This window comes from Sinorhizobium chiapasense (genome assembly GCF_036488675.1).
In the GTDB taxonomy this organism is placed as follows: Bacteria; Pseudomonadota; Alphaproteobacteria; order Rhizobiales; family Rhizobiaceae; genus Sinorhizobium; species Sinorhizobium chiapasense.
The window spans coordinates 229,949-285,050 of sequence record NZ_CP133152.1 but is presented as its reverse complement, the minus strand read 5'-3'; the positions used below and the strand labels follow the sequence as shown (position 1 = coordinate 285,050).

Annotated in this window: 56 protein-coding genes (1 of these 56 only partly in view); 26 read left to right on the top strand and 30 right to left on the bottom strand. The window is 62.4% G+C overall.

Translation table 11 applies throughout. The annotated features are described in order from the left end of the window. Window positions 1-190, bottom strand: the 5' portion of a protein-coding gene (locus tag RB548_RS26045; protein WP_331376653.1) for a DUF1236 domain-containing protein. Its footprint begins 95 nt before the window's first position; the window shows 190 of its 285 coding nt (coding positions 1-190); the start codon lies at window positions 188-190; the stop codon falls past the left edge of the window. Window positions 191-588: 398 nt separating this feature from the next. Then, window positions 589-915, bottom strand: coding sequence for a hypothetical protein (locus RB548_RS26040; RefSeq protein WP_331376652.1), 327 nt, complete (start codon window positions 913-915; stop codon window positions 589-591). A 391-nt stretch (window positions 916-1,306) separates the two neighbouring features. Between RB548_RS26040 and RB548_RS26035 the strand changes: the two genes are divergently transcribed. Further along, window positions 1,307-1,828 (top strand): sigma-70 family RNA polymerase sigma factor, encoded by a 522-nt coding sequence (locus RB548_RS26035; RefSeq protein ID WP_331376651.1) that lies wholly within the window; start codon window positions 1,307-1,309, stop codon window positions 1,826-1,828. Between the two features lie 125 nt (window positions 1,829-1,953). Here RB548_RS26035 and RB548_RS26030 read toward each other — a convergent pair whose 3' ends face one another. From RB548_RS26030 to RB548_RS26005, 6 genes are all read right to left on the bottom strand, one after another. Then, window positions 1,954-2,112 carry a hypothetical protein gene (locus RB548_RS26030; RefSeq protein WP_331376650.1) on the bottom strand — a complete coding sequence of 53 codons (159 nt, stop codon included), beginning with the start codon at window positions 2,110-2,112 and terminating at the stop codon, window positions 1,954-1,956. A gap of 192 nt (window positions 2,113-2,304) precedes the next feature. Then, complete coding sequence (locus tag RB548_RS26025; RefSeq protein ID WP_180943531.1) at window positions 2,305-2,493, bottom strand: DUF3008 family protein; 189 nt, start codon at window positions 2,491-2,493, stop codon at window positions 2,305-2,307. A 263-nt stretch (window positions 2,494-2,756) separates the two neighbouring features. Then, entirely contained in the window at window positions 2,757-3,254 is a 498-nt protein-coding gene (locus RB548_RS26020; protein ID WP_331376649.1) for a hypothetical protein, read from the bottom strand. A gap of 112 nt (window positions 3,255-3,366) precedes the next feature. Then, complete coding sequence (locus RB548_RS26015; RefSeq protein ID WP_331376648.1) at window positions 3,367-3,807, bottom strand: CBS domain-containing protein; 441 nt, start codon at window positions 3,805-3,807, stop codon at window positions 3,367-3,369. Between the two features lie 68 nt (window positions 3,808-3,875). Beyond that, window positions 3,876-4,124 (bottom strand): DUF2934 domain-containing protein, encoded by a 249-nt coding sequence (locus RB548_RS26010; RefSeq protein WP_331376647.1) that lies wholly within the window; start codon window positions 4,122-4,124, stop codon window positions 3,876-3,878. 58 nt (window positions 4,125-4,182) lie between these two features. Then, a complete protein-coding gene (locus RB548_RS26005; RefSeq protein WP_331376646.1) occupies window positions 4,183-4,368 on the bottom strand; it encodes a hypothetical protein in 186 nt (61 codons plus the stop codon). Window positions 4,369-4,663: 295 nt separating this feature from the next. Here RB548_RS26005 and RB548_RS26000 point away from each other — a divergent pair, with 295 nt between their 5' ends. Then, a complete protein-coding gene (locus RB548_RS26000; protein ID WP_331376645.1) occupies window positions 4,664-5,353 on the top strand; it encodes a BON domain-containing protein in 690 nt (229 codons plus the stop codon). Window positions 5,354-5,383: 30 nt separating this feature from the next. On the opposite strand, the gene RB548_RS25995 is transcribed toward RB548_RS26000, so the two are convergent. Together RB548_RS25995 and glgX are read right to left on the bottom strand one after the other, a co-directional pair. Further along, on the bottom strand, window positions 5,384-6,433 hold the full coding sequence (locus RB548_RS25995) for a DNA topoisomerase IB (protein WP_331376644.1): 1,050 nt from the start codon (window positions 6,431-6,433) through the stop codon (window positions 5,384-5,386). Further along, a complete protein-coding gene (gene glgX, locus RB548_RS25990; RefSeq protein WP_331376643.1) occupies window positions 6,417-8,546 on the bottom strand; it encodes a glycogen debranching protein GlgX in 2,130 nt (709 codons plus the stop codon). The genes RB548_RS25995 and glgX overlap by 17 nt, the downstream gene beginning before the upstream one ends. Before the next feature lie 158 nt (window positions 8,547-8,704). Here glgX and treZ point away from each other — a divergent pair, with 158 nt between their 5' ends. Next, the gene (gene treZ, locus RB548_RS25985) at window positions 8,705-10,513 is read left to right on the top strand and encodes a malto-oligosyltrehalose trehalohydrolase (RefSeq protein WP_331376642.1); all 1,809 of its coding nucleotides are present in this window, start codon (window positions 8,705-8,707) and stop codon (window positions 10,511-10,513) included. Between the two features lie 111 nt (window positions 10,514-10,624). Beyond that, complete coding sequence (locus RB548_RS25980; RefSeq protein ID WP_331376641.1) at window positions 10,625-11,296, top strand: UdgX family uracil-DNA binding protein; 672 nt, start codon at window positions 10,625-10,627, stop codon at window positions 11,294-11,296. On the opposite strand, the gene RB548_RS25975 is transcribed toward RB548_RS25980, so the two are convergent. Together RB548_RS25975 and RB548_RS25970 are read right to left on the bottom strand one after the other, a co-directional pair. After that, window positions 11,291-12,025, bottom strand: coding sequence for a glutathione S-transferase (locus RB548_RS25975; RefSeq protein WP_331376640.1), 735 nt, complete (start codon window positions 12,023-12,025; stop codon window positions 11,291-11,293). The two genes, RB548_RS25980 and RB548_RS25975, sit on opposite strands and share 6 nt — an antisense overlap. An 11-nt stretch (window positions 12,026-12,036) precedes the next feature. Then, window positions 12,037-12,330, bottom strand: coding sequence for a DUF3175 domain-containing protein (locus RB548_RS25970; RefSeq protein ID WP_331376639.1), 294 nt, complete (start codon window positions 12,328-12,330; stop codon window positions 12,037-12,039). A gap of 65 nt (window positions 12,331-12,395) precedes the next feature. Between RB548_RS25970 and RB548_RS25965 the strand changes: the two genes are divergently transcribed. Beyond that, the gene (locus RB548_RS25965; RefSeq protein ID WP_331376638.1) at window positions 12,396-12,902 is read left to right on the top strand and encodes a cupin domain-containing protein; all 507 of its coding nucleotides are present in this window, start codon (window positions 12,396-12,398) and stop codon (window positions 12,900-12,902) included. Window positions 12,903-13,185: 283 nt separating this feature from the next. Here RB548_RS25965 and RB548_RS25960 read toward each other — a convergent pair whose 3' ends face one another. Beyond that, window positions 13,186-13,401: a hypothetical protein gene (locus RB548_RS25960; RefSeq protein ID WP_331376637.1), complete on the bottom strand. Its 216-nt coding sequence runs from the start codon at window positions 13,399-13,401 to the stop codon at window positions 13,186-13,188. Between the two features lie 144 nt (window positions 13,402-13,545). Here RB548_RS25960 and RB548_RS25955 point away from each other — a divergent pair, with 144 nt between their 5' ends. Beyond that, the gene (locus tag RB548_RS25955) at window positions 13,546-13,878 is read left to right on the top strand and encodes a hypothetical protein (RefSeq protein WP_331376636.1); all 333 of its coding nucleotides are present in this window, start codon (window positions 13,546-13,548) and stop codon (window positions 13,876-13,878) included. A gap of 98 nt (window positions 13,879-13,976) precedes the next feature. Here the strand turns inward: RB548_RS25955 and RB548_RS25950 are convergent, their stop codons facing one another. The 3 genes from RB548_RS25950 to RB548_RS25940 all read right to left on the bottom strand — a co-directional run bounded on the left by RB548_RS25950 (window position 13,977) and on the right by RB548_RS25940 (window position 15,099). Next, window positions 13,977-14,159, bottom strand: coding sequence for a hypothetical protein (locus RB548_RS25950; protein WP_331376635.1), 183 nt, complete (start codon window positions 14,157-14,159; stop codon window positions 13,977-13,979). Window positions 14,160-14,267: 108 nt separating this feature from the next. Further along, on the bottom strand, window positions 14,268-14,531 hold the full coding sequence (locus tag RB548_RS25945; protein WP_331376634.1) for a hypothetical protein: 264 nt from the start codon (window positions 14,529-14,531) through the stop codon (window positions 14,268-14,270). 106 nt (window positions 14,532-14,637) lie between these two features. Further along, window positions 14,638-15,099, bottom strand: coding sequence for a YbhB/YbcL family Raf kinase inhibitor-like protein (locus RB548_RS25940; RefSeq protein WP_331376633.1), 462 nt, complete (start codon window positions 15,097-15,099; stop codon window positions 14,638-14,640). A 496-nt stretch (window positions 15,100-15,595) separates the two neighbouring features. On the opposite strand from RB548_RS25940, the gene glgA reads away from it, so the two are divergent. Next, window positions 15,596-17,050: a glycogen synthase GlgA gene (gene glgA, locus RB548_RS25935; RefSeq protein WP_331376632.1), complete on the top strand. Its 1,455-nt coding sequence runs from the start codon at window positions 15,596-15,598 to the stop codon at window positions 17,048-17,050. Window positions 17,051-17,359: 309 nt separating this feature from the next. Continuing rightward, complete coding sequence (locus RB548_RS25930; RefSeq protein WP_331376631.1) at window positions 17,360-18,274, top strand: DMT family transporter; 915 nt, start codon at window positions 17,360-17,362, stop codon at window positions 18,272-18,274. Between the two features lie 153 nt (window positions 18,275-18,427). On the opposite strand, the gene RB548_RS25925 is transcribed toward RB548_RS25930, so the two are convergent. After that, window positions 18,428-19,267 carry a fumarylacetoacetate hydrolase family protein gene (locus tag RB548_RS25925; protein WP_331376630.1) on the bottom strand — a complete coding sequence of 280 codons (840 nt, stop codon included), beginning with the start codon at window positions 19,265-19,267 and terminating at the stop codon, window positions 18,428-18,430. A gap of 268 nt (window positions 19,268-19,535) precedes the next feature. On the opposite strand from RB548_RS25925, the gene RB548_RS25920 reads away from it, so the two are divergent. Then, window positions 19,536-20,315, top strand: a complete 780-nt coding sequence (locus tag RB548_RS25920) for an ABC transporter substrate-binding protein (protein WP_331376629.1) — start codon at window positions 19,536-19,538, stop codon at window positions 20,313-20,315. Between the two features lie 264 nt (window positions 20,316-20,579). Beyond that, window positions 20,580-21,329 (top strand): SDR family oxidoreductase, encoded by a 750-nt coding sequence (locus RB548_RS25915; RefSeq protein ID WP_331376628.1) that lies wholly within the window; start codon window positions 20,580-20,582, stop codon window positions 21,327-21,329. A gap of 109 nt (window positions 21,330-21,438) precedes the next feature. Here the strand turns inward: RB548_RS25915 and mmsB are convergent, their stop codons facing one another. From mmsB to RB548_RS25895, 4 genes are all read right to left on the bottom strand, one after another. Next, entirely contained in the window at window positions 21,439-22,335 is an 897-nt protein-coding gene (gene mmsB / locus RB548_RS25910) for a 3-hydroxyisobutyrate dehydrogenase (RefSeq protein ID WP_331376627.1), read from the bottom strand. A 42-nt stretch (window positions 22,336-22,377) separates the two neighbouring features. Next, window positions 22,378-23,439, bottom strand: coding sequence for an enoyl-CoA hydratase/isomerase family protein (locus RB548_RS25905; protein ID WP_331376626.1), 1,062 nt, complete (start codon window positions 23,437-23,439; stop codon window positions 22,378-22,380). Window positions 23,440-23,451: 12 nt separating this feature from the next. Next, window positions 23,452-24,594: an isobutyryl-CoA dehydrogenase gene (locus RB548_RS25900; protein WP_331376625.1), complete on the bottom strand. Its 1,143-nt coding sequence runs from the start codon at window positions 24,592-24,594 to the stop codon at window positions 23,452-23,454. A 120-nt stretch (window positions 24,595-24,714) separates the two neighbouring features. Then, the gene (locus tag RB548_RS25895) at window positions 24,715-26,133 is read right to left on the bottom strand and encodes a helix-turn-helix domain-containing protein (RefSeq protein ID WP_331376624.1); all 1,419 of its coding nucleotides are present in this window, start codon (window positions 26,131-26,133) and stop codon (window positions 24,715-24,717) included. A 159-nt stretch (window positions 26,134-26,292) separates the two neighbouring features. Between RB548_RS25895 and RB548_RS25890 the strand changes: the two genes are divergently transcribed. From RB548_RS25890 to scpA, 4 genes are all read left to right on the top strand, one after another. Further along, window positions 26,293-27,825 carry an acyl-CoA carboxylase subunit beta gene (locus tag RB548_RS25890; RefSeq protein ID WP_331376623.1) on the top strand — a complete coding sequence of 511 codons (1,533 nt, stop codon included), beginning with the start codon at window positions 26,293-26,295 and terminating at the stop codon, window positions 27,823-27,825. Window positions 27,826-27,836: 11 nt separating this feature from the next. After that, entirely contained in the window at window positions 27,837-28,127 is a 291-nt protein-coding gene (locus tag RB548_RS25885) for a hypothetical protein (protein WP_331376622.1), read from the top strand. Between the two features lie 29 nt (window positions 28,128-28,156). After that, window positions 28,157-30,160 (top strand): acetyl/propionyl/methylcrotonyl-CoA carboxylase subunit alpha, encoded by a 2,004-nt coding sequence (locus tag RB548_RS25880; protein WP_331376621.1) that lies wholly within the window; start codon window positions 28,157-28,159, stop codon window positions 30,158-30,160. Between the two features lie 65 nt (window positions 30,161-30,225). Further along, on the top strand, window positions 30,226-32,388 hold the full coding sequence (scpA, locus tag RB548_RS25875; protein ID WP_331376620.1) for a methylmalonyl-CoA mutase: 2,163 nt from the start codon (window positions 30,226-30,228) through the stop codon (window positions 32,386-32,388). A gap of 28 nt (window positions 32,389-32,416) precedes the next feature. Here scpA and RB548_RS25870 read toward each other — a convergent pair whose 3' ends face one another. Then, window positions 32,417-33,043, bottom strand: coding sequence for a hypothetical protein (locus RB548_RS25870; RefSeq protein ID WP_331376619.1), 627 nt, complete (start codon window positions 33,041-33,043; stop codon window positions 32,417-32,419). 29 nt (window positions 33,044-33,072) lie between these two features. Next, window positions 33,073-34,467: a selenium-binding family protein gene (locus tag RB548_RS25865; RefSeq protein WP_331376618.1), complete on the bottom strand. Its 1,395-nt coding sequence runs from the start codon at window positions 34,465-34,467 to the stop codon at window positions 33,073-33,075. Window positions 34,468-34,852: 385 nt separating this feature from the next. Between RB548_RS25865 and RB548_RS25860 the strand changes: the two genes are divergently transcribed. Next, window positions 34,853-35,821: an MBL fold metallo-hydrolase gene (locus RB548_RS25860; RefSeq protein WP_331376617.1), complete on the top strand. Its 969-nt coding sequence runs from the start codon at window positions 34,853-34,855 to the stop codon at window positions 35,819-35,821. Between the two features lie 293 nt (window positions 35,822-36,114). Here RB548_RS25860 and phnF read toward each other — a convergent pair whose 3' ends face one another. Beyond that, window positions 36,115-36,852 (bottom strand): phosphonate metabolism transcriptional regulator PhnF, encoded by a 738-nt coding sequence (phnF, locus tag RB548_RS25855; RefSeq protein WP_331376616.1) that lies wholly within the window; start codon window positions 36,850-36,852, stop codon window positions 36,115-36,117. A gap of 110 nt (window positions 36,853-36,962) precedes the next feature. On the opposite strand from phnF, the gene phnG reads away from it, so the two are divergent. From phnG to RB548_RS25810, 9 genes are all read left to right on the top strand, one after another. Next, window positions 36,963-37,436 (top strand): phosphonate C-P lyase system protein PhnG, encoded by a 474-nt coding sequence (gene phnG, locus RB548_RS25850; protein WP_331376615.1) that lies wholly within the window; start codon window positions 36,963-36,965, stop codon window positions 37,434-37,436. Beyond that, complete coding sequence (phnH, locus tag RB548_RS25845) at window positions 37,436-38,044, top strand: phosphonate C-P lyase system protein PhnH (RefSeq protein ID WP_331376614.1); 609 nt, start codon at window positions 37,436-37,438, stop codon at window positions 38,042-38,044. Before phnG ends, phnH begins: the two co-directional genes overlap by 1 nt. A 3-nt stretch (window positions 38,045-38,047) precedes the next feature. Next, window positions 38,048-39,154, top strand: a complete 1,107-nt coding sequence (locus RB548_RS25840; RefSeq protein ID WP_331376613.1) for a carbon-phosphorus lyase complex subunit PhnI — start codon at window positions 38,048-38,050, stop codon at window positions 39,152-39,154. Beyond that, complete coding sequence (locus RB548_RS25835; protein WP_331376612.1) at window positions 39,151-40,044, top strand: alpha-D-ribose 1-methylphosphonate 5-phosphate C-P-lyase PhnJ; 894 nt, start codon at window positions 39,151-39,153, stop codon at window positions 40,042-40,044. Before RB548_RS25840 ends, RB548_RS25835 begins: the two co-directional genes overlap by 4 nt. After that, the gene (gene phnK / locus RB548_RS25830) at window positions 40,041-40,817 is read left to right on the top strand and encodes a phosphonate C-P lyase system protein PhnK (RefSeq protein ID WP_331376611.1); all 777 of its coding nucleotides are present in this window, start codon (window positions 40,041-40,043) and stop codon (window positions 40,815-40,817) included. The genes RB548_RS25835 and phnK overlap by 4 nt, the downstream gene beginning before the upstream one ends. 65 nt (window positions 40,818-40,882) lie before the next feature. Continuing rightward, on the top strand, window positions 40,883-41,590 hold the full coding sequence (gene phnL / locus RB548_RS25825; protein WP_331376610.1) for a phosphonate C-P lyase system protein PhnL: 708 nt from the start codon (window positions 40,883-40,885) through the stop codon (window positions 41,588-41,590). Further along, window positions 41,587-42,201, top strand: a complete 615-nt coding sequence (locus RB548_RS25820) for a DapH/DapD/GlmU-related protein (RefSeq protein ID WP_331376609.1) — start codon at window positions 41,587-41,589, stop codon at window positions 42,199-42,201. Before phnL ends, RB548_RS25820 begins: the two co-directional genes overlap by 4 nt. A gap of 448 nt (window positions 42,202-42,649) precedes the next feature. After that, window positions 42,650-43,513 (top strand): hypothetical protein, encoded by an 864-nt coding sequence (locus tag RB548_RS25815; RefSeq protein ID WP_331376608.1) that lies wholly within the window; start codon window positions 42,650-42,652, stop codon window positions 43,511-43,513. Window positions 43,514-43,560: 47 nt separating this feature from the next. Further along, window positions 43,561-44,475, top strand: coding sequence for a M10 family metallopeptidase C-terminal domain-containing protein (locus RB548_RS25810; protein WP_331376607.1), 915 nt, complete (start codon window positions 43,561-43,563; stop codon window positions 44,473-44,475). A 204-nt stretch (window positions 44,476-44,679) separates the two neighbouring features. On the opposite strand, the gene RB548_RS25805 is transcribed toward RB548_RS25810, so the two are convergent. From RB548_RS25805 to RB548_RS25785, 5 genes are all read right to left on the bottom strand, one after another. Further along, entirely contained in the window at window positions 44,680-45,237 is a 558-nt protein-coding gene (locus RB548_RS25805) for a DUF922 domain-containing Zn-dependent protease (protein ID WP_408642478.1), read from the bottom strand. Window positions 45,238-45,297: 60 nt separating this feature from the next. Beyond that, window positions 45,298-45,837 carry a DUF992 domain-containing protein gene (locus tag RB548_RS25800; RefSeq protein WP_331376605.1) on the bottom strand — a complete coding sequence of 180 codons (540 nt, stop codon included), beginning with the start codon at window positions 45,835-45,837 and terminating at the stop codon, window positions 45,298-45,300. A 230-nt stretch (window positions 45,838-46,067) separates the two neighbouring features. Continuing rightward, window positions 46,068-46,253 carry a hypothetical protein gene (locus RB548_RS25795; protein WP_331376604.1) on the bottom strand — a complete coding sequence of 62 codons (186 nt, stop codon included), beginning with the start codon at window positions 46,251-46,253 and terminating at the stop codon, window positions 46,068-46,070. Window positions 46,254-46,313: 60 nt separating this feature from the next. Continuing rightward, a complete protein-coding gene (locus RB548_RS25790; protein WP_331376603.1) occupies window positions 46,314-46,721 on the bottom strand; it encodes a hypothetical protein in 408 nt (135 codons plus the stop codon). Between the two features lie 105 nt (window positions 46,722-46,826). Beyond that, window positions 46,827-47,372, bottom strand: coding sequence for a Pycsar system effector family protein (locus RB548_RS25785; protein ID WP_331376602.1), 546 nt, complete (start codon window positions 47,370-47,372; stop codon window positions 46,827-46,829). Between the two features lie 133 nt (window positions 47,373-47,505). Here RB548_RS25785 and RB548_RS25780 point away from each other — a divergent pair, with 133 nt between their 5' ends. Together RB548_RS25780 and RB548_RS25775 are read left to right on the top strand one after the other, a co-directional pair. After that, window positions 47,506-51,150, top strand: coding sequence for a FecR domain-containing protein (locus RB548_RS25780; RefSeq protein WP_331376601.1), 3,645 nt, complete (start codon window positions 47,506-47,508; stop codon window positions 51,148-51,150). Continuing rightward, window positions 51,150-53,138, top strand: a complete 1,989-nt coding sequence (locus RB548_RS25775) for a CHASE2 domain-containing protein (protein ID WP_331376600.1) — start codon at window positions 51,150-51,152, stop codon at window positions 53,136-53,138. The genes RB548_RS25780 and RB548_RS25775 overlap by 1 nt, the downstream gene beginning before the upstream one ends. Before the next feature lie 45 nt (window positions 53,139-53,183). Here RB548_RS25775 and RB548_RS25770 read toward each other — a convergent pair whose 3' ends face one another. Beyond that, window positions 53,184-54,563 carry an FAD/NAD(P)-binding protein gene (locus RB548_RS25770; RefSeq protein WP_331376599.1) on the bottom strand — a complete coding sequence of 460 codons (1,380 nt, stop codon included), beginning with the start codon at window positions 54,561-54,563 and terminating at the stop codon, window positions 53,184-53,186. Between the last annotated feature and the right edge of the window lie 539 nt (window positions 54,564-55,102).

Sequence of the window (55,102 nt, the reverse complement as noted above, 5' to 3'; positions counted from 1 at the left end):
TCGGGTAGACTTCGACCACGTCAGGTACCGGCTGGCCGACGATGATCTCGCCCTCATATTGAATTGATGGCGTATTCTGTTCCAGCACGTAGGTCCTGACTTCACCGGGCAACACGATAGTATCCTGGGCCATCGCCGACGGGCCTACAGACATCAGCAGCGCCGTAGTCATCATGGCAAATTTATGCATCGTATACTCCTTCCTTGAGAGACCTTCCAAACCAGCGGCAGCGTAATTGGTTCCCGGGCGCTCGCGGACTTGGCTGTGATCTTCCGTCGGATCGAGGCGTCAGCCACAGGGCGCGGTACACGCGTTTCGATGCGATAAGCGGGCGGAACGCTTTGAAAAGGCTGAGGACGAAAGCTGAGCTAAGAGGGTGTTTCCAAACGGAATTTTGAACGCTGACGCAGAAAAGAGGTCCTTCGGCGAGAAGAACCTCTTTAGACCCCTACAGCGCCGCGCGTCTTATCAGACGCGCAAAGGACGCGTTAGCACTTTGAATTGCTGCATGTTTTTATCCTTAAATCGGATCCGATTTAAGGAAACATGCAGTAGTTGGCAGTTACATCAGGTCAGATTTGCCGTCCTCACTCGCCGCCACCCCCCGACGCGCCGCCACCGGTGCCGGCGCCATCCGAGCTGCTGCTGGCGGAGCTTTCCGTGCCACCGGAGCCGGTGTCCTGTGTACCTCCACTGCCGGTATCGCCTCCGCCACCATTGCCGGTCCCATCAGTACTACCTCCGCCGGTTCCGCCGCCATCATCACTTCCGGTTCCCGGTATGAGAACGACACCGTTGTCTGCGTAGGCATTGCTTGACGAACCGCTATCGCCACTCACCGGGATGAGCGGCATTGCAGTCGCGGACGCGAGTCCAAGTAGCGACACGGCGATTATTCTGGGAAGTTTTACCATTACGTACCTCCTTTGGCGGGCAAACGCCTGCCTCAGGCCAACCTTCACGAAAAGAAAGTAGGCGTATGGCCCCAACCATCCCCAAGGATTGCATCAGACCGAGGCATTTTAGAGATCTGCCGTGCCATTTGCCGGATCTGCGGCTGCGACGGTACTGCGCGCGAGGCGCATCGGTGCGCATCGCATTCCCCGACGTCGGACCAAGGGCAGCTACGTCGCCAAGCGGACGAGCCGAACTGAAAAGGGCCGGCTTGTACTTCAAGGAGCCCCTCGACCGGGCAACCGGAGGCCCCATCGCCCCCTAAATATTCATGCAACGAGGAACCAAAAGGCCAGCCAGGCATTGTTCGACATTACCTATCTCCTGTTCGTGCAAAGGGCGGTATTCGATATGCCTGCCACCGGCGTCCATGCGCTCCACAAATCGCATCACATAGAAGAGCAGGTCGTCGACCTGATGCCTGCTCTGCGGGCGTTTGCCCGGACATTTACATCAATCCCCTTCGAGGCGGACGACCTGCTGCAGGAAACCCTGTTTCGGGCGCTGAGAAGCATCGATCAATTTGAACCGGGTACCAGCCTTAAGTCCTGGCTGTTCACCATCATGCGAAACACCTTCCGGACGCAATACAAGATCCGGACACGCGAGAGCCCTGGAAACACGAATTGCGCCGAGCTGCCGATTCCGATGGCACCTCCACAGGAATGGTCGGTTCTGAATGGCGAACTGCGCGATGCTTTGGCGTTACTGACCCCCGAGCACCGGGAAGTCCTTGTCCTCGTTGCCGGTTTTGGGATGAGCTATAAGGAGGCGGCCGATATATGCGATTGCGCGATCGGCACGATCAAGAGCAGGCTCAGCCGTGCCCGCGAAGAATTGATAGTCCAGATGCACGGAAATCCACTGAACTAGAGCATCCCGCTTTCAAGTGGAATCACTGAAAGCGGATAAGATGCTCTAGAATCAAAGTGCTAGAGCGTCCTTTGTGCGTTCACTTGAACGCACGGCGCTCTAGCCCCAGCGGGATGAACATCCCCTCAGCGGTTGCGTGCGTTCAACGCTGCTTGCAGCTGCCGCGCCAGTTCCAGCAGCCGCTCCGGCACGGCTTCCTTCTGTATCTTGCCCATGAGGGACGCGATCCGCTCGTCGATGACCTTGTCCGCGTCCGCACCCCCACGTGCTTTGGTTTCGTTCATCCGCTTATCCTTCGTCATGGCGGGGATCTCACCATAACGTATTGTGCCGGGTTGTTCATGTAATCGCCAGAACGGGAGGAGGAAAAGTGTAAGGCGCACGCGGACGCCCCTCATGTCGAGGGAGACCACCAAACGCCCGGGGATCAGAACCGCAACAGTCGCCTGGGCCAGCCGGACCACGCCGCGGGACATCTACGACTTGGAAGCGTGCTCCTTCTTGCCCTTGCGTTTTGTGGAAGCCATTTCCTCAAGTTCCTTTTCGGTCATGGATTCTTCCATGCTTTTCGAAGCGCCCTTGAGTTCGCTCTTCTTCTTTTCTCCTCGCTTGGCGGCAAGTGCCGCACCTGCGGCCATTTGCTGTGCCTTCGATTTGGCGGGCATCTCTCTTCTCCCTTCCTTTGGGCGACCCCACAGCGCCGTGCAAACTCAATAGTGCCGGAACCAGCAATGGTCGATTATGTTCCACGAGGAGAGGCGGCGAACGACGGCTGTGAAGATCCACTCCGCTTCGGCTGATCGGCCCGTTGCCGCTTTGCGAGCACCCTGACGCTCGGCCGTGATGATCCGGGCTCGCATGCCGTACACCTGTTCGCGTGCTGCTTCCCGAACCGAGGCCGCCTCGAGAGTCCTTCGGTGGCGCGCCGTCAGCCGGCAATGAGCCAGAACACGGACGCGAATATCAGGATGAAGAGCGCAACCGCCCCGAAGAAGCGGATCATCCCGGCATTGGTATTGTTGCCGAGAGCGCGGTTCCACGTTTCTCCGCCAGTGCCGTCGTCAACCTGTTCCGCGTCATTCTGCGCCATCGTCTGGCCACCACCGGTTTCGGATGCGGCTACATATTTCACCGCCGTGCGAATGGTCTCGCCATAGTCGCGAGGTCGCGGCTGCGGCGGATCTGCCCGCGCTGTCTCCTCACCAGTTGTACCGCGTACCCACCCGGCCGCATCTCCGGCATCGGCGACATGCGCGCGCGGCGGTGCCTTGTCTTCCGCCTCTGGCAGGTGAAGTTCCGCCTCCTTCCAGGCCTCTTGCGGTTTTCCTGTTGTCGACGATTGGCCCGCTTGACTTGCCTCAGGCGAGCCCGGTTGCGCGCGACGCGGATCTGCGCCGCTACCGCTGCTGTATTGCTTCGCTGGCATCTCCGGACTCCTTCGTTGCGAGAAAAGCGCAAGACATGCCTTTTGTTCCGCCTTGCGCACCGGCTGCGGCCCGAAGCTCCGAGGATAACCGGGCGGCGGGATCGCTTGTGTGCTAGCCGCTTCGCCCGGCCTGGTTGTGGGTTCCGCCTGGAGCCGTCACGCCTTTAAGGCCGGTGCCTGCGATCGCGGGCTGCTCGCGGGCTGCGTCGGCAAGCGATACAATGCCGACCAATCGCTTGTCGCGGTTGACCACGGGCAGCCGCCGGACCTGGACGTCGCCCATGTTGCGCGCCACATCGTCCACCTCTTCGTCTTCGAAGCAGTATTTGACATCGGTCGTCATGATGTCTCCTACCTTTGACTGAAGGTCGAGGCCGTCCGCGACACCCCGGACAACGATATCCCTGTCGGTTATCATGCCGACCAGGCGATCATGATCTCCCACAGGCAGGAAGCCGATGTCGTTTTCCGCCATATGCCTTGCAACCTCGGTGATGGTCTCGTTCGGACTGACGAGATGAACGTCTCTGGTCATGATTTCCGATACGTGCATGGTCTTGCTCCTTGTTCTGACTTCGATTGCCGCCAACGGGCATTTCCGCCGGCGGGTTCCGCTAGCGACTATTGCTCCGTCGAGCCGGCCCCTTGAGATTTGCGCTCGGAGGGCGGCGACGCCGGCGTTGAAGTTGCGTGCGTCGTCCCCTCCGTTTCGAGATCCTGCTTTTCGCCGCTGCTCGACCGGTTTTCCTCTTTCTGCATCTCCCGCGATGCCTGCTCCCAGTGCCGGAGATCCTGGCCTTCGGGGCGACCTTCCCGCTCCCAGATCGCATAGGCTCTGCGCCGGATAAGCTCTTCCCTGTCGTTGTCCATGTCCCTTCTTCCTCACCGATGAACTCTGTCGATGGCAGAAATCAAACGGCGTGACTGCTCAATTGTTCCACTGGTCGCGGCGCCGTTGGAAGTGTCTGGGGGGCTCCGGATTTTCGTCCGGATTGGGGACCGGCACTTCGTCAGGAAGGCGGTCGGGATCCGGCTCCTCGATCGGTGGCTCGGGGTCCCAGGGCGGCGGCTGCGGTGATGGTGGCGTTGGGTCTGGTTTGCGCGGATTCGGCATTTTTCCCTCCGTTCCTGCTGTGGCTCATGGCTCGACCCGGAGACGAGAGCGTATGGCCCCGGCCTCGGTTTCATTGGACAATTCCAGTCGGCCGTGAATGTTCCACATATGCCCCGCGCCGTGGGCCGCAGTACGCCTCCGTCGCCTGCAGAAGTCGAAAGGCCCGCAATTAGGCTGGCGCGCAGCCGCTGCGGATAAGCACCGTGAAAACCGGAACCGATCCCCCGTTTAGCGGTTGGGGTCGCATTGGCACTGCTGCTGCGGCGCTGCAGGAACGGAAGTCTAGGAGGAGCCGATGGCGAGAAAGAAGGATCATGGCCGGTCCCACGAAAGGGAGCGGGATCGGTATGGAGAACCGTATGAATACGAGCGGGAAAGGCAACGTGCCCGCGAACGCTTTGGCGAAGCTCCGCACGGCGCGGACTATGAAAATTCGATGTATTTTCCGGATGCCGAACCCCGCCGCTCGCAACGCCATCGCGGCATGGAAGACGAGTACGACCGGTGGAATCGGGAGCGGGCCCTGGGCGACTATTATGGCTCCGGCTACGGCTATAGTGGGCAGCGCCCTTATCGTAGCCGTGGAGGACCTTGGAGCGAGAGGCGTGAGCGCGGCTTCGCCGATCGCGCCAGAGCCGAAGTCGCCTCCTGGTCCGGCGACGAGGAGACGGAGTGGCGGCGCGACATGGATCGGTGTCGCGGCAAGGGACCCAAGGGCTACACCCGTCCCGACAGTCGTATCCATGAAGACGTGAGCGACCGGCTGACCGACGATGGCGCTCTCGACGCCTCGAACATCGAGGTCTCGGTCTTGAACGGCGAAGTGCAGCTCAGCGGTTTCGTCGATTCCAAGTGGGCGAAGCGCAGGGCCGAAGATTGTGCCGACGACGTCTCGGGCGTCACCCATGTGCAGAACAACCTTCGGGTCCAGCCGCCGACCGGTCCGGCAGCTCAGGCGCGCGGTGGCACCGATCGTGACTCTTAGAATCCTGAGGAAGTCGGCCGGGCTTGTGGTTCAGTCTCTGTAGACTTTCCGACACGTCGATCGTTCCGCACGAGTCAGAAAATTCAGCATGCGCGCCTCCTCGGCGCGCAATTCGTTGTTCGCACGGCTGCGCGCCTTGAGCTTTTCGGCTGAAACCTGGCTGTCGCCGGCAAGCGCGATGATCTCAGGATGGATGTAGCTCTCGCGTGCGATCGCGGGCGTGTTGTGCAGGACGGATGCGGCGGCCTCGCTCATCTGCTTGACCGTTGGCCGTTCCCCTCTCTCGAGAGCGGCGCGCGCGACTGTAAATGCCGCGACGCTTCCCGCCCAGGTTCGAAAGGTTTTCGCGGAAATCGATGCGCCCGAAATCTCTGCGAGATAGCGATTGAGACGCCCCGAATCGATCTGCCGCAACGTGTTGGTCTCATCCTTCCAGACAAAAAGCTGCCGGCCAGGCAGGTCTGCAATCTCTTCGAGCAGCCGCTGCAATCTCGGATGGCGGAGCCTGCGCCGCACTCGCTTGCCGCCCTTGCCGGTGAAGCTCAGCCGGACGCAGCCATCCGAAAGCTTGAGATGGCGCTTGAGCAAGGTTGTCGCGCCATAGGTCGCATTGGCCTCTACATAGGCCGGGCTGCCGACGCGCAGGTGAGCTTCATCGAGGAGCGCCACCAGCGCCGCCAGAACGGTGCGGACGTCGTCTGGAGCACCCTGCATGTGGCGCCGCATCGTGCGGCGGATCCTCGGCAGCACCTTTCCGAAGGTCGGGAGCTGTCCGAATTTGTCGCCACTTCGCAGCGCCTGCCATTTCTCGTGATAGCGATATTGCTTTCGGCCGCGCGCGTCGTAGCCCGTCGCCTGGAGGTGACCGCTCTCATCCAGGCAGATCCAGACGTTCTCGTAGGCGGGCGGCAGGCCCAAGGACGATATGCGCGCCTTCGCCGCGGGGTCGGAAAGCACCGAACCGTCCGGCATACGATAGACGAAGCCTCGACCTTTGCGCTGGCGCCTGATTCCCGGTTCGGTGTCGCTCACGTAAACGAGCCCGTTTTCCTCGAGCGCGGGTTCACCGTTCCTGGCCATGGTCCGCGGGAATGAAGACGGTGACGCTTTGCCCTGCGACAAGCTCATGGTCTTGCGCTGCGCGAACAGGGCCGGGGTCGCCGCTTGCCGCATCAAAACCGGCCCCATCAAAACTGGCGGTATCGAGCACGCGCTGCCACCGCTCCGTTCCATTCACGTGCGGAAGCGTGATCTCGCGATCGGCGCCGGCGTTCAAAGCGACAAACATGCCATTCGCTGGCGCCGACTCCGCGACGCCGTTGCGGCTGACATAGACGCCGACGATACGCAGCGCGCCATCATGCCACGCTCCCTCGTCCATCGGACGGCCGTCGGCTGCGTACCAGGCAATTTCGAGGTGGCCGCCCTCGCCCGGTTCGCCGTTGAGGAAGCGCTCCTGGCGCAGGGACGGATTCTCCTTGCGGAACTCCACCATCTTTCGGCAGAAGGCTAGGAAGGTTTCGTCCCTGGAAGCCCAGTCGAGCCAGCCGATTTCGTTGTCCTCGCAATAGGCGTTGTTGTTGCCGCTCTGGCTGTTTCCGAATTCGTCGCCGCCAAGGATCATCGGCACCCCCTGACTGACCATCAGGGTGGCAAACATTGCGCGGCGACGGCGCGCGCGGGCATTCTTGACTCCCTCGTCGTCGGTGACACCTTCGACACCCATGTTGTCCGAATGGTTTTCGGGATGTCCGTCGCGATTGTCCTCGCCGTTCGCCTCGTTGTGCCTGTCGTTGTAGGAAACCGTGTCCATCAGCGTGAAGCCGTCATGCGCGCTGACAAGATTGATCGACGCGGTCGCACCCCGGTCGGAATGGTTGAACTGTACCGGCGAGCCCGCGATGCGCTCGGCGAGCACCGGCATAATACCTTCATCTCCCTTCCAGAACCGCCGGACGTCGTCCCGGAAGCGGTCGTTCCATTCGCGGAAGGGATGCGGGAAGCCGCCGAGCTGGTACCCGCCCGCGCCGATATCCCAAGGCTCCGCGACGAGCTTGACGCCGGCGAGGATCGGGTCCTGCCTGATCGCGTCGAAGAAGCCGCCGTCCCGGTCGAATTCCATGTCCTCGCGGCCGAGTGCGCTCGCGAGATCGAAGCGGAAGCCGTCGATATGCATCACCTGCACCCAATAGCGCAGGCTGTCGAGCACCATGCGCAGCACCACCGGATGGGCGACGTTGAGCGTGTTGCCGGTGCCGGTCATGTCGAAGGTATGGCGCGGATTTTCCGGAGATGGCCGGTAGTAGCTGAGGTTGTCGAGACCGCGAAAACTCAAGGTTGGCCCGTGCTCGGAGCCCTCGGCCGTGTGGTTGAAGACGACATCCATCAGGACTTCGATGCCGGCGGCATGAAACCGCTTCACCATCGTCTTGAACTCGGTGATCCGGTCGCCCTTCATGTAGCGCGCCTGGGGGGCGAAGAAGCCGAGCGTCTGATATCCCCAGTAGTTCCTGAGGCCGCGCTCAAGCAGATGCCGGTCGTCGAGGAAATATTGCACCGGCAGGAGTTCGATGGCCGTTACGCCGAGTTTGGTCAGATGTTCGATGATCGGATCGCTTGCCATGCCGAGGAATGTGCCGCGCAGGGCTTCCGGCACCGCCGGGTGCGTCATGGTCATGCCGCGAACATGGGTCTCGTAGATGATCGTGTCCGTCCAGGGGCGGCGGATCGCCTCCTCGCCTGCCCAGTCGAAAGCCGGATCCTGGATGACGCCCTTGACCATGAAGGGCGCGCTGTCGCGCTCATCGAAGGAAAGGTCGTTGCCGGTGCCGTCGATCGTGTATCCGAAAAGCGCATCGTCCCATACGAATGCGCCGGCGACCTGCTTGGCATAGGGGTCGAGCAGCAGTTTGTTCGGATTGAACCGGTGCCCGTTGTTCGGGTCGTAGGGGCCATGGGCGCGGTAGCCGTAGAGCGTCCCCGGCCCGATGCCTCCGATATAGCCCGACCAGACATCCCCCTCGCGCTTCGGAAGCGGCAGGCGCGCCGTTTCCCTGCTGCCATCTTCCGAGAACAGGCAAAGTTCGATCTTCTCCGCATGAGCCGAAAAAACCGCGAAGTGCGTACCCTCGCCGGTATATTCGGCGCCGAGTTCGGGTTTCAGAAAACTAAGTTCGGAGAAAGAAACGTTCATCGCCGTTACCATTCCCTCCCAGCCCGTTCGAAAGCGATGGTGCAACGCGGAAGAAAAGAAATTGTTCCTGGCGGACGCTTTTGCGGCGCTCGGAGGAATCCGGGGAACTTTCGCCGAAGCCGACCAGTTTCCTTTCAATCATCCGAGGACCAGAGCCGATGCAGCGACAGCAATCGCCCGGACTTTTCAGGAAAACGTGGGGAGCAAGTTTGATTTCGGCGGATGCCGCCTACTTCAGATTGTGGGCGCCCGACGAACGAGCCGTCCGCCTCGTCCACAACGCCGCCGCCCATGACATGCAGGCGCTCGACGACGGATGGTTCGAGCATTCGCTGAAAGCGCGTGCCGGTGACAGATACTGTTTTCAGCTGTCCGACGGATCACTTGTAGCCGACCCCGCATCCTCGGCCCAGCAGGATGGCCCCTCCGGTCCTTCGCTCCTCGTCGACCAGTCGGCATATCGTTGGGAGAACACGTCATGGCGCGGGCGGCCGTGGGAAGAGGCAATCATCTGCGAGCTGCATATCGGCACCTTCACGCCGGAGGGCACGTTCCGCGCGGCAAGCGAGCGCCTTGCCCATCTTGCCGATGCCGGCATCACCGCGATCGAGATCATGCCCATCGCCCAGGCTCCGGGCAGGCGCGGCTGGGGCTACGATGGCGTGCTCCACTTTGCGCCTCACTATGCCTATGGGACACCGGACGATCTCAAGGCCCTCGTCGATCGGGCTCATTCACTCGGGCTCATGGTTCTGCTCGATGTGGTCTACAATCACTTCGGCCCGGAAGAAAATGCCTTGCCCCGCTACGCGGCCGACTTCTTCAACAGGGATCGCGCGACTCCGTGGGGAGCCTCGATTGCCTTCGAGCAGGACCCCGTCCGGCGTTATTTCATCGAGAATGCGCTCTATTGGCTCGGCGATTTCCGCTTCGACGGGCTGCGCATCGACGCGACCGAGCAGATCAGAGATAGCCGCAAGCCGCACATCCTCGTCGAGATGGCGCGCGAGATACACGAGACATTTCCCGAGCGCCACGTCCATCTCGTCGTCGAAGACGCACACCGGCGCAGAAGCCTTGTCGGGCGAGGACCGGGAGGGGCTGCAGAGCTTTTCACCGCCGCATGGAATGATGATCTCCACAACGCGCTGCACGTCGTCGCGACGGGAGAGACAAAAGGCCACTATCAGCCCTTTGCCACGGATCCCTGGCGGAAAATTCGCGAGGCCATGGCCGAAGGCTTTGCTTTACCTGCCAAGGGAACGGAGATTTCGTCGCACTGGACAGGCGACCGGGTGCCGCCGCAGGCCCGTGTCAATTTTCTGCAGAACCATGATCAGATCGGAAACCGTGCCTTCGGCGAGCGCCTCGTCTCTCTCGTCGGAGCGGACATGATGCGGGTCCTGACCGCGACGCTGATGCTCGTTCCACAAGTTCCGCTGCTTTTCATGGGCGAGGAATATGGCGAGACCCAGCCGTTCTGCTTTTTCGCGGACTACGAGGGCGAGATCGCTGCGGCCATTCGCTCCGGACGGCGGGGGGAGGCCGAGAATTTCGGCGGCATGCCGCGCGGCAAGACCACGGCGGATTTGCCGGATCCGCTCGACCTGCGGACGTTCGCCGCATCGAAATTGCAATGGGATCGAGCGGAAAGTCCTGCGGGCAGGCGGCACCTCGCTCTCATCCGCGAGCTTGCCGATATCCGTCAGCGGCATATCGCGCCCCTGCTCAAGCAACCCGGCGTCCCTGGCAACCGTATACTTCCAACCGACGACGGGATCGTTGCGGTCGACTGGTTGTTCGGGAGCGCCGTTTTGGCCCTGCGGATCAATCTCACCGACGAAGCAAGGCCCGTTCCCCGTTTCAGCGGCGAGCCGATCTTCACGACCATGGCGCCCGGTGACTGCTCTCTCACAGCGGGTGAACTGCCGGGACCGGGCATCGTCGCCGCTGTCACACGGCGCTAGGGCTGGCTGTCCCCCCAGGTGACGGAACATGATTTTGATGTTGGGGTTAGAACGATGGCCTATCCAGGGCCACAGGCGTGCATGGAAGCGAGGAGCAAGGCTCGACAAGAAATGTCACAAGTAGCAGGAAAAACCGGTCCGGCCCTTGCCGGCGAGCATGCACAAGCGCGCTCTATCGCGGCCTTGCGGAAGCAAGCGGAAGGCTGCGAACGCTGCGACCTCTATAAAAACGCGACACAACTCGTCTTCGGCGAGGGCCCGGTCGACGCCCGCATCGTTCTCGTCGGCGAACAGCCCGGTGATCGAGAAGATCTGGCGGGACATCCGTTCGTCGGCCCGGCCGGCCGGGTCCTCGACGAATGCCTGCACGAGGCCGGTGTCGATCGCTCGAGCTGCTATCTCACCAATGCGGTCAAGCACTTCAAGTTCGAGCAGCGCGGCAAGCGGCGTTTGCATTCACGGCCCAATGCGGGCGAGATCCAGCGTTGCTCCTGGTGGTTGGGAGCCGAGCTCGAACAGCTTCGACCGGACCTCGTCGTTGCGCTCGGCGCTACCGCGGTGATGGCGCTACTCGGTCGGAGCGTTGGGGTTACGAAGAACCGCGGCCATTTGATCGACACTCCGGCAGGCTATCCCGTCCTTGTTACGATCCATCCGTCCTATCTCCTCAGAATCCGGGATGGAGGAGACGCGGCTACCCAGCGAGCGCGCTTCGTCGAGGATCTGGCGAAGGTCGCCGCCTATGAAGCTGATCAGGGTGCACGGAGGAAGCGCCGTCTATGAAGACCGATCAAGCTCCGGGTAGTGCCGAAAAATGCCGGCCTCGTTGAAGGAGAGCCGTCGATCGGATGCAAGATAGCTGCGAATATTCGGCCGCTTGGCGACCGCGTCGCGTAGCGCGATCAAACCGGGGATATTCGCTTCGTAGCTCCGCATCGCGTTTGGAAAGGCGTAGCGAAGCCCTTCGACGAGCTGGAAGAGCGAGAGATCGACATAGCTCAACCGGTCGCCGACGATCTGTCCCGCTCCCTTCGGATTCTGGCGAAGGACGCGCTCGAAATGGCCGAGGAACTTCGGCAGGCGCTCCGAGAGGAAATCGGACGACCTCCGCAACGCTTCCGGCTTCTGGTCCTCATAGTAGAGCGATACGCCGATCGGGTGGTGCGTGTCGTGGATCTCGGCGACGAAATCGGTGATCGTCAGTTGCAGGCCGTTGGCAACGAAGCGGAGGCCTTCCTCCTCGGGCGCCAGGCCGAGCTTCGGGCCGAGATAGAACAGGATATTGGCGACGTGGGAAATGACAAGGTCGCCGTCTTTCAGAAACGGCGGCGCAAAGGGAATCGTTGCTCCCTCGCCGTCTCTCAGCAGCTTCAGCATCGCCGCTGTACCCCGCTCTTGCCCGTCGGGCTCACGGGCGACGTCCACATAATCCGCTCCGGCCTCCTCGAGCGCGAGGCGAACGAATTCGCCGCGCCCGGGAATCCCGTCCCAGTAGTAAAGCTTGTACGGCATTGAACGATCCTTCACTTGGGCTGGCGCCCGAAATCTTTCCGCAACTCGACCTTCGCCTCTTCGAGGACGTGCCTCTGCTTCCGGCTCAAGCCCGCACCCGCCCTGTTAATATAGAACGTTAGCATCGACATGGCAGAGCGAAACGGGCTCGACTTTCGCCGATCGCTCGCCTCGGCCGACCGCTTCAGCGAATGCGCAATCTTCGCCGGGTCCTCAGACTTGAAGATGCCCTCCTCGAGATCGAGCGCGTCGCTGTTCTCGGTCACATCCTGCGACCATTTCGTCTTCTTGCTCCCTTTGCTCATAGCCGTTTCTCCTTGGTGACCTATCTCCAACGGGAGCGGGCGGAAATCGTTCCGGGAGAGAGCCGATGCACGTCGATGACCTGATGTTTGCCGAAAGCGAGGGCATACCGAACAATCCGCACCTGCCCGCCCTCATCTATCACGCCGCAGTTGACGTCAGCGGCGACGGTGCGACGCGCATCGAAGACAGGCTCCACGCCAATGGCTGGCGGGGCGTGTGGCGAGACGGCGTTTTCGACTTCCAGCACTATCATACCCGCGCCCACGAGGTCCTTGCCGTTGCGAGGGGCAAGGCACGCCTGCTGATCGGCGGACCGGCGGGCAAGGAGCTGGAGGTCATGGCGGGAGATGTCCTCGTGCTCCCCGCCGGCACTGGTCACTGTCGGATGGCCGCAAGTGCCGACTTCCTGGTCATCGGCGGCTATCCTCCCGGACAACACGCCGATATCCAGCGCGGGCCGGCGAGCAATGCCGATCGCCAGGCGATCGCCTCGGTGCCGCTGCCCCAACTCGATCCGGTCTTCGGCAACGATGGTCCGGTGGTGACACTCTGGCAGCGTGCGACACGTTGAATGGGATCAGATGTCGATCAGGCCAATTCCGAGATCGGGATGGTGCTTCCGCCGGATGCGCGGGCGTTTCGGACAGGGTCACTTCGAGGGCCGGTTTGACGATCCCTTCAAGAAAATGCCCGCCGCGCGTCGTCGCGAAGCCGCGGTGATCTTCTGTGCTGCGGCGAACTCCGAAATGGCGGTGAAGGCTTCCTCCCCGGGGTCGAGGACGAGGAGGAATATCTCCTCAGATGCCTCTGTTGAAAGAAGTCTCCACCTCATCGGCTGATCCACATCTGAGCGTTCAGCGCAGCCAGACCGGCAGATCCGAAGCCTGGGCGCATTCGCGGGCACGGTCTTTCAAGCCGAGCGTTTCCCATGCGAATTTCTGCGCGGCGATTTGGGCCATTTCCTTGGTCGGATAGCAGTCCGGCAGCAAATAGTCCCGGCCGCCGCACGAAAGCAACGCCCGGTGGCTCAAGAGATCGAAATGAAGCTGCAGGTTTTCTTCCGATTGCATCGAACCCTCCCTCGTTCGGCTTCAGCAAAAACGGTCGTTGCGGGCAGAAGTTCCAGCCACTCGGAGAAAAGTCCGCGGTCTCGAAAGTCCCTGCGGAACATACGCCGCGATCAGGAGTTTTGTGCCCTACGGGAGATCAAGCCAATGACCAAACGAGGAAATCCAGGATCGCGCGCGATCCATGCCCGCCCGCTCGACCATCCCGGCGTCGACGAACCGATCGATGCCTTGGGCGCGGGTTCTCGTAACAATCCCGGTCCAAGCGTCCGGCGCCAGCTCGATGAGTTGCGCGGGCGCATTGCCGAGCTCGAAACGGAGATCGATGCGATCGCGACAGAGGCCCATACGGCAGTCGGAACCGTTCCGGGCGCCGACAGGCTGGAGACGGCGAAGGACGTGGTTGCGGAGAAACGGGACGAAATCCAGCGTCTGAAAACGCGCCTGCAGGAAATCGAGCGATTGCTCGCCGTCGGGTAGCGCAAACGGCTGCATGCGGCCCCGATGCACGGATCGCGGACGCGATCCGGGGGGCTTGTTGCGCGTGCTAGAGTGCGTTCATTTGAAAGCACCGTGCCCTAGAACACAGTCATCCAAACCCCGCGCCAAAAGAGCGAGTCGCGATCTCGCAGGTTTTCCTCGTCGGTGCGCGCGCATTGCTTCCTGCGCGTTTCTTCGTGCTTGTCCTCTTGGTCTGTCACTTGCTTTTGACGCCGCTCGGTCCTGAACTTGTCAGCATCGGTCGCCTTGCTGATAGGCATCGGCAATTCCTTCCTTGCGATCAGGGAGAAACTGCCTGACGGCGCGACGGTTCCATGGTGGTGCGTGAGCAGGCCCGGCATCAGTCGGGAGCGGCTGACGCTGCGGCTTCAATGGCGATGGATGAACTTGCAGAAGCGACTGGTCTGGCCGTCTTCTGTCAGATCCTGGTGGAGAAAGGCCAGGTTGTTCTTTTCGAAAATCTCGAAGAACTCCTCCCACGAGATTTTCTCCAGCGTGTCCTCCGGCGTGCCGAAGTCGATGCGCAGCACACCGCCGTCTGTTGCGCCTTTGACGCGTGCCGGCTGGCCGTCACGGGCCTCGGCCCAGTTGCGGATGGTGTCGTGGTCGATCGTGGTGCTTGAGGCGCTCATTGGAAGCTCTCCCGCTGTGGCTTGTTTGCACCTCTAATCCATCGCGCCGGCGATTGTTCCGTACAGCTGCCGGACCGTTGCGGACGCTGGGCTTCCTGGGAACGAGCTACCGCCCGAAGGTGCCGACGATTGCGGCTTCCTCGATCAGGTGCTTGCGCACCCTCTTCCAGGCTTCCTCTGCCCCGACGTCTTCCGGAATCGAAAGATTGGCGGTATCAAGCGCGGCAAGGCGGAACCAATAGTGATGGACGCCGGTGCCGGCCGGCGGCTGCGGCCCGTCGTAGCGGGCGTTGCCGAAATCGTTCCTGATGAACTTGATACTGTGTTCCGGTCCCGTATCGACGGCTTGCGGCAAATCCGTCCAACTGCCGGGAATGTTGATGATCGCGCAGTGACGAAACATGCCTCGCGGCGCGTCCGGGTCCTCGACGATGAGGGCGAAGCTCTGCGTTCCCTCGGGCGTGCCTGTCCACTTCAGCGGCGGGAAGAGGTTATCGCCCAGTCGAGTATATTTTTGCGGGATGGGTTGCCCGTCGGCGAATGAGGGGCTGATCAAGCTGAAGGTCATCCACGTGTTCCTTTCTTGCTTCGCACCGAAAGGCTATGGCGCCACTCCACCTCGGACACTGTCGAAAAAAGGAGCCTCGTCGACACGAGGCTCATAAGACGAACCAGCATAGGAGAGACCGCCGAGGAGCCTTCAAGTCTGGGTCAAAGAACGCGCTCCGTGCGATCCACACATCAAACATTATTCGCGAAGGAATGTTCCACGGCCGCGAATAAATTTCGCTCCACCCGCCGCCGTACCTGAGACGGCACCCGCCTTCGCCTTGCCGCCGCCCGATTACGTCGGCAACGGCCAAGGACACCCCCTGCCGACGCCTCCCGACGATGCGCGGGGCCCCCGTACTCCGCCCATCGGCTTGCCTTGTTTTGGCCTGTGCATCTGCATTGCGAAATTCTCAACACGTGGCGGAACTTTGATGGCTTGATTGTGTTGAAGGAGGGCAGACTGCGGCTGCGCTTCACCCCCCGGCAATGACATGATCCCCGGAAAAAACGCGATGAACATTCTGTCCGTCACGGCTGAGATTTTCCCACTGGTAAAGACCGGCGGCCTCGCCGATGTCGCCGGCTCGCTGCCAAAGGCGCTGGCGGCCCACGGCATCCATACGCGCTCTCTGGTTCCCGGATACCCGAGCGTCATGCGGGCGCTCACGGGGGCGTCTCCGATCAAACAATATGATCGCCTGTTCGGCGAACCCGCCACTCTTGTCGCAGGACAGACCGACGGTCTGGATCTCCTGGTGCTCGACGCGCCCGGCTTCTTTGAGCGAGAGGGCGGTCCCTACACCGACAATCACGGCAAAGACTACCCGGACAACTGGAAGCGTTTCGCGGCCTTTTCTTTCGTCGCCGCGCAAGTCGCCGAGCACGGCGTGGGGGACTGGCGGCCAGATATCATCCATGCCCACGACTGGCATCCGGCACTCAGTCTGGTCTACCTCAAGTTCTCGCCCAATGCCGGGATTCCCCGTGTCTTGACCGTCCACAACCTCGCCTTCCAGGGCCAGTTTCCCGCCGTTCGCTTCACCGAACTGGGACTGCCGGACGGAGCCTATTCGATCGAGGGCCTCGAATATTACGGCGACCTTGGCTATCTGAAGGGTGGACTGCAGGCGGCCGACGCTATCACCGTGGTCAGTCCCACCTACGCGCGCGAGATCATGTCGCCGACCTTCGGCATGGGCCTCGAGGGCGTGATGAATGCGCGCCATGATGACGTTACCGGCATCGTCAATGGCATCGACACTGAGGTATGGAATCCTTCCTCGGACCCGAATATCGAACATCACTTCTCGACCCGCGCGCCGTTGCGCCGCATGCCGAACAGGCAGAAGCTGCTCGATCGTTTCGGCCTGTCGAACACATCCGGACCGGTTTTCGCGGCGGTCAACAGGCTGACCTGGCAGAAAGGCATGGATCTCCTGGCAGGTGTGGTCGACGAGATCGTCAAGGGGGGTGGCAAGCTGATCGTGCTCGGACAGGGCGAGGCCGCGATCGAGGATGCCTTCACCGAGGCCGCGCGGCGCTTCCCGCACAGCGTCAGCGTCGAGATCGGCTACGATGAGCCACTCGCCCATCAGATTCACGCCGGGGCGGACGCGATGCTCGTTCCCTCGCGCTTCGAACCGTGCGGTCTGACACAGCTCTACGCCCTGCGCTATGGCTGCGTGCCCATCGTCGCCCGCACCGGCGGATTGTCGGAGACGATCATCGACGCCAACGACGCCGCGCTACATGCGCAAGTGGCGACCGGCATACAATTTTCTCCCGTCGACGCGAACGAACTGAGGCTCGCCATACGCCGAGCCTTCAGGCTTTTCAGGCGCCGACGCGTCTGGGAAAGCCTGCGCAGACAGGGGATGAGGACGGATTGCTCCTGGCACCGCAGCGCCGCCCAATATGCGGAGCTCTACGGCAAGGTGCTGACCCCCGACATACGCTTGGCGGGATAAAGCAATTCCGAGGAAAGCTGTTCCCTCCGGAAAGGCATCCTTTCAAAGAGTTAGGCCCTCTTACTGTTTCAATGAGACAATGAAATGATTCAATCGACCGCCGTTATCCGCGGCTCCCATTCGCAACGCTGATGAGTTGATCAGAAAGGCAGCATGGATCGCGCTGGAGGAATGTGCCAATGGCAGGGTCCCTACTGCATGTTTCCTTAAATCATAGTCGATTTAAGGAAACATGCAGCAACTCAAAGTGCCACAGCGTCCTTGGCGCGTCTGATAAGACGCGCGGCGCGGTAGACAAAGGCCCGAGCCATGACCGCGGACGCTGCTACTCCCTCCTCCCTTTCTCACGCTTCCGGCACCGCCCGCACCGGCGTTCTGCTCATGCTTCTCGGCATGCTGATGTTCTCGCTGAACGACGTCATGGGCAAATGGCTGGTCGCGACCTATTCGGTCGGCCAGGTGGTGCTGATCCGCAGCCTGGCCGCCGCCGTCCTGCTCGCACCCTTCCTCTGGGCCGGCGGATTACGGAAACTTGTCGCGGTCGAACGGCCATGGCTTCAGCTTGCTCGCGTCGTCGCCTCGACGGCGGAGGTCGTCGCCTTCTATTTCGCCGTGGTCTATCTGCCGCTCGCCGACGTCATGACCTATTGGCTGGCAGCGCCGATCTACGTCGCGGCCGTCTCGCCGCTGGTCCTCAAGGAACATGTCGGCTGGCGGCGCTGGACCGCGATCGCCATCGGCTTCGTCGGCGTCGTCATCGCGCTCGAGCCATCCTCTGAGGCCTTCACCCTGCCGGCGCTGATCTCGCTCCTCGGCAGCATGTTCTTCGCCTTCATGATGATTTCCGGACGCTCGCTGCGTGGTACGCCGGATACGATACTGGCCTTTTGGCAGATCGTCGGGGCGACGGTCGCCGGCCTCGTCTGGGCGCCGCTGGACTGGACACCGCTGAAACCGCTCGACACGGCGCTGTTGGGTCTGCTTGGCGTCGTCGCCATGCTCGCGCACGTATTCGTCAACAGGGCGTTGAAGCTCGCCGAAACAGCGACGATCGCGCCTTTGCAATATACGCTGCTCTTCTGGGCGATCGTCTTCGGCTGGCTGATCTTCGGCGACACGCCGCGCCTGTCGATGATCCTCGGCGCCGGTCTCATCGTCGCCTCCGGCCTCTTCATCTTCTTCCGCGAGCAGCAACTCAAGCGGCAGGGGCGGCTGAAGGGCTAAAGCCGGCCGGAGCGCCCCACCAAGCTCCTGGAGGCGCTCCTCCTGCATGTCTCCTTAAATCGACCTCGATTTAAGGACAAAGACATGCAGCAATTCAAAGTGCTACAGCGTCCTTTGCGCGTCTGATAAGGCGCGCGGCGCTGTAGATCTGGTTCAGTCGTCCGCTACAACTCTCTGCTTCTGCGTGCCGAGACCTTCGATGCCAAGCTCGATCACGTCGCCGGCCTTCAGATATTGCGGCGGCTTGAAGCCCATGCCGACGCCGGGAGGGGTGCCGGTCGAGATGACATCACCCGGATGCAGGGTCATGAACTGCGAGAGGTAGCTCACGAGATGGGCGACGCCGTAGACCATGGTTTCGCTCGAACCGTCCTGCTTCGTCTCGCCGTTGACGGTCAGCCACATCTTCAGGTTTTGCGGATTGCCGATCTCGTCGCGGGTCACCAGCCATGGACCGATGGGGCCGAAGGAGTCGCAGGATTTTCCCTTGGTCCACTGGCCGGAGCGCTTCGTCTGGAAATCGCGCTCCGAGACGTCGTTGACGACGCAATAGCCGGCGACGTGATCGAGCGCTTGCGCCTCGGACACGTATTTCGCGGTCTTGCCGATAACCACTCCGAGCTCGACTTCCCAATCGGTGGCCACCGAACCGCGCGGAATGATCACATTGTCGTTCGCACCGACGATCGCCGAGGTCGCCTTCATGAACACGACCGGCTCCGGCGGAACCTCCAGACCGGACTCTGCGGCATGGTCCGCATAGTTGAGACCGATGCAGATGAACTTGCCGGTGCCGGTAACGCAGGCGCCAAGCCGAGGCACGCCCTCGACGACCGGCAGGCTTTCGATATCGAGCCCGCTCGCCCAGCCAAAATCCACGATCGCCGCGCCGCCGATATCGGCGATGACACCGGAGAGATCGCGAATCCTGCCCGCACCGTCAAGCACGCCCGGCTTCTCGGCTCCTACCGGTCCATAACGCAACAGCTTCATCCTACTCCTCCAAACCATCGAAAAAATCACTGCGACTGACAAATCAAACAGCGTCGCCGATGTAAAGCCGTTTCCGCCGCATCGGCGCGAAAACCGCGGCGACTGTCAATAGTGGTGGTCTGCCGTCCTCCTGTTCCCGAGGCGGACGGTTATCAGATAAATTGAAATAATATCGACTATCGCGCCTATCTATTTCGCTTATGCCGCATATGACCATAGAGTTCGGCCGAAGCCCCGACAAAGGGGCGAATTCCAAGGGGAACGGACAATGAAAAACCGGATTCTGACATTGGCGCTCATCTGCGCCGGGCTGCTCTCGTCGACGGCACAGGCAGCCGAGAAACTGAAGATCGGCACTGAGGGCGCCTATCCGCCCTTCAATTTCGTCGATTCCACCGGAAAGGTCGGCGGCTTCGACGTCGAAATCGGCCTTGCGCTGTGCGAACGCATGAAGGTCGAATGCGAGGTCGTCGCCCAGGATTGGGACGGCATCATTCCGGGCCTGCTCGCCAAGAAATACGACATGATTATCGCCTCGATGTTCATCACCGAGGAGCGCAAGAAGCAGGTGGCATTCACCGACCCGTATTATCTCGCTGCAATGACCCATGTGGCCCCGAAGGGAGCGGGGCTCACCGAGTTCAGCAATGAAGCGCTCAAGGGCAAGGTAATCGGCGCGCAGTCCGGCACGACCCAGGCCGACTATATTGCCGCCGTCTATCCCGATGCGGAGATCAAGCTCTATCCGACCCAGGACGAGGCCAATCTCGACATGGTCAACGGGCGCCTCGACCTGCAGGTCGGCGACATGCTGCCGATGCTCGATTGGGTCACCAAGAACGACGACGGCAAAGGCTGCTGCGAGCTTATCGGCGAGCCGATCACCGACAAGAAGTTCGTCGGCGACGGCGTCGGCATCGCTGTCCGGCAGGAGGACAACGACCTGCGCGAGAAGCTGAACAAGGCGCTCGAAGAAATCCGCGCCGATGGCACCTATCAGAAGATCAACGACAAGTACTTCACCATCGACGTCTATACGATGAAGTGATCAGCCAGCAGGCTGTCGGAGGCCGGTCGCCGCAGCCGCGGTGGCCGGCCTTTCCATTTCCAGCAGGCCGGGAACGGCTGGCACCACGATCGCCGATCGCTTGCCGATAGCCGACATTGCGGTAAATCTCTGCGAACGATCTACCGCGCCGCGCGTCTTATCAGGCGCGCAAAGAACGCTGTAGCACTTTGAATTGCTACATGTTTTTATCCTTGAATCGGCTACGGTTTAGGGAAACATGCAGCAGCGACGAGCGAGGACGCCATGTTTGATCTCAACGGCAAGACCGCACTGGTGACCGGCGGCGGGCGCGGGCTCGGCCTTGAAATGGCGAAGGCTCTTGCACGAGCCGGCGCCTGGACCGTGATCAACGGCCGCAATCTCGACACCCTCGAGGAGACGAGAGCCCGGCTTGCCGATGACGGCGTCACCGTCGCGGTGGCGCCGGGCGACATTACGCGCGATGTCGAAGCCATTCTGGTGGATGCCACGGCCAAGACCGGGGCGCTCGATATCCTGATACACGCCGTCGGCGAGCGGGATCGCCGCAGTACGGAAGCAATGGAGCCGTCCGAGTTCGCAGCACTCCTCAATACCGATCTCACGGCGGCTTACGCCATGGCGAAGGCGGCATTGCCTTATCTTAAACAGTCCGCCGCCGGCCGGCTGATCTTCGTCACCTCGATCGCCGCCTTCGCCGCGCGCGCCGGCGATCCTGCCTATACGGCGGCCAAAGGCGGGCTTTCGGCGCTGACTCGCTCGCTCGCCGTCGAACTCGGCGCCGACAACCTGACCGTCAACGCCATTGCGCCGGGCTGGTTCGCGACCGAGACCAATGCACATCTTGCAGCCGATCCTGCGCTCAAGGCGTTCGTCGATGTCCGCATTCCGCTGAAGCGCTGGGGGCGGCCGGAAGAAATCGCGCCGGCCGCCGTCTTCCTCGCCTCGCCGGCGGCAAGCTTCGTCAACGGCATCACGCTGACGGTCGATGGCGGCATGACCGTGCAGATGTGATAGCCGATCAGAGCGGGAGCCGGATCTGCCTGGATCGTTGCGGCGCATCTCCGCGTGCGCAAGGAGGCACCCCCCTCTGCAGGGCAGGGGGGTATCAACGCCCTACATCCTACCCTGCCTTGACCTCTTCTGTGCCGCGCAGCATGCGGATCAGCGCGGAGAAGTCCTCGCCGCCGTGGCCGAGTTTTTCGAACAGGCTGTAGAGTTGCGCCGCCTGCGCCCCCATCGGAGTTGCCGCGCCGCTGGCGCTTGCGGCCTGCTGGGAAAGCTTCAGGTCCTTCAGCATCAGGCTCGCGGTAAAGCCGGGCTTGTAGTCGTTGTTCGCCGGCGAGGCCGGAACCGGGCCGGGAACCGGGCAATAGGTGGTCAGCGACCAGCATTGGCCGGACGAGGTGGAGGCGACGTCGAAGAGCGCCTGATGCGACAGGCCCAGCCGCTCGGCCAGCACGAAAGCCTCGCAAACGCCGGCCATCGAAATTCCGAGGATCATATTGTTGCAGATCTTCGCCGCCTGCCCGGCGCCGACATCGCCGCAATGGACGATCTTTTTGCCCATTGCCTCGAGCAGATGCTTGCCACGGGAAAACGCGCCGTCACTGCCGCCGACCATGAAGGTCAGCGTGCCGGCCGCGGCTCCCGCCGTGCCGCCGGAGACCGGGGCGTCGAGCGAGGGGCAGCCGGCCTTGTCGGCAAAGCCGTGCACCTTGCGCGCGCTTTCGACATCGATCGTCGAGCTGTCGATGATGAGCGTTCCCGGGTCGACGAAACCGAGCAGTTCGTCCCAGACATAAAGGACATGTGCGCTCGCCGGCAGCATGGTGATGACACATTCCGCCTCGCGCACGGCCTGCGCGATCGAGCCGGCGACCGAAACGCCGGTCTTCGCCGCGGCATTGCGGGACGCTTCCGACAGGTCGAAGCCGGTGACGGCGTGACCCGCCTTCACCAGATTGGCGGCCATCGGGCCGCCCATGTTGCCAAGCCCGATAAAGGCGATCTTCGTCATGTGCCTCTCCTCCTGCACCTGCATGTTTCCGTTCGACGGTCTTCACCCAAAGAGCGGCGGACCGTCGTGTCTCTCGAACCGCGCGAGCGCCTGCGGCGTCACCTCAGCGAGCCCGACGGACCATTTCGGATTGCGGTCCTTGTCGATCACCGCAGCCCGCACGCCTTCGTAGAAATCCGGATTGGAGAGCATGCCGATAGTCGCGGCATATTCCCGCTCCAGGCACTCGTTGAGCGAGGCGCTCGCGCGCCCCGCCCGCAGCAGCGAGAGCGTCAACTTCAGGCTGATGGCCGAGCGCGTTCGCAGCATTTGCAGCGTCTCGAAAGCAAAATCCGAACCATCGCGTTCGAGAGCATCCAGAATTTCTTCAACGCTGTCGAAGGCAAAACAGCGGTCGATCAGCGAAAACTGGTCGTGCAACGGCGACGCGGGCGGCTCGCTGGAAACGCTCTGGATCGCGGCAGTAACATCGTTCGCCTTCGCCGAATCCGGAAGCGCCACGAGCGCGGTGATCAGGTCGCCGATCCTGTCGCTCGGAACAAAACTGTCGGCGAGCCGCGCATGGATCGCATTCGCGGCGCCGATGTCGCGGCCGGTGAGCCCGATGTAGGTGCCGAACTCGCCGGGGGCGCGCGGCAGAAGCCAGGTCGCGCCGACATCCGTGAAATAGCCGATTCCCGTCTCCGGCATGGCAAGCCGCGTCCTCTCCGTGACGACCCTATGACTGCCATGGGCAGAAACACCGACCCCGCCGCCCATGACGATGCCATCCATGACGGCAATATAGGGCTTGGAATAGGCGGAAATTCGGCTGTTGACGATGAATTCCTCGCGCCAGAATTGCGCGCCTTCCTCCGGCCGCTCCCGGCCGCTCTCGTAGATCATGCGTATGTCGCCGCCGGCGCAAAGCCCACGTTCGCCTTCGCCGGTGACGAGCACGGCCGCAACCGCCGAATCGCGCTCGAAATCGGTCAGTGCCGCGGCGATCATGCGGATCATCGGCAGGTTGAGGCTGTTCAGCGCACGCGGCCGGTTGAGCCGGAGCCTGCCGATTGCGCCCTGGCGTTCGACGACGACTTCCGGTTGAGCGGACTGCATCTCCATGAAATCTCCTTCCTATTTCCGTCCCATGATCGCGCGGGAAACGATCAGTCGCATGATCTCGTTGGTGCCCTCGAGTATCTGGTGCACCCGCAAGTCGCGGACAATCTTCTCGACGCCGTAATCGGCGAGATAGCCGTAGCCGCCATGGAGTTGCAGCGCGTCGTTTGCGACTGCGAAGCAGCGGTCGGTGACGAAGCGCTTGGCCATGGCGCAAAGCTTGGTCGCGTCCGGATCGCCGGCATCGAGCGCGGCCGCCGCCCGCCAGAGGAAAGTGCGGGCAATCTCAAGATCGGTCGCCATGTCGGCTAGGCGAAACTGCAGCGCCTGGAATTCACCGATCGCCTTGCCAAAGGCGCGCCGCTCGTGGACATAGGCGAGCGCCTTGTCAAAGGCGGCCTGCGCACCGCCGAGCGAGGCAGCGGCGATGTTCAGCCGGCCGCCGTCGAGGCCGGCCATGGCGATCCGGAAACCCTCGCCCTCCGCGCCCAGCCGGTTTGCAGCGGGAACGCGGACATTGTCGAGCATCACCGCGCGGGTCGGCTGGGCATGCCAGCCCATCTTCTTCTCGTTGGCGCCAAAAGTCAGACCCGGCGCCTCCTTCTCGACGACAAATGCCGAAATGCCCTTCGGCCCCTCGTCGCCCGTGCGAGCCATGACGATGTAGAGACCGGATTCGCCGGCGCCGGAGATGAACTGTTTCTGCCCGGTCAGCACATAGCTGTCGCCCTCGCGCACCGCCCTGGTTTTCAGCGCCGCCGCATCCGAGCCGGAACCCGGTTCGGTCAGGCAATAGCTCGCCAGCGTCTCCATGGTGAGAAGTTGCGGCAACAGCCGCTGGCGCTGTTCGTCCGCGCCATAGCGGTCGATCATGCCGGCGCACATGTTGTGGATCGACACGAAGGAGGCGACAGCCGGGCAGCCGGTCGCCAACGCCTCGATGATCATCGCCGCGTCCAGACGGGTGAGCCCTGTGCCGCCGACGTCGTCGCGGACATAGATGCCGGCCATGCCGAGCGCCGCCGCGGCGCGTAGCGTCTCCACCGGAAAATGCTTTTGCTGGTCCCAGTCGATGGCGCTGGGCGCGAGTTCGTCCCGGGCGAAATCGAGCGCCATCGCGCGGATGGCTTCCTGCTCCTCTGACAGGCGAAAATCCATATGCATGTCCTCCCTGACCCGCATACTGACAATGTGGCGCTGTAGTTACACCAAATTTCGCACAGGCACAGACGCAAATTCTCACAGAGTCTGTTCAAAAACGAACAGAGCCGGCCGCATTTAACTCTCGCTTAGACGATACGGCAGAGAGCCGCGCATGTCATGGTCGACGATCAGCTTGCGTTTCAGCGGCGGCACGGCGCGGCTGGCGCATTTGGTGCGCTCGCAGATACGACAGGAGATGCCGATCGGGTCGAAGGCGGTGCGGTTGCCGAGGTCCATGTCATCGGCATAAACGAAGGCGTCGGCATAGGAGATCTCGCAACCGAGCGCCAAGGCGTAGCGCGGATGGTTGGCGCGGTAACCGCCGCCGCCCTTGGTGATCTGGGTGGCGAGGCAGAGATAGCGCACGCCGTCCGGCGTTTCAGCGAGCTGGCGGATGATGCGGCCGGGCGTTTCGAAAGCCTGATGCACGTTCCAGAGCGGACAGGCCGCCCCGAAGCGGGCAAACTGCAGCTTGGCGGCGCTGTGGCGCTTGGTGATGTTTCCGGCGCGGTCGATGCGCGCGAAGAAGATCGGAATCCCTTTCTGCCCGGGGCGCTGCAGGGTCGAGAGCCGATGGCAGACCTGCTCCAGCGAGGCCCCGAAACGGGCAGCAAGCAACTCGATATCGTGCCGCAATTCACGCGCCGCTTTGAGGAAAGACTGGTACGGCAGGATCAGGGCGCCGGCGAAATAGTTCTGCAAGCCGAGCCTGCAGATTTCGACTGCCTCCTCGGTGCGGAACCCGGCGCTGCCGACGATCCGGTCGATCTCCTCGCGGGCATGGAACTGCGCGATCTGCAGCGCCAGTTGGAAATCGCGCGTGGGCGCCGGCGCGTACGGGTTCAGCGTCAGGACGCGGGCACGCGGATCGAAGCGGCGGATCGCCTCGTCGCCGGCGACGCCGCGCACGACGCGCACGCCATGGCGCTGCTCGAGATGGGCCGCGAGCGCCGTATGATTATCCCCTTCCCCGAGGCCGAGATCGGCGGCGAGCGTTTCGGCGAGCGTGTCGATCTCGTGGATGTAATTGTCGACGAAGTGGAAGAAGTCGCGCACCTCCTCGTAAGGGGTCGTCTCGACGAAGGAGGCGCCGCGGCCGATTGTGTCGTCGATGCTGGCAAGCTGCTCGCTGTTGCGCCTGTAGGCCTGATGGCAGGTGATCAGCGCATGCGCCAGGCCCGGCGCATTCTGGGCGACGAGTTTGAGTTCCTGGAGGCTCGGCGAATAGGTTTCGAACAGCGGATCGTTCAGCGCCTCCGACAGGGCCGACAGGAGCCGGTCACCCTCGCCTGCCGAGAGTTCCGCGATATCGATCTGGAACTTCTCCGCAAGCGCGAGCAGCACCGCCGCCGAAACCGGCCGCTGGTTGTTTTCGATCTGGTTGAGGTAGCTCGTCGAAATGCCGATGCGCTCGGCGAACTGCCCCTGTGTCGCCCGGTTTGCTTCCCGGAGTTCGCGGACCTTGCGGCCGATATAGAGCTTGCCGATCGCCATGTTCGCAACTTCGCAATTTACGTTTCACATATTTCTATATTCCACATTCGCACATGATCGGCCGTTTTGCCATCCGATCTTCGACGCTATTGCGAAGCCTGGAACGCCTCTGCACAATCGAGAAAAATCTCGGCGAGAAAGAATTTCGGGAGGAGACACATGCGCGCGATACTGGAACAGGTGGAGGCCCGCCGCGCACAGGCGCGGGCCGGCGGCGGCGAGCGCCGCGTCGAGGCGCAGCACGGCAAGGGCAAGCTGACGGCGCGCGAGCGCATCGACGTACTGCTCGACGAAGGCTCCTTCGAAGAATACGACATGTATGTGACGCATCGCTGCGTCGACTTCGGCATGGCCGAGCAAAAGATTGCCGGCGATGGCGTCGTCACCGGCTGGGGCACGATCAACGGCCGACAGGTCTATGTCTTTTCCCAGGATTTCACCGTGCTCGGCGGCTCGCTCTCCGAGACCCATGCGGAAAAGATCTGCAAGATCATGGACATGGCCGCCCGCAACGGCGCGCCGGTGATCGGCCTCAACGATTCCGGCGGCGCCCGCATCCAGGAGGGCGTGGCGTCGCTCGCTGGCTATGCCGAGGTCTTCCGTCGCAACGCGGAAGTCTCGGGCGTCATCCCGCAGATCTCGGTAATCATGGGGCCATGCGCCGGCGGCGCGGTCTATTCGCCGGCGATGACCGATTTCATCTTCATGGTGCGCGACAGTTCCTACATGTTCGTCACCGGCCCCGACGTGGTGAAGACGGTGACGAACGAGATCGTGACGGCGGAAGAGCTCGGCGGCGCTCGCACCCATACGACGAAATCCTCGGTCGCCGACGGCGCCTATGAAAACGATGTCGAGGCGCTGGAACATGTGCGCCTGCTCTTCGACTTCCTGCCGCTCAACAACCGCGAGAAACCGCCGGTCCGGCCCTTCTACGACGACCCGGCGCGCGTCGAGATGCGCCTCGACAGCCTGATCCCCGACAGCGCCGCCAAGCCCTACGACATGAAGGAGCTCATTCTGGCGCTTGCCGACGAAGGCGACTTCTTCGAGCTCCAGGCGAGCTTTGCCCGCAACATCGTCACCGGCTTCATCCGTCTCGAGGGCCAGACGGTTGGCGTGGTCGCCAACCAGCCGATGGTGCTCGCCGGCTGCCTCGACATCGACTCTTCGCGCAAGGCCGCTCGCTTCGTGCGCTTCTGCGACGCCTTCTCGATCCCGATCCTGACGCTCGTCGACGTGCCGGGCTTCCTGCCGGGCACGAGCCAGGAATATGGCGGCGTCATCAAGCATGGCGCCAAGCTGCTCTTCGCCTATAGCCAGGCGACGGTGCCGATGGTGACCCTTATCACCCGCAAGGCCTATGGCGGCGCCTATGACGTCATGGCGTCGAAGCACATCGGCGCCGACGTCAACTATGCCTGGCCGACGGCGGAAATCGCAGTCATGGGCGCCAAGGGCGCGACCGAAATCCTCTACCGCTCCGAGCTCAGCGATCCGGAAAAGATCGCCGCCCGCACGAAGGAATACGAGGAGCGCTTCGCCAACCCCTTCGTCGCCGCCGAGCGCGGCTTCATCGACGAGGTGATCATGCCGCACTCGTCGCGACGCCGCATCGCGCGCGCCTTCGCGTCGCTGCGCAACAAGCAGGTGGAAACGCGCTGGCGCAAGCACGACACAATTCCGTTGTGACGAGGCGCGCCATGAAATCGGAACCCGAACCCGTCATGAGGCCTGAGGCGGCACGCAGCGATCACTGGCAGATGCTGCGCTATTTGGCGACGAACGCCCTTTACGGCGTGCTGGTTGGCGCCGCGAGCGCGGGCGCACTGATCTGGCTCAACATCGGCGCGGTCGGCACCCATATCGCACGCTCGTCGAACCCGCTGCTTGCGGCGGCCATGGTGGTTGCCCCCTTCGCCCTCCTCTTCGGCGGCGCGGTTGCGGCCTCCTCCATCGCGCTTCTACCCTACCGGCGAAAGTTCAGGCGCTGACGCGACAGAAAGGATTCAAAGAGAAACGCATGTTCAAGAAAATCCTCATCGCCAATCGTGGTGAAATCGCCTGCCGCGTCATCCGCACCGCCAAGAGGCTCGGCATTGCGACCGTCGCCGTCTATTCCGATGCCGACCGCGACGCCATGCATGTGCGTATGGCGGACGAAGCCGTGCATATCGGCGCCTCGCCCTCCAGCCAGTCCTATATCGTCATCGACAAGATCCTCGACGCGATCCGCAAGACCGGCGCCGATGCCGTGCATCCGGGCTACGGCTTCCTTTCGGAAAACGCCGCCTTTGCCGAAGCGCTGGAGAAGGAGGGCGTCGCCTTCATCGGGCCGCCGGTCGGCGCGATAAAGGCGATGGGCGACAAGATCACCTCGAAGAAAATCGCCGCCGAAGCCGATGTCTCGACCGTTCCCGGCCACATGGGGCTGATCGAGGACGCCGAGGAAGCCGTTCGGATCGCAGCGACCATCGGCTATCCGGTGATGATCAAGGCGTCGGCCGGCGGCGGCGGCAAGGGCATGCGGATCGCCTGGAGCGACATCGAGGCGCGCGAAGGCTTCCAGTCGTCGAAGAACGAGGCGAAAAGCTCCTTCGGCGACGACCGCATCTTCATCGAAAAATTCGTGACCGAGCCCCGCCACATCGAAATCCAGGTATTGGGCGACAAGCACGGCAACACGCTCTATCTGGGCGAGCGTGAATGCTCGATCCAGCGCCGCAACCAGAAGGTCATCGAGGAGGCCCCGTCTCCATTCCTCGATGAGAAGACGCGGCGCGCCATGGGCGAGCAGGCCGTCGCGCTTGCCAAAGCCGTCGGCTATCACTCCGCCGGTACGGTCGAGTTCATCGTCGATGGCGAGCGCAACTTCTACTTCCTCGAGATGAATACGCGTCTGCAGGTGGAGCACCCGGCGACCGAACTCATCACCGGGCTTGACCTCGTCGAGCAGATGATCCGCGTCGCCGCCGGCGAGGAACTCGCCTTCAGCCAGAAAGACGTGAAGCTCGACGGCTGGGCGATCGAAAGCCGGCTCTATGCAGAAGACCCCTACCGCAACTTCCTGCCCTCGATCGGCCGGCTGACGCGCTACCGCCCGCCTCAGGAAGGCAGGCAGGACGACGGCACCGTCATCCGCAACGATACGGGCGTCTTCGAGGGCGGTGAGATCTCGATGTATTACGACCCGATGATCGCCAAGCTCTGCACCTGGGGGCCGGATCGCGCCACCGCCGTCGAGGCGATGGCGAGCGCGCTCGATGCATTCGAGGTCGAGGGTATCGGGCACAACCTGCCTTTCCTTTCCGCCGTCATGCAGCAGAAGCGCTTCCGCGAAGGGCGCCTCACCACCGCCTATATCGCCGAGGAATTTACCGAGGGCTTCCAGGGCGTCGTCCCGGACGAGGCGGACGCACGCAAGCTCGCCGCCGTCGCGATCGTGATCAACCAGGCGCTGCAGGAGCGCGCGAGCCAGATCTCGGGTACGATCGGCAACCACCGCCGCGTCGTCGGCCACGACTGGGTGGCAAGCCTTGCCGATCGCGACTTTCGCGTGACGGCCGGCGTCTCGGCCGATGGTGCCTTCGTCCGCTTCGCCGATGACGGAGCGGTGACGGTCGCAACCGACTGGACACCCGGCCGTACGCTTGCCACCTTCAACATCGACAATCAGCCGATGGGCGTGAAGGTCGATCTCGTCGGCACCGGGATCCGGCTGCGCTGGCGCGGCATCGACGTGATCGTGCGCGTCAGAAGCCCGCGCGTTGCCGAACTTGCGTGGCTGATGCCGAAGAAGCTACCGCCGGACACGTCGAAGATGCTGCTCTGCCCGATGCCGGGCGTCGTGACCTTGATCGCGGTCAGAGCCGGAGACACGGTCGAGGCCGGACAGGCGATCGCCGTCGTCGAGGCGATGAAGATGGAAAACATCCTCCGGGCTGAGAAGCGCGCGACGGTCAAGCGCGTGGCGATCGCCGCCGGCGCGAGCCTGGCAGTCGACGAGCTGATCATGGAGTTCGAGTGATGTCGTATGCTCTCCAACGCGCGATCGTCGTTTGCGCCCGCCGGTGAAAAAGGAGCGGAAAGCCAATGCCTGATAACGACAACAATCCCCTGAATAACAATCCGCTGAAAGACTGGGCCACGCTCGCCGAACGCGAATTGAAGGTGCCGCTGGAAGATCTCGTCTGGCACACCCCGGAGGGCATTCCGGTGAAGCCGGTCTATACGGCCGAGGACATGCAGGGCGTCGATCATCTCGGCACGCTGCCGGGCTTCGCGCCGTTCACGCGCGGGCCGCGCGCCACCATGTACACCGGCCGGCCATGGACCATCCGACAATATGCCGGCTTCTCCACCGCCGAGGCCTCCAACGCCTTTTACCGGAAGGCGCTCGCCGCCGGCCAGCAGGGCGTTTCGGTCGCCTTCGACCTCGCCACCCATCGCGGCTACGATTCGGATCATCCGCGCGTCGTCGGCGACGTCGGCAAAGCCGGCGTGGCGATAGATAGTGTCGAGGACATGAAGATCCTGTTCGACGGCATCCCCCTCGACAAAATCTCGGTCTCGATGACCATGAACGGCGCGGTGATCCCGATCCTCGCTTCCTTCATCGTCGCCGGCGAGGAGCAGGGCGTGCCGCGCCGGGAGCTCTCCGGGACCATTCAGAACGACATTCTCAAGGAGTTCATGGTCCGCAACACCTACATCTATCCGCCCGAGCCGTCGATGCGGATCGTCGCCGACATCATCGCATACACGGCGAAAGACATGCCACGCTTCAACTCGATCTCGATTTCCGGCTACCATATGCAGGAGGCCGGCGCGACGCTGGTGCAGGAGTTGGCCTTCACCCTTGCCGACGGGCGCGAATATGTGCGCGCGGCGCTCGCCAAGGGTCTTAATGTCGATGACTTCGCCGGCCGCCTCTCCTTCTTCTTCGCCATCGGCATGAACTTCTTCATGGAGGCCGCCAAGCTGCGCGCCGCGCGCTTCCTCTGGGCGAAGATTATAGAAGACTTCCGCCCGAAAAAGCAGTCCTCCCTGATGCTGCGCACCCATTGCCAGACCTCCGGGGTGTCGCTGCAGGAGCAGGACCCCTACAACAACATCATCCGCACCGCCTTCGAAGCGATGTCGGCGGTGCTCGGCGGCACGCAGTCGCTGCACACCAATTCCTTCGACGAGGCGATCGCGCTGCCGACCGAGTTCTCCGCGCGGATCGCCCGCAACACCCAGTTGATCCTCCAGCATGAGACCGGCGTGACCAAGGTGGTCGATCCGCTCGCCGGCTCCTATTACGTCGAGGCGCTGACCCGCGATCTGACAGAAAAGGCCTGGGCTTTGATGGAGGAGGTGGAAGCGCTGGGCGGAATGACCAAGGCGGTGGCAAGCGGCCTGCCGAAGCGCCTGATCGAGGAGGCTGCGATCCGACGCCAGGCGGCAGTGGACAAGGGCGAGGAGGTTATCGTCGGCGTCAACAAGTATCGGCGCGAAAACGAAGAGCCGATCGATATCCTCGAGATCGACAACACCGCCGTCCGGGCGGCGCAGATCAAACGGATCGAGGAAACCAAGCGCCGGCGCGATTCGCAGAGATTGCAGGAAACGCTCGGAAGCCTTGCTGAGGTGGCGCGGAGCGGCAAGGGCAATCTGCTCGCGGCGGCGATCGAAGCCGCGCGGGCGCGTGCCACTGTCGGCGAGATCTCCAATGCGATGCGGCAGGTCTTCGGCGACTACACCGCGGTGCCGGAAGTCGTCACCGACATCTATGGCAAGGCCTATGAAAGCGATCCCGAACTCGGCGTGCTCGCCGGGCGTCTCGGCGAGGTCACCAAGCGGCTCGGCCACAAGCCGAAGATCATGGTGGCGAAGCTCGGCCAGGACGGGCACGACCGCGGTGCCAAGGTGATCGCCTCGGCCTTCGGCGATATCGGCTTCAATGTCGTCGCCGGACCGCTGTTCCAGACGCCGGAGGAAGCAGCCGACCTGGCGCTTGCCGAAGAAGTCACCGTCGTCGGCGTCTCCTCGCTTGCCGCCGGCCACAAAACGCTGATGCCGCAATTGACCGAAGCGCTGAAGAAGCGCGGCGGCGAGGACATCATCATCGTTTGCGGCGGCGTTATTCCGCGACAGGACTATCAATACCTGATGGACAATGGCGTCGCCGCTGTCTTCGGTCCCGGCACGCACGTGCTCGATGCCGCACGCGCGGTTCTCGACCTGATCGAGGGCAAGCGCCGGAACGCTTGATAGGCGACTACGGCATGCAGTAGACGCCTCAAGCCACGACAAGAATGACGCCGGTCGCGACGAGCGCCAGCGTCCAGATAAGGTCGAAGTTGATCCACGCGGAACGCAGGACCGCAAGACCGAGCCATTCGATGACGACCAAGGCGACCGCCGCGGTAACCGCGAGCGTCGCCACGGCATGGAGTGCCACGGCCGCCAGCGAGATCGGCAGCGAACTGCCGAGAGGGATGGTAGCCGATTGGTCCGCAAGGCAGAGACCGAGCACCGCAGGCACCAGCATCAGCCCCGCGCCATGCCCCGTCGCCATCAGGAATGACCAGAGTGCGAGACCGGCCATTCCGGTCCGCATGCCGACCCGGACCCGGTGGCGGTGTCCGTAGAAGGCGTAGTAGCCGGCGAGGCCGAGGATGAGCGCGGCCGCGAAAAGCTTGAGGCTCCGCAGGTCGACGACCGTGCCGAAGGCCATAAAAGCCGTCAGCACGACCGCGATGGCGGCGGCATGCCCGGCGGCGATCGGCAGGAGCGACAGCCAGACGATGCGCGAACTTTGTCGATGGAGCCCCAGCGCCACGGCAAAAAGCCAGCCCATTGCCGGGTTGACGCCATGGAAGGCGCCAAGGCCGGCGAGTGAGAGCCACGGCCAGAAATCAGTCATGCGTACCGGCGGGCACGACCCCACACCCCTCACGGATAGCAATAGGAATCGGAGGAGCAGTCGCCACCTTCGAGCCTAACCTGATGCGGGCGATGACCCTTCGGCCAATCGACGAAAAAGCTCTCGTCGAAGGAAATTCCGCCGTTGTCGCCGACATCCAGTTTCACCATCCATCCGTCGATGCCGTCCGGATAGAATTGCGGGTCGATCGCGCCGTAGAGCGAGTTGGTGAAATAAACGCGCTTGCCGTCGCGGCTTATTTCCACCATCTGCGGTCCGCCATTGAGCGCGCCGTTCGACGCCTTCGGATGCGTCGCGCGCGAAACGATCCCGCCGATCCTGACGCGGCCGGTCTCCTTCGGCGCGAGGGGATCGGAAACGTCGTACTGGATCATGTCGCCGGTACCCCAGCAGGAGACGTAGAGGAATCGGTCGTCCATCGAGAGGTCGATGTCGGTCACGAGCGGCGCGACCGCCTTGAAGCCCTTGAGCACGGGCGGCAGGAGGTCCGCGTCGGCGGGCTCGGCCGGAATCTCGATCACCTTCTTCACAGCCCACTGGTCGCCGTCGCGATACCAGGTCCAGATCGAGGCGGAGAGATCCTTGAGGCTGATGACGCAGCCGACGAAACCATAGGCCTTGGTCGGATCATGGGCGGGGCGCAATTCGAAGACGAGCTGGTGCTCCTCGCCGAAATCGACCTCCTGCAGGTGCTTGCGCTTGTTGAGATCCCAGAAATGAAGCCTGCGGCCGTATTTCGAACCGAGTAGCACTTCCGGAACCAGACCGTTTTCGAAGTTTTCCGGCGTTCCCCACTCGCTGGTGATCATCGTGTCGTGGCCGAGGTGCCACCAGAAATCGTAGGCGAGCTTCTGCGGTCCGCGATCCATCTCCCATTGCCCGAGCACGTCGAAGCTGTCGTGGTCGAGCAGAAAGATGCCGCCGGGCGCGTTGCCGTCGCGGTCGGCAAGCGCGTTGACATAGATGCCCTCCGGTCCGCAATGGATGGTGTGCAGCCGGGAATAGTTTGCCTTCTCGGCAATTTCCGCCGGATCGATGACGCGGACAATCCTCGGATTCCGGGGATCCGGCTTGGTGTCGATGATATGAAGCCGCGACGACCTCAGCCCGGGCACGACCAGATAGCGGCGCTCGACGTGAGGATGCGGCGCATTGGGGCAAAGGCAGGACGAGCAGGCATTCCAGCCGAAGTGATGCAGTTCGTCGCCGACGTTCGGCATGTCGACCTGCCCGACGATCTGAGAATAGCTCGGAGAGGTTGGATCGACGTCGACCACCGCGATCGCATCCGGTCGCTGTCGATCCGGATCGAAGGCCGCCACATAGGCGATGGTTTCCTTGGGGGCCTTTGCGGCCATGCGCGGTGATGGATAGAAGGAAGGATCGGGTCGCCACGTCGCCATTTCGCTTTCTCCCCAGAGAAGACAATGCGTGGATCCTGATGCGAAGCTTAGTTGATGCGGCAAAAACGCGTCGGAAATGCGGCGGCATTGCCTTATTTCGGCGGCGACGAAACGGGGACATGTGACAGCTTTCGAGTTCGAAGCGGAAGTGCGGAAGTATGGCTCTATCCTGGAAAGGGCGGCTGGCACTTCTTCACCTACCGACGGATATTGCCCGGCAGTCCACTCCTTCTTACCGGCCTCCTCACCAACAAATCTTCGCTGCGGCCCACTGAGAGCGCAGGCTGCCCTATCCTCAGGTGTAGCTCGACCGCCAACCGGCTTCAGCATAGCGTCGGCGCTGTAGTGACCGACACGCCTCGATCACGCAAGACAGGAGCGCATCATGTCGCAGGCGGAAACAAAACCCCGCACGACTGGTCAGCAGGAGGCAAACATGAGCTTGGACAACACCTCACACCCCGGTAGAACGAGCCCCGAAGAGTTGGTTCCGTCGCGCTATGCGGTGCGGGTCGGCGAGATTGACGTGCTGGTGGTCAGCGATGGGGTGCTACCGCTGCCAACCGCGATGTTGGCCCACAACGTCGACCCGGCCGTCCGGGCGGCATGGCTGGACGACATGTTCCTTCCGCCAGACGCGATCGACTGGGCGCTGAACGTGGTCGTGGTGCGTAGCGGCAGCCAAACCATACTCGTCGACGCTGGGCTAGGGTTCGACCCGGAGTTGAACTTGCCGCGGGCCGGGCAGTTGATCAAGCGACTGGAGGCCGCCGGCATCGATCTTGCATCCGTGACCGACGTGGTGCTGACCCACATGCATATGGACCACATTGGCGGGCTGCTCGTCGACGGCGTGAAGGACCGGCTGCGTCCGGACCTGCGGATCCACGTGGCGGCCGCCGAGGTCAAGTTCTGGGAGAGGCCCGATTTCTCCCACGTCTCCATGCCGCCGGGGTTCCCGGACGCGCTTCGGTCGGCCGCCAAGCGGTTCATGAAAGAGTACCAGAGCTACCTGCGGCCGTTCGATGACGAGTACGAGGTGGCGCCGGGGGTGGTCGTTACTCGCACCGGCGGCCACACCCCCGGGCACAGCGTGGTCCGCGTGGCGTCCGGCGGCGACGGGCTGACGTTCGCCGGCGACCTCGTGTTCCAGGTCGGGTTCGAACACCCCGAGTGGTACAACGGCTTCGAACACGACCCCGAGGAGGCGGCCCGCGTCCGGGTCCGTCTTTTGCGGGAGCTGGCGGCGACCGGCGAGCTGCTGGTGGCCACTCACCTGCCGTTCCCATCCGTCGGCCACGTGGCGGGCGACGGCGACCACTTTCGCTGGGTACCGGTTTTCTGGGACTACTGACCGTTTGTCGGCTTAGGGCCGAACCACTGCATGTTCCTTAAAGCGCAGCCGATTTAAGAACAAAAACATGCAGCAATTCAAAGTGCTACACAGCGCCGTGCGTCAGAAAAGACGCACGGCGCTGCAGACGACCGCAGCGTTTGAACAACTGGTCGATCGCTGCCTCGCACGACACCGCCGGCATCTTCGCCGACTTAAAGCGCGTCGCTTTCGGAACGAGGCGGACATTCAGCGAGCGCGTTTACAGAACCGGATTTATGAGTTCCGCCTGCACCCGCTCCAACCAACGTAACCTAGGTCTCGATCCTGAGCTTCATCCGGTCGGCGGCAAAGCGCGTGCGTGAAAATTCGACCGGCTTGCCGTCAAGGTCAGCGTTCACCGATTGCGCTTCCATCACGATCGCGCCGGGCGACAGCTTCAACAGCGAAAGCTCGTCTGCATCGGCATGCCGCGCGACGATTTCGGTCGAAACGCGCACATAGTCGCCGAGCCCCTGCGCGGCAAAAGCCTTGGTGATGGAGCCCAGCCGGGCATATTCCTCGGCCATCTGCGGAAAACGATCTGCGGGAAAATAGCTGACCGACATGGAAAGCGGCCGACCGTCGCCGCTGCTCACCGTCCGCAATTCTATCAGTAGGGAGCCGGGAGAAACGGCAAGGGCCGCCGCAATCTCGCCGCTCGCCGGCACTTCCGCATGGCCGAGCAGCCGTGTGCCGATCTCCTTCACCTGCCGGCCGAGCCCCTGCGAAAAGCGGGTGCGCCGCGAAATCGGATAGCTGACGCGATCCTTGCGCTCGATCATCGTGCCGCGCCCCTGGACCGCGCGGACAAGGCCTTCCTCGCCAAGTGCCGCCAGAGCGCTGCGAACCGTGTGGCGGTTGACGCCGAATTCCTGCGCCAGCGCGGTTTCGGGCGGCACCATGCCGGTCGCGTCGTAATCGCCATTGCTGATCGAAAGCCGGATGCGGTCGGCGATCTGCCGCCAGAGCGCCACGCCGGTCTGCCGTTCGACGACTTTCTTCAACGCCATTTTGTTCGCCCCACTTTGTTCGTCAATGTCACAAGCCTGTCATTTGCGAACGTTAAGGAAGGATATAAGATGTATAGTTGTCTAGATCAATAGACATTTTGGAGTGAACGATGGACGCAACGCAGAAACATGAGGCGCTGCCGGACGCAGCCGCGGAACGCCGGGAAGGCATACGGCTTCTCGCCCGCGCCACGCTTGCGGAACTTGTCGGAGCCTGGGAGGCGATCGCAGACAAGCCGGATGTCGCCCCGGTCCGCGGCCCGGAAACGGGGCTCGTCATGGTGCGCGGCCGGATCGGCGGCGGCGGTGACGCCTTCAACCTCGGCGAGGCAACCGTGTCGCGCGCCACGGTCAGGCTCGCCAGCGGCGAGATCGGCCACGGGCAGATGCTCGGCACCGACAAGGAACGCGCCCGCTTTGCCGCGATCTTCGATGCGCTCTTCCAGACCGAGAGGCATCGCCTGGCGGTCGAAAAGCTGCACCGGCTGATCGCCGCCCGCATCGATGCCGAAGACCGCCGCAAGGCGGAACAGACCGCCGCAACCCGCGTCGACTTCTTCACCATGGTCCGGGGGGACGACTGATGGCCGCACAATCGCAAATCTACGCCGGTGCCTTCGCCGACCCGGTCTTTCAGGCACAATCCGTGTTCCGCGCTCTGATGGATGGCTTTGCCCGCCCGGGTACAGTTGCCAACCTCGCGGCGCTGGCATCGCCGCCCTCGCCCCTCGGCAAGGCGAGCGGTGCCGTTGCGCTGACGCTCTGCGACCACGACACCCCCGTCTGGCTCTCCCCCGCGCTCGCAAAGTCCGCCGTGCCGCAATGGATCGCCTTCCACACCGGTGCGCCGATGACCGAAACGAAGGATGACGCCCGCTTCGCCTTCATCGAGAGGGGCGGCGCGGTGCCGAGTTTCGACCAGTTCGCGCTCGGCACGCAGGAATATCCCGACCGTTCGACGACGCTGGTGATCGAGGTCGAAGCACTCACGGGTGGCCAACCACTTATCGCCAGGGGACCGGGAATCAAGGACGAAAACATCGTCGCGCCAAAAGGCCTGCCGGACGTCTTCCTCGACTTCTGGACGGCGAACAGGGCGATTTTCCCGCGCGGCATCGACCTGGTCCTGACGGCGGTTGACGCGGTGCTCTGCCTGCCGCGTACGACGAAGCTCTCTCCGAAGGAGGCGTGATCCATGTATGTAGCCGTCAAGGGCGGGGAAGCCGCCATTGCCAATGCCCATCGCCTGCTCACCGATCGCCGTCGCGGCGATCGTTCGCTGCCCTCGATCACCATCGAACAGGTCGTCGAACAGCTCGGGCTCGCCGTCGATCGCGTGATGGCCGAGGCCTCGCTTTATGACCGAGCGCTTGCGGCGCTTGCCGTTCGCCAGGCGCGCGGCGATATGATCGAGGCGATCTTCATCCTGCGGGCCTACCGCACGACGCTGCCGCGCTTCGGTTATTCCGAGCCGGTCGACACGGCGACCATGAAGGTCGAGCGCCGCGTCTCGGCAACCTACAAGGACCTGCCGGGCGGCCAGCTTCTTGGCCCCACCTTCGACTATACCCACCGGTTGCTCGACCCTTCGCTGATCGCAGAGGAGACGGTCGCAGAGCCGGCTGTCAAGGAGCCCGGCGAGCATGTCATGCGTGTTTCCGACATTCTCGATGGCGAAGGCCTCATTGAGGGCGACGGCCGGATGCCGGAAGGCCACGTGATGGGCGACCTCACGCGCGAGCCGATGGAGTTCCCGATGGCGCGCGACCTTCGACTGCAGGCGCTTGCCCGCGGCGACGAAGGCTTTCTGCTGGCGCTCGCCTATTCCACCCAGCGCGGCTACGGCCGCACGCACCCCTTCGTCGGCGAAGTCCGCATCGGCGAGGTGGAGGTCGAACTCGACCTGCCGGAGCTTGGTTTCGCAGTCTCGCTGGGCGTGATCCGCGTCACCGAGTGCCAGATGGTCAACCAGTTCAAGGGCTCGGCCAAACAGCCGCCGCAGTTCACCCGCGGCTATGGCCTCGTCTTCGGCCAGAGCGAGCGCAAGGCCATGTCGATGTCGCTTGTCGATCGGGCGCTTCGCACCGACGAGTTCAGCGAGGACATCGTCGCCCCCGCCCAGGATCAGGAATTCGTCATCTCGCATGCGGACAACGTCCAGGCGACCGGCTTCGTCGAGCATCTGAAGCTGCCGCACTATGTCGACTTCCAGGCGGAGCTCGATCTGGTGCGGCGCATGCGCCGCGAATACGAAGCCGCCCGCGCCGGCGGTGAGGACGGCATGAAGGAGGCCGCCGAATGAACGACCTTGCCACCTATAATTTCGCCTATCTCGACGAACAGACGAAGCGGATGATCCGCAGGGCGATCCTGAAAGCGGTCGCCATTCCCGGCTACCAGGTGCCCTTCGCCTCGCGCGAAATGCCGATGCCCTATGGCTGGGGTACCGGCGGCGTGCAGGTGACCGCCTCGATCCTCGGACCTGCAGACGTTTTGAAGGTCATCGACCAGGGCGCCGACGACACGACCAACGCCGTCTCGATCCGCGCCTTCTTCCAGAAGGTCGCCGATGTCGCCGTCACCACGAAGACGAAGGACGCGACGATCATCCAGACGCGCCACCGCATCCCCGAGGAGATGCTCAAGGAGGGCCAGACGCTGGTCTATCAGGTGCCGATCCCGGAACCCTTGCGTTTCCTCGAGCCGCGCGAGACCGAGACGCGCAAGATGCATGCGCTCGAGGAATATGGCCTCATGCATGTGAAGCTCTACGAGGACATCGCCCGCAACGGCCATATCGCCACGACCTATGCCTACCCGGTCAAGGTCGAGGGCCGCTATGTGATGGATCCCTCGCCGACGCCGAAATTCGACAACCCGAAAATGCACATGTCGGAGGCGCTGCAACTCTTCGGCGCCGGCCGCGAAAAGCGCATCTATGCGGTTCCGCCCTATACCGAGGTTGTCAGCCTCGATTTCGAGGACCATCCCTTCGAGGTCCAGAAGTTCGACAAACCCTGCGCGCTCTGCGGCGCGGAGAACGTCTATCTCGACGAAGTGGTGCTCGACGACAAGGGCGGGCGCATGTTCGTCTGCTCCGACACCGACCATTGCGAAGACCGGCGCGCGCATGGCCATGCCGGACACATGCCCGCCCGCCCAACGCAAGAAAGCCAGGAGGCCGCAGAATGAGCGCCGTTCCGCTTCTCAAAGTCAACGACGTCTCGAAGTTCTACGGCAGCCGCATTGGATGCCGGAACGTCTCCTTCGAGCTCTACCCGGGCGAAGTGCTGGCGATCGTCGGCGAATCCGGGTCCGGCAAGACGACGCTTCTGTCCTGCCTCTCGACCCGACTGATGCCGACCTCCGGCATCGTCGAATATCACATGCGCGACGGCCAGTACCGCGATCTCGCCCGCATGGGCGAGGCCGAGCGGCGCTTCCTGATGCGCACCGACTGGGGCTTCGTGCACCAGAACCCGGCCGAAGGGCTCCGGATGACGGTGTCGGCCGGCGCCAACGTCGGCGAGCGGCTGATGGCCGTCGGCGACCGCCACTACGGCAATATCCGCGCGACGGCGCAGGACTGGCTTACCCGGGTGGAAATCGACGAGGACCGGATCGACGACCAGCCGCGCGCCTTTTCCGGCGGCATGCGCCAGCGCCTGCAGATCGCCCGCAATCTCGTCACCTCACCCCGCCTCGTTTTCATGGACGAGCCAACCGGCGGCCTCGACGTCTCGGTGCAGGCGCGCCTGCTCGACCTCGTGCGCGGGCTCGTCCACGATCTCGGGCTTGCGGCGATCATCGTCACTCACGACCTTGCCGTCGCCCGCCTCCTCTCCCACCGGATGATGGTAATGAAGGACGGCGCCGTCATCGAGCAGGGGCTCACCGACCGGGTGCTCGACGACCCGCGCGAGCCCTACACCCAGCTTCTCGTTTCCTCCATTCTCCAGGTGTGACGCGTGATCCCGAAAAGTGGAACCCGGTTTTCGGACAAGATCATGCGCAAAGGAAAGTAATAGTGATGGCTACTCCACTCGTTGTTTCAGAGGTCGCCAAGAGCTTCACCATGCACTTGCGCGACGGCGTCCGCCTGCCGGTGGTCGCCAATGTGTCCTTCTCGGTGAAGGCCGGCGAATGCGTCGTGCTCGGCGGCCCCTCGGGCGTCGGCAAGAGCTCGATCCTCAAGATGCTCTACGGCAATTACGGCGTCGACGAAGGCCAGATCCTGATGGAGCACGACGGCCGGTTGGTAAATCTTGCGACAGCCGAGCCGCGCACCGTGCTCGAAGTGCGGCGCACGACGCTCGGCTATGTCAGCCAGTTCCTGCGCGTCGTGCCGCGCGTCTCCGCCCTCGACATCGTTGCCGAACCATTACAGGCGCGCGGCGTTGCGACCGCGGAGGCGCAGGAACGGGGGGCGGAACTGCTTGCAAAGCTCAACCTGCCGAAGGAACTCTGGTCGCTGCCACCCGCCACCTTTTCCGGCGGCGAGCAGCAGCGGGTCAACATCGCCCGCGGTTTCATCACCGATCACAGGATCCTGCTGCTCGACGAACCGACCGCCTCGCTCGACGCGAAAAACCGCGCCGTTGTGGTCGAGATGATCGCCAGGAAGAAGGCTGAAGGCACGGCTCTGATCGGCATCTTCCACGACGAGGAAGTGCGCGACGCGGTCGCCGACCGCATCATCGACGTCTCCGAATTCTCGCCAAGGAAGCAGGCGGCATGAGCCAGAAACTCGGGATCGAACCTTTCATCCATCCGACCGCAAGCGTCGTGAACTCGACGCTCGGTCGCTACACGGAAGTCCAAGCGCGCTCGCGTCTCGACGAGGTCGACTTCGGCGACTATTCCTACATCATGCAAGACGGCTCGGCCTGGTGCGCGACGATCGGCAAGTTCGTCAACATCGCCGCCTCGGTGCGCATCAACGCCACCAACCATCCGACCTGGCGCGCGACGCTGCATCATTTCACCTATCGCGCACCGAACTACTGGGACGACGCCGACCTCGACCACGATCTCTTCGCCTGGCGGCGGCAGAACCGGGTGACGATCGGCCATGATGTCTGGATCGGTCACGGCGCGACGATCCTGCCGGGGGTGACCGTCGGCAACGGCGCGGTGATCGGCGCCGGCGCCGTGGTCTCCAAGGACGTTGCCGCCTATACGATCGTTGGCGGCGTTCCGGCAAAGCTCATCCGTGAGCGGTTCACGGCCGAGACAGGCCGGCGTATGGATCGGCTTGCCTGGTGGGATTGGGACCATACCAAGCTGCGGCGCGCGCTCGACGACTTCCGCCATCTGACCGCCGAGGAATTTCTCGTCCGTCACGGTTGACCGTTTCCAGGAAGATAGAGGGATGCGGGCGACAACCGTTTTCCCTCATCCCGCTCTGGCGTCCCTATAGGCTGCTGCGGCGGAATCCGTCCCAACGTCGCGGCATTTGTATTCAGACGTAATGGCGCCCGGCGTTTTCGGGACCCCTCATCGCCTGTGCCGTTCTGGTCGCGCAGACCATCAGGCGCTGACTGCGTCAAGACAATCTTTGGATGGAAGAGATCAATCTTCGGTTGCACCATTTTGATTCCGATGCAATTAAAACGACGATGCCACGGATAATTTTGCTAAAGAAAACAAGGTGAACAATGGAAGAAGGCCTGGGCACGCTGAATACCGGGGTGGCGCTCGTCAACCTGGGTGGAAACGCACCATTCAGCCGAGAGAGGTTGCAGACGGTGGCCGCAATGGCGGCGAGTTCCGAGAACCTGCCCCGGACACAATCCTCTTGTCCAACAATTCGATAGCGGAGAATTCTGCGGTCGGCACGACCATCGGCACACTGTCTGCAACTGATCCAGAGGGGCAGCCGCTGAGCTACAGCCTGACGGACAGTGGCGGCGGCTTGGTCAAGCTTGACGGCAACACAGTCCAGTTGGCGAAGCCCGTGAGTTACGAAGAACTCCAAGGCAAGACGTTCCAGGTCGAGGTCTCCGACGGGGTGAACAAGGTTCTCAAAAAGTTCTCTATTTCGATCGAAGATGTTGATGAACCCCCGCACCTGGTTTGGCTCTGGGGAACAGAAGTCGCCGAAGACATGAAAGTCGGCACGGTGTTCGACTACATTTCCGGGGTGGACCCTGAGGATACGGTATTATCATTCAAGTTGATCGACGACGCGGGGGGCACGTTCAAATTGGTGGGCGCCAGTGCCATCCAGCTTGCAAAGCCGGTCGACTTCGAGAAATCCGCAACAAGGACGGTAACCTTCGAAGTCTCTGACGGTAAATTTACGGTCGTAAAGTCGTTTACGATCAACATTGCCGACGTGAATGAGGCTCCGAGTGCGCTGACGCTGTCCAATTCCAAAGTCGTGGAAACTGCTCGTATCGACACCGTGATCGGTTCCTTCGTTGCGGTTGATCCCGAAGGCGATGAGGTGGTGTACTGGCTTAAGGACTCGGCCGGCGGCATGTTTTGGATCGCCGACAACGAACTCTATGTCAACGACGCACTAAACTACGAGACACAGCAATCCTATTCCATCGCGGTTGTCATCTCCAACGACAGCGGCTCCTTTACAAAGAACTTCTTGATAAGCGTCATCGACGCGCTTGAAACAGTGACGGGAACTCTTCCTCCCAAACTCTGAAGGGCGGCATCGGTGCTGACAAGATTGTCGCTGGCGCCGGCAATGACATGCTGATTGGCTACGACGGCAATGACCTGCTTTATGGTGAAAGCGGTAATGACACGATCGTAGGAGGCAGGGGGCGGGACCGACTTGATGGCGGCAGCGGTAGTGACACGGCCTCATACGAAAACGCTTCCGTCGGGGTCCGGGCAAGCATCGCTGCACAATCGAGCAACACCAATGATGCAGCCGGTGACACGTATTATGGGATCGAGAATCTGATCGGTTCCCGCTTTGCCGATGTGCTTGGGGGGAACGCCTATGTCAACATTCTTAAAGGTGGCGACGGCAACGACATTCTCATCGGCGGCCTCGGCGCTGACCAACTTCACGGCGGCAACGGAAGTGACACCGCTTCTTATGCGACCGCCGCGGCGGGTGTTGTGGCCAGTCTCGGGGATCCGACCGGCAATATGGGAGACGCGAAAGGCGATAGCTATTCAACGATCGAGAATTTGATCGGGTCCAACTACGCCGACCGGCTTTATGGCACTGGCGGAGCTAACAGCATAACCGGTGGCACCGGCAACGATGTTATCGGCGCAGGCGGAGGCAATGACTGGGTTTACGGCGGAGGCGGCGCCGACAGGCTGACGGGTGGCACTGGGGCCGACAGGTTCGCATTCAAAGCACTCTCCGAATCCGCCGGCGCGACGTTCGACTTGATTTTTGACTTCATGACGAGCGAGCAGGACAGGATCGATGTCTCTGCGATTGACGCCAGCACGAAGGTCGCCGGCAACCAAGCATTCACCTTCATCGGCACGGCGGCTTTCAACGGGACGGCAGGACAGCTTCGTTTCGATAAGCTGGCGTCCGACACCTATATCTACGCGGATGTAGACGGCGATAGGATTGCAGACCTCAAGGTTCACTTGGAGGATGCCGTGGCCCTGACCAAAGACTACTTTCTGCTTTGACGTTGCGAGAAAACGTGTGTGCGATTTTCCGCCGCATCCTGCGTCTCACCGTATTAGATCATTTCATTGTTTCTTTGAAACAGTGAAATGATCTAACTATTTGAAATTACGCAATTCCGGACGGAAAACCGTTACACACTTTTCCTGGAATTGCTCTAGAATCGATCACGTTTGGGTCGATTCGACTCCAAAAAACATCGTGATCTACTGCCCGTTCACCAGCTTCAGGATGAGTTGGTGAACATTCCCGCCGTCGCTCATCTCGACCCTGTCGAAATCGCGGCTGCGCTGCCGTTGCGCGAGCGAAAGCGCGCCGAGGCGCTTTGTCAGCTCGGTCCTGATTTTGCGGCATGCCGGATCATCAGGAACCATAAGGCCGACTGACGCGCTTTCGATCTGGCGCACCATGTCCTTGATGAAATCGCCATGCACCTGCTCATGCTTGTGCACGCCGGCGATGAACGTCTCCCAATTCTTCCGCGCCCCCTCCGGCAATGCCTTTGCCGGTTTCGGCAGCATATAGGTGATCGTAAGCTTGGGCTGCGCCGTCGAAAGGACGCAGGCGTCACCCTGCGGCTCGTATTTGCGGGTCCAGGTCAGCTTGAAATCCGTATGCGCGATCGCGCGAACCGGGCCAAGTTTCGGCCCCCGCTCGCCGATCGACGCATAGAGCTCGGCACCGGTTTCTCCCGAAACGGCATAGGTTCGTACCTTCTCGACCGCCTGCCATTCGGCGCGCGCACCAGCAGGCAATGCCGCCACGCAAGCTGCCAACAGACAAGAACGAACGGCTGCCCCCACGCGATTCCCCTGCAGAATGGTTTAGTTGACAGCGTTGAGCGTCATCGACGTGCCGGCAGCAGCGACATTGAGCCCGAGCTGGCCGGTTACGCTGATCGCCTGCAGATGAATCGAACCGGCGGTGCCACCGACAAGCACATTTGCACCGACGCCGGCGCCAACGGTCGCTTCGGCCGAAGCACCCTGGTAGATGCCGCCCAAGGATCCGCGGTGATAACCGGCGGTCGGCGCCAGCACCGCCCAGATCAGCCGGCTACGCGTGGTGAAGCCGACATCGACTCCGAGCTTCCGGATCTCGCCAGCATAGTGATCCGAAGCCTCGCCGGCGAGGGTGGACCGAAAGACGCAATCAACTTCCTTGGCCGAGCCGAGCACATAGCCGGCGCCGCCGCCGATGTTGCAGTCGAGATAGCCGATCTTCACGCCGCCATGCAGATCCGCCTCCGCCGCCGGCGCCGGAGCGGGAGCCGGATAACTTGGGACGTCGGCGGCATTGGCAGCGATCGTCCCCGCGAAAACCAGCGCCGCGACGGACGCCTGCACGGCAAAATACTTCTTCATTCATGGTCTCCTTATCGGGATCGGCAACGGTGGCTCTGGCTCGACCGGCCGGCAACAGGTATGGGAAAGGTAGGCAGGCGGTAGGGGCTGGATGCTTAGACGGCGATTGGGCATTTCCAAGGCAACGCCGGGCAGTGAAGCCCCTTCCGCTCCAATCCGGTGGTTTTCCACAACGTTCAGCGGCCGGCATTTGGCTGCGGCCCTGTCCCGCAGCCCGCCGGGAAGCAACGCTAGCCGGTCACCAGGATCGCGACCACGACCTCTCGCCTGGCGCCGGCGCCGTGGCCTCGACTGACGTCGGCGCCCCACACGATCGTCGGCGGCGTCTCACCAAGCTCATCAGCGAGCGTTTCAAGGCCGAGATCGGCGATGGACGGCCTCGCCTGGTGGACTGCGACCATGCCAAGTCGCGCCATGCGCTCGCACCTGCGCGCACGAGACCCCTCCCCACAAGCGGGAGGGGCCTTCTCGAAGCGTCAGAACTTCGAATAGGCGTTTGTCACCGCCTTGGCATTTCCCGCTCCGATTTGTTTTTGCAGGGCAAGAATCGCGTCTCTCGCGCTGGCGGTTAGCGCCGGACTGGTTGCAAGCTTAGACAAGTTCTTGCTTAGCTGATCGCGAGCGCTCGCGCTCAATGGCACGCTTGTCAGAAGCTGCGATAAATTCTTGCTCGTTGTTCCTGCGAGCAAATTCCCCACGCCAATGCCCTTGTTGGGGAAAGCAATCTGCGACGACAGAATGGAGTTTATTTTCATAGACTGAAGCGAGAAGCTGGCAACATTGGTGATTGATTTAAGCATCGAAATGAAATCCTCTGGAGACACGATTGCACTTGCTGCGGCTGCGGTATGTCGATCCAAAACAACCACCGCATGCACAACCATTACGTGTCACCAGTTTCAGGTTTCTTATCGCGCCGGCATGCCTTTTATTCAAATTGCTTAAAGGCCGCCCTCGCGATCGCCGCCCCCTATGATGCAGGGCCGATGTCAGCCGGTCGCCAGGATCGCCACATAGGCAAGCACCGTGACGATCAATCCCCGAAAAGCAATATTGACGAAGCGGTATTTGCTGCACGCGATCGACGCGAGGGCGTCAGCATTCTCGATATATTGCTGAAACAGATAGGCCGTTTCACCGCCTGCCGCCGCTTTCCGAAACGTGTCGCGATGCGACAGCCAGCCGCCCCAGAATAGTGTCGTCGACGTCGCGCTCTTTCGCGGCAGGACGACGAGGATCGCCGCAATGATCGAAACGATTGAAGCAAGCGCCAGCAATGCGGATAGAATCATCGCCAATGGATCATCGCCGAGATAGCGTTGCCAAGTGAACACGTTTCTTCCCTCGGCCGAACTGATAAGGAAGGCAAACATGAAGGTGAAAATATAGGCCGCCTTCTGGTCGGACATCTTTATTTGGTCGTAAAAGACGTCATTGATCTTCCGGATGTGGTCGTAATAGGCGCTTGGCCCTAGCTCCAGCGGTAATACTTCATCCGAAAGGTCTATGCTGTATACGTTTTCGCTAATCCCCATTTAAACCTGCCCCCTCGCACTGTTTCCCTCTTAATACACCGTAGCGATAAAAAAAGCCGCCGTGCCACAGGGAACTTGACTTTTTTCTCCCGAAAATCCACTGGATTCGCAAGAACGAGGGTGGGACTCGGCAATGAGGGGATGGTTATCGGGGGTCATGCTTGCCGCCACGGTGCTGCTTGCGCCGTGCTCGACGCTTGCCGAACCGATTCCGCGCCAGGCGCCCCCAGCCGGCTCCGTCATCGCCCGCAAATCCGGCGAGGAGGTGCGCTTCGTCGACGTGTCCAACTGGCGGGTCGTTGACCTCGCCCAGGACCTGCTTCCCGGCGACGTCCTGCGCACCAATGCGGTAGGCGCGCTCGCCGTCCTCTTCAGCGACCACACGCAGATCCGGCTCGGACGCAACACCGCATTGCGCGTCAAACAGATCGGCGCGGGCGACTCTAAGCTGGAGTTGCAATCAGGCACGATCTGGGCCCGCGCCGAGCGTGGCGGCGAAGGCCTGGTGATCGACACGCCTGCCGCAACCGCGGCCATCCGCGGCACCGACTGGACACTGACCGTTGGCGGCGACGGCAAGACCTCGCTGGTCGTTCTCGAGGGTGTTGTCGAGCTCAGCAATGCTTATGGCAGCGTAACCGTGAAGCAGGGCGAAGGCGCAGTCGCCTCGATTGGCAGCGCGCCGACGAAGATCGTCATCATCACGCCGAAAGACCGCGAGCAGATGCTTTTCCATCTGTCGCTGCGCGACGCCTTCGTTTGGATGCCTGCCTCATCGCTTAAAGTGCCCGAGATGCGGCGTTATCGCGCACGCATCGAAGGCCAGCCGGAAGCCTCCCGCTCGGCCGAAGACTGGCTGACCCTGGCCGAAATCTATCTGGCACTCGACGGCCGGCAGAAGGCGCAGGCCGCGCTTGCGCAGGCGCGACGGCAAGGCCTCGATCGAACGCAGGCGGCACGCGCAACGCTTGTCGATGCGCTCATCGCCGGCGCCGAGAACCGATACGGCGATGCCGCGAAGCTCTTCGCCGAGGCCGAGCGCGGCCTTGATGCCAAGCGCCGATCCATCGCCGCCTATGGCGGATACTTTGCCCGTGCCCTCGCCGATCCCGACCGCGTCGAAAACCCGCCTCGTCAGGCGACGGGCGCTTACGGCGCGCTCGCCGAAGCTTGGACGGCGGGCTTCCGCACCGATATCCGCGCCGCCATCGAAACGTTAAAAAAAGCGGAACGGCAGCATCCGGACGATCCGACGTTGCCCGCCGCGCGCGCGCATTTCGCCATGCTGCTCGATGAGCGCGACGAAGTGCGCGACGGGATCGAAAGCGCGCTGGCGATCGATCCGGATGACCCGACCGCACTCGAAGCTCGCGCCAACTACCGCCTCCACATCGACAACGATCAGGAAGGGGCACTCGCCGACGTCGGGCACGCCCTGAACACGGCGCCTGGCTCTCCGTCTCTTTGGAACTCCCTCGCGCTCATCCAGGGTCACCGCGGCGACAATCGGTCAGCCGAGAACGCGCTGAAGAAAGCAATCGCACTCGATCCGCAGGATCCGCTCTATCACGCCAATCTGGCGGTGCAATACATGGACGAGTTGCGTCTCCAAGAGGCCAAGCGCGAACTCGATACCGCCCTCTCCATCGATCCGTCCTTCGATCTGGTACTCGTCGCGCGCGGCCGCTATCACTTGCAGAACGGCGACGTGGACAAGGCAATCGAAGATCTGCTCGCCGGCTCGACGGCCAATCCCGCCTATTCCAACGCACAGCTTCTGCTCGCGGCGGCGCAGTATGAAAAAGGCGACCGGGTACCCGCCGCGCAGGCACTCGACAATGCCGACAGGCTCGATCCGAACGATCCTGTCGTCTCACAGGTGCGCACGATAATTGCGATCGACGAGTATGATGCGGATGCGGCCATCCGCTATGCCCAGGAAACCATGCGGCGCACCCGCGCCCAAGGTGGTGACACGGCAGCTCTGGGCGCAAATCAGGAAGCGGGCTCGACGCTCAACAACGCCTTTCGCCTGCAGGGCCTCGACGCCTGGGGCCAATATTACGGCGATGCCGTGTTCGATCCGTTTGCGGGATCGGCCTATGTGGACCAGGCAATCCGCGGCAGCGTCAATCCCCTGTTTAATGCATATGATTTCGACGGCAGTCCGATCGCCAATTCGCAAAATCCATCGAGCTTCTCGGCCTTCTTCCAGGGGCTTTTGATCGAGCCGCATATGCTGGCTGACCGCGCACGCGCGGCCGACCTTTTTCAAACCCCCTTCTTCGAAGTCGACCTCGGCGGGGGTGTCGTGGCTGACGAGGATCGCGCCGGTTGGATCGGTGAAGCCGAGGTCAGAGGATTCACCTTCTCACCATTCCCGATCAGCGTGTTCGGCAATTTGCAATGGACGGAGCCGCACGATACCGTCGACCTCGGAAGCAGCCTTGAGGTTGATCGTGAGTCACGCCTGATAAGCGGCAGCGGCTATCTGACCGCAACGCCAACGCCCGACGATAGGGTGGTCGCCTTCCTGAGTATGGCGGACGTAGACGACAGCCGGAATATTTTCGACATTCCGCATCCGCGCCTATTCCCATTTACCGCCGACCAGTTGAACAACGACGGCGGCTCGAGCCTGATCTCCGGCGTCGCCTGGAGTCATACATTTGCATATCAGAATATCGCCAATGCCGCGTTCTTCTTCAGCGATCGGGAGGTCGATCAAGCCTCGCAGCTGGTTTTATCGGACATCCCGTTGCCCGATATTGTGCACCTGAGGAGTGAGCAGAAGGAAACGAGCTACATCGGCGCGTTGAGCCACCTTTACGGAGACGGTGACCTGACGTGGCGCTATGGCATTGAGGCGGGCGCCGTCAGATCGGAAGCGCAGGCGGAGTATTATGACCTTATCCCTCCTCCGACGCCGTTCAGCTCCACGAGTTTATCCGCCACCACAGGGGTCATGAAGGCCTATGTCGACGGCCTGTACGAGGTCACGCCGGACCTGAAGGTCGAGAGCGCGCTCTTTGCCCGTTACATCGAGGACGTCAACGACGACAATATCCGGCTGGAACCGAAGCTCGGTGTCGCCTGGGCGCCGGCCGAGGGCCATTGGCTGCGCGCAGCCGTTCAGCGCGAAGGCTATAATTTCGGCTCCGCCACCCTGGCGCCCGTCGGCATCGTCGGTCTCCAACCGAATCAGTTCCTCATCGGCACGGAGGGTTATGCCGATACCCTCGCTCTACGATGGGATGCAGAGTGGAGCGACTGGCTTTTCACCGCGGTCGATTATCAGCATCAGGAAATCCGCAACGGCTCGATTGCGATTCCGTTTTCCATTCTGTTCGCGCCCAGCGAGTTCGATTTCGACAAGGCCAGAGTAGACCGCGTGGCGCTGACGGCCAACATGGCACTCGGCCATGGCCTGGGCCTGTCGGCGACTGTTGCTCACACCGAAAGCGAGGACCTCTCGACAGGGAGCAGTGGCGACCTCCCATTCCTGCCAGACAACACCGGACAGGTGGCACTGACCTGGGTCAGCACCGCCAATGTCAGGACGACGGTGGCGGCAAACTATATTGGCGAGCGTTTCGGCGGCATCACGACCTTGGACGACTTCTGGACGCTCGATGCCTCGCTACAATGGGAGCCCTTCGACAAGCGGATGGAAGTCGAGTTGGCCGGCTTCAATCTGCTCGACGAGGAATTCGAGGTGCGAGACGGCCTTCCCGGTTGGGGTCCCACGGTCAAGGGCACCGTCAAAGTGCGGTTCTGATGAACGCCCCCGCTCCAGCGCTCGTCCCAAAACGCTTTTCCGCGGCAGTCGAACGAATTCGCCGCTCCGCGCGCCGGACGAAGCTTGCCGCCTTGACCGCCTTCGTTGCCGCCCTCGTTTCGCTTGTCTCGCTGACGGGCAGTTGGTCGCTCGTCGATCTGCGCGCCTATGACTATCTCTCGATCATCGGCCGCCCCCCGCTCCCCGAAGATGGCCCCATTGTCGTCGCGATCGACGAGCCCTCGATGGCAGAAATCGGCAGCCAATGGCCCTGGCCGCGTGCCCTGCACGCGCGCCTGATCGAATCGCTGAGGCGCGCCGGCGCCCGGGCGATTGCGCTCGACATCATCTTCGCCGAGCCGGCCGCCGCCGCGGAAAACGATGCGGCGCTGGCCGCAGTCCTCGGGCCCGACATCGTGCTTGCCGGCGACCAGTCGGTGATCGAGACGCCACAGGCCGACCAGTTCGTCCGCACCGAACCGCTGCCGCTTTTCACGGAGACGGGCGCGAAAGTGGGCATCGCCTCGGTCAATCTCAGCGGCGATGGTACGCTCAGACAGATTCCGCCCTATGCCGACGGCTTCGCGGTGACGCTCGCAACCATCGCTGGAGCAGACCCGGCGCCGACGACGACGACGGCCCTGATGCAGACCTTCGGCCCGGCGCGCACCTATCCGACCGTTTCGTATTACCAGGCGCTCGATCCGGCAAATTTCCTGCCGGAGGGCATCTTTCGGGATCGCGTCGTCATCGTGGGTCTGAGCCTGCAGAATGCACCGTCGCTCGCCGCCGGCGGAGTCGATGCCTTTGCCATCTCCGACACGGTGTTTTCGCGCGGCCTCGTCGCCGGCGCCGAAGTCCAGGCGACGATCTACGACAATCTCGTGCACCGGCTGTTCATCAAGCAGGCCGGCGCGACGATCGCCATACCGGCGATAATCCTCGCCGGCCTAGCCGCGGCTCTGGCAGTCTCCAAATCGACAAGCTGGAGGACACTCGGCTACGGCGCCGCTGCCCTCACCCTGATCTTCCTGGCAAGCTATGCCCTGATGCGCCTCGGTTATTTCTTCGTCTCGCCGCTCGGCCCCGGACTGGCTTTTCTCGGGGTTGCGGTCGGACAGGCGGGGCTCGACTATGCCGAGGAGCGCAGGCAGCGACGAGAGATCACGCGCGCCTTTTCGCAATATCTCTCGCCCGCACTCGTCGAACGGCTGGCCCAGGATCCGTCGCAACTGAAGCTCGGCGGCGAGAAGCGCATGCTGTCGATCCTCTTCTGTGACGTTCGCGGCTTCACGACGATCTCTGAGGACATGAAGGACGATCCGGAGGGGCTGACGACGCTTATCAACAGGCTCCTGACCCCACTTTCGGAGGCCGTGCTCAACCGCGGCGGCACGATCGACAAATATATCGGCGACTGCCTGATGGCCTTCTGGAACGCCCCGCTTGACGATCCGGACCACGCCATCCACGCCGTTCAGGCGGCGCGCGACATGCTCGCGGCTCTCGCAAACCTCAACGCGGAACTGGAAGCCGAAGCAACAGCGGCAGGACGCCCGCCGAAGACCTTGCGCATCGGCATCGGCATCAATACGGGCGAATGCGTCGTCGGCAACATGGGGTCCGCCCGCCGCTTCGACTACTCGGCGCTTGGCGACGCGGTCAATCTCGCCTCGCGCCTCGAGGGAGCGTCGAAGGACTATGGCATCTCGCTGCTCCTCGGAGAGCGGACGGCGAAGCTTGCGGCGGCGAGATTTCCGACCGCCGAAATCGACCAGATCACGGTCAAGGGCCGAAGCGAGGTCTCGCCGGTATTCACGGTCGCTGATGGCGCCAATGAGGCCGCGCTCCAACACCATCGCCATTTTCTCGAAGCGAAGTATCGCGGCGCGGTTGCCGCTGATGACCCGTTGTTCGATCAGCTCAAGACAGAATTGCCGTCGCTCGAGCGCTACTATGAACGTGAGCGGGAACGGCTTTTGAGTTAGAGCGCCGTGCGTTCAAATGGTAGGCCGCGGGCCAACCGCGGATTATCAAGCCGGCAAAGTCGAAGCGATCGCACTTGCCACGTCTTGCGCCTGGACCCGGATATCCGGGACCGCGGTGATTTCCCAGAACTGGCCCGCCGTCAAGGCGCCGACCGCGTAAAGGCCTGGCTGCGGCTCTTTCTGCCGATCAAGCACACGGGAATCCTTGTCGACAGAAAGGCCGAGTCCGAGCTCGTCGGGACCAATCAGCCCCTGCCGCTGCATTTCCCGAAGCAGCGGCGAATGCGCGACGCCAGCCCGCTCCATGCCAGTGCAGTTGACGATCCAATCCGCATTGAACGATCGGGGCCGGCGGCTTTGCCTTTCCCGATAGGAGACCAATGCGCCGCGAGGCCCATCCTCAATCGCCTCCAGAAAACCGGCGTGGACGGTAACGATGCCATCTCTTCTCAAGGCTTCGAAACGCGATGATATCTGCGGGGCGATGCGGTGGCGGTGGACGTTCCACCACGCCAGGCCATGGCGCAGGAACCGGGCACGTTGCTCTTTCGTCAGTTCCTGCCACAGCTTTTGCGTTACCGGTCTCAGGCCGTCCATCAGACCGCGCCAATCGGTGCCGTTGCGAACCTTTTTGCGAAAGCCCGCAAGCAGGGCGCTGATCTCTCGCGAACTTCCAAGCTCCGGCTCGACGGCCGCGGCCCGGCGGTCGGCCGGCGGATGCGCATGCGGAAGGAGGCCGCGGCGCGATAGCACACGGACACGCCCCTTGTGGCCGTGAACCCGCAAGGCAAGCACCTGATCGATCATCGTCAATCCGGACCCGAGAATGCAGATCGTGTCGCTCGGGCCGACCTTCGAAGGCCAGCTCAGCCGCCAGGGATTGCGCACGATGCGACTTTCGGCGCCGGCGTCGATTTTCTCCGCTGCGAGCGGCAGATCGGCATTGCCGATGCCGAGACAGAGCACAACGTTTCGCGCGCTCAGTTGGGTGCCGTTGTCGAGATGAAAGCCAAGTCCTGCCTCGCTGCAATGAACGCAGTCCGTCGCCTTGGCCTTGATGAAGTCAAGCTTCGCGGGCCGCTCTTGACCACGCAACAACGATGCCAGCCGGTCGCGCAGGTAAAGGCCGTAGTCTCCGCGTGAGGCGAAGCCGTCCGCGGAAACCTGCCGCATATGCTCCCCAAGCCATTCGACAAAATCGTTGGGCTTCTCGGGAAAGACGCTCATGCGCCCGGCAGGGACATTCAAGCGATGCACATAAAATTCCGTCCGATAGGCGGTGCCCCTTCCAAACCCGGGGTCATCACCGACGACCGCAATCGACGTGGCGGCTGGCAACAGGCGGAGCAGGTTGATCGTCACCGCGATCGCTGAAAATCCCGAGCCGACGACAGCGACATCATAAAGCAAACGCGTGTCCTTCATCCGTTGTCCCTTGCAACTACCGGAATGCGTAAGGCGTCCGCCAAGACCGACCCGAAGTCCCTGCACAAACGCTCATCACGGACAATGGTTTCGCGGTTTGATAATTATTTCTACAGAAATTATCAATATTATGAAGGGCTGTTTGCCTGCCTTGCCTCTTGGCGCACCACCGCGACGGAGCTGACTGCAGCGTGGACCACAGGAGAATATCGGACCGCTGCTATAATCGCTCGGGAAACGGTGGCCGGCATGGGAATACGTGCGGTTCGTCGCCGTTCACCCGGTCGCGCCGAAGCTCCATGAATTCAAGCAGACAGCAGTCGTCCGAGCCTGGGCCGCGGGGGTTGGAGAGGATTTCGGCAAAGCACGCCAAATCTTCACGGCACATGCGGCGGTCGCGATCTTTCGTGCCCAATTGACGGTCTCCGATTTTCTCGCGACCGTGTTACGCCGATGCGTCCCAATCCTCTTTGTGCCGCCGCAAGCTTTGGCCTTGAAAACGAGAGCAGCCGCTGCGCCCGATCGGCCGAATGCGACAG

Coding starts and splice junctions, on each gene's coding strand:
- RB548_RS25785 (WP_331376602.1), bottom strand. CDS start 47,372: ATGGGGATTAGCGAAAACGTATACAGCATAGACCTTTCGGATGAAGTA.
- RB548_RS25965 (WP_331376638.1), top strand. CDS start 12,396: ATGCACGTCGATGACCTGATGTTTGCCGAAAGCGAGGGCATACCGAAC.
- RB548_RS25900 (WP_331376625.1), bottom strand. CDS start 24,594: ATGGATTTTCGCCTGTCAGAGGAGCAGGAAGCCATCCGCGCGATGGCG.
- RB548_RS25980 (WP_331376641.1), top strand. CDS start 10,625: ATGTCACAAGTAGCAGGAAAAACCGGTCCGGCCCTTGCCGGCGAGCAT.
- RB548_RS25795 (WP_331376604.1), bottom strand. CDS start 46,253: ATGGCGCGACTTGGCATGGTCGCAGTCCACCAGGCGAGGCCGTCCATC.
- RB548_RS25970 (WP_331376639.1), bottom strand. CDS start 12,330: ATGAGCAAAGGGAGCAAGAAGACGAAATGGTCGCAGGATGTGACCGAG.
- RB548_RS25950 (WP_331376635.1), bottom strand. CDS start 14,159: ATGCCTATCAGCAAGGCGACCGATGCTGACAAGTTCAGGACCGAGCGG.
- RB548_RS25800 (WP_331376605.1), bottom strand. CDS start 45,837: ATGAAGAAGTATTTTGCCGTGCAGGCGTCCGTCGCGGCGCTGGTTTTC.
- RB548_RS26000 (WP_331376645.1), top strand. CDS start 4,664: ATGGCGAGAAAGAAGGATCATGGCCGGTCCCACGAAAGGGAGCGGGAT.
- RB548_RS25885 (WP_331376622.1), top strand. CDS start 27,837: ATGAAATCGGAACCCGAACCCGTCATGAGGCCTGAGGCGGCACGCAGC.
- glgA (WP_331376632.1), top strand. CDS start 15,596: ATGAACATTCTGTCCGTCACGGCTGAGATTTTCCCACTGGTAAAGACC.
- RB548_RS26005 (WP_331376646.1), bottom strand. CDS start 4,368: ATGCCGAATCCGCGCAAACCAGACCCAACGCCACCATCACCGCAGCCG.
- RB548_RS26010 (WP_331376647.1), bottom strand. CDS start 4,124: ATGGACAACGACAGGGAAGAGCTTATCCGGCGCAGAGCCTATGCGATC.
- RB548_RS25820 (WP_331376609.1), top strand. CDS start 41,587: ATGAGCCAGAAACTCGGGATCGAACCTTTCATCCATCCGACCGCAAGC.
- phnF (WP_331376616.1), bottom strand. CDS start 36,852: ATGGCGTTGAAGAAAGTCGTCGAACGGCAGACCGGCGTGGCGCTCTGG.
- RB548_RS25955 (WP_331376636.1), top strand. CDS start 13,546: ATGACCAAACGAGGAAATCCAGGATCGCGCGCGATCCATGCCCGCCCG.
- RB548_RS25880 (WP_331376621.1), top strand. CDS start 28,157: ATGTTCAAGAAAATCCTCATCGCCAATCGTGGTGAAATCGCCTGCCGC.
- RB548_RS25870 (WP_331376619.1), bottom strand. CDS start 33,043: ATGACTGATTTCTGGCCGTGGCTCTCACTCGCCGGCCTTGGCGCCTTC.
- RB548_RS26015 (WP_331376648.1), bottom strand. CDS start 3,807: ATGCACGTATCGGAAATCATGACCAGAGACGTTCATCTCGTCAGTCCG.
- RB548_RS25835 (WP_331376612.1), top strand. CDS start 39,151: ATGAACGACCTTGCCACCTATAATTTCGCCTATCTCGACGAACAGACG.
- RB548_RS25790 (WP_331376603.1), bottom strand. CDS start 46,721: ATGGTTGTGCATGCGGTGGTTGTTTTGGATCGACATACCGCAGCCGCA.
- scpA (WP_331376620.1), top strand. CDS start 30,226: ATGCCTGATAACGACAACAATCCCCTGAATAACAATCCGCTGAAAGAC.
- RB548_RS25975 (WP_331376640.1), bottom strand. CDS start 12,025: ATGCCGTACAAGCTTTACTACTGGGACGGGATTCCCGGGCGCGGCGAA.
- RB548_RS26035 (WP_331376651.1), top strand. CDS start 1,307: ATGCCTGCCACCGGCGTCCATGCGCTCCACAAATCGCATCACATAGAA.
- treZ (WP_331376642.1), top strand. CDS start 8,705: ATGCAGCGACAGCAATCGCCCGGACTTTTCAGGAAAACGTGGGGAGCA.
- RB548_RS25770 (WP_331376599.1), bottom strand. CDS start 54,563: ATGAAGGACACGCGTTTGCTTTATGATGTCGCTGTCGTCGGCTCGGGA.
- glgX (WP_331376643.1), bottom strand. CDS start 8,546: ATGAACGTTTCTTTCTCCGAACTTAGTTTTCTGAAACCCGAACTCGGC.
- RB548_RS25920 (WP_331376629.1), top strand. CDS start 19,536: ATGAAAAACCGGATTCTGACATTGGCGCTCATCTGCGCCGGGCTGCTC.
- phnL (WP_331376610.1), top strand. CDS start 40,883: ATGGCTACTCCACTCGTTGTTTCAGAGGTCGCCAAGAGCTTCACCATG.
- RB548_RS25810 (WP_331376607.1), top strand. CDS start 43,561: ATGCTGATTGGCTACGACGGCAATGACCTGCTTTATGGTGAAAGCGGT.
- RB548_RS25925 (WP_331376630.1), bottom strand. CDS start 19,267: ATGAAGCTGTTGCGTTATGGACCGGTAGGAGCCGAGAAGCCGGGCGTG.
- RB548_RS25940 (WP_331376633.1), bottom strand. CDS start 15,099: ATGACCTTCAGCTTGATCAGCCCCTCATTCGCCGACGGGCAACCCATC.
- RB548_RS25840 (WP_331376613.1), top strand. CDS start 38,048: ATGTATGTAGCCGTCAAGGGCGGGGAAGCCGCCATTGCCAATGCCCAT.
- RB548_RS25780 (WP_331376601.1), top strand. CDS start 47,506: ATGAGGGGATGGTTATCGGGGGTCATGCTTGCCGCCACGGTGCTGCTT.
- RB548_RS25995 (WP_331376644.1), bottom strand. CDS start 6,433: ATGGCCAGGAACGGTGAACCCGCGCTCGAGGAAAACGGGCTCGTTTAC.
- RB548_RS25930 (WP_331376631.1), top strand. CDS start 17,360: ATGACCGCGGACGCTGCTACTCCCTCCTCCCTTTCTCACGCTTCCGGC.
- RB548_RS25775 (WP_331376600.1), top strand. CDS start 51,150: ATGAACGCCCCCGCTCCAGCGCTCGTCCCAAAACGCTTTTCCGCGGCA.
- RB548_RS26025 (WP_180943531.1), bottom strand. CDS start 2,493: ATGCCCGCCAAATCGAAGGCACAGCAAATGGCCGCAGGTGCGGCACTT.
- RB548_RS25945 (WP_331376634.1), bottom strand. CDS start 14,531: ATGAGCGCCTCAAGCACCACGATCGACCACGACACCATCCGCAACTGG.
- RB548_RS26020 (WP_331376649.1), bottom strand. CDS start 3,254: ATGCCAGCGAAGCAATACAGCAGCGGTAGCGGCGCAGATCCGCGTCGC.
- phnK (WP_331376611.1), top strand. CDS start 40,041: ATGAGCGCCGTTCCGCTTCTCAAAGTCAACGACGTCTCGAAGTTCTAC.
- RB548_RS25890 (WP_331376623.1), top strand. CDS start 26,293: ATGCGCGCGATACTGGAACAGGTGGAGGCCCGCCGCGCACAGGCGCGG.
- RB548_RS25865 (WP_331376618.1), bottom strand. CDS start 34,467: ATGGCGACGTGGCGACCCGATCCTTCCTTCTATCCATCACCGCGCATG.
- phnG (WP_331376615.1), top strand. CDS start 36,963: ATGGACGCAACGCAGAAACATGAGGCGCTGCCGGACGCAGCCGCGGAA.
- RB548_RS26030 (WP_331376650.1), bottom strand. CDS start 2,112: ATGAACGAAACCAAAGCACGTGGGGGTGCGGACGCGGACAAGGTCATC.
- RB548_RS25960 (WP_331376637.1), bottom strand. CDS start 13,401: ATGCAATCGGAAGAAAACCTGCAGCTTCATTTCGATCTCTTGAGCCAC.
- mmsB (WP_331376627.1), bottom strand. CDS start 22,335: ATGACGAAGATCGCCTTTATCGGGCTTGGCAACATGGGCGGCCCGATG.
- RB548_RS25915 (WP_331376628.1), top strand. CDS start 20,580: ATGTTTGATCTCAACGGCAAGACCGCACTGGTGACCGGCGGCGGGCGC.
- RB548_RS26040 (WP_331376652.1), bottom strand. CDS start 915: ATGGTAAAACTTCCCAGAATAATCGCCGTGTCGCTACTTGGACTCGCG.
- RB548_RS25895 (WP_331376624.1), bottom strand. CDS start 26,133: ATGGCGATCGGCAAGCTCTATATCGGCCGCAAGGTCCGCGAACTCCGG.
- RB548_RS25905 (WP_331376626.1), bottom strand. CDS start 23,439: ATGGAGATGCAGTCCGCTCAACCGGAAGTCGTCGTCGAACGCCAGGGC.
- phnH (WP_331376614.1), top strand. CDS start 37,436: ATGGCCGCACAATCGCAAATCTACGCCGGTGCCTTCGCCGACCCGGTC.
- RB548_RS25860 (WP_331376617.1), top strand. CDS start 34,853: ATGTCGCAGGCGGAAACAAAACCCCGCACGACTGGTCAGCAGGAGGCA.